Here is a 52821-nt window from a genome sequence, read left to right on the forward strand (position 1 = left end):
CATCCCCCCCCCCACGATGCTGTTCACGGCGGTCAGCAGCGGGTAATTCCAGGGCGCGATGGTCAATGCAACGCCAATCGGCTCACGACGAATGAAGCGCGTGAAACCCGGCTGCTCGGGCACCTGCATGGGCGCCAGCGCTTCGTCGGCAATCGAGATCATGTGGCGGGCGCGAGCCTCGAAGCCATCCACTTCGCCCGGCGTGTAGCGCAAAGGACGGCCCATCTGAATCGTGATCGCGCGGGCAATTTCGGTGCGGGCCGCGACAACCTGATCAATCGCCGCTGATACGATGCGCCCCCGCTGCGCGATGCCCAGCGCCTGCCAGGCCGGCTGCGCGGACTGCGCCTGTGCCAGCGTGCGCGAGATCAGCGCGTCACTGGCGTAAGCACGCCGGACGACTTCGCGTCCGTCGATGGGACTGATGGTGATGAGTTCCTCGGTCATGGTGGCCCTATGCAAACAGTTGGATTCGGATCAGATGATCTCGAAATAGCGCGCAAGCTCCCAGTCGGTGACATGGCGCCGGAACTGGCGTTCTTCCCATTCCCGGGTGGCCGCATAGTGTTCGACGAAGGCGTCGCCAAACAAGTGGCGCGCGGCCTCGGATTCGCGCAGGCGTTGCGCGGCTTCCCACAGCGTGGTGGGCAGGCGCAAATGCGCGGGGAATTGCTGGGTGTAGGCGTTGCCCTGCACCATTGGTTCCGGCACCAGGCCCAGCTGAATGCCGTACAACCCGGAAGCCAAGGCGGCGGAGAGCGCCAGATACGGATTGGCATCAGCCGAACCGATGCGCACTTCCACGCGCTGTGACTTGTCGCTGCCGGGGATGAGGCGCAACGCGGTGGTGCGGTTCTCCATGCCCCAGGTGGCGTCCAGCGGCGCCCAATACCCCGGCACCAGCCGCGAATAGCTGTTGATGGTCTGCGCATAGAGCGCCATGAATTCCGGCAGATAGCGTTGCACGCCCGCCATGAATGACACCTGCACCGCGCTCATGCCATGCGGTTGCGATTCATCGTAGAAGGCCGAGCGGCCACTTTTTGTGTCACGCAAGGACAGATGAATGTGGCCGCTCTGGCCGGGATGGTCGTGCGACCACTTCGCCATGAACGTCGCCATCAAGCCGTTCTGCTGCGCCAACGCCTTGGTGAACGTCTTGAACAAAAAGGCCTTGTCGCCCGCGGCCGCGGCCTTGTCGACGGCGATGGCCGCTTCCAGCACGCCCGGCCCCGTTTCCGTATGCAAGCCTTCGATGGGCATGTCCATGCGTTCGCACATGTCCAGCAACTTGCGGTAGAAGTCGCCTTCGACCGTGCTGCGCAGCATGGAATAGCCGAAGTTGCCTGGCGTCCAGTTCTCCATATTGCGATAGTGCTTCGCGCGCACGGAGTGCGGCGTTTCACGGAACATGAAGAACTCATATTCCAGCGCGGCGTAGACCTCGTAGCCCATGCCCTCTGCAAGATCCAGCGTACGTTGCAGCAAGCGGCGCGGGCAGATGGCGGCCGCATCGCCTTCGAACTCGGCCAGGAACAGCAGCATGTCTTCGCCCCCAGGCCCCTGCTCGAGTGGCAGGCGGCGGCCGGTGTGGGGCAGGATGCGCAGCTTGGCATCGGGATAGGCAGTGTGCCACCCGGTGTACTTGGTGTTGTCATAGAGTTGGTCATCCAGATCCCAACCTAACACCACGTCGCAAAACGCCAAGCCCGAGCGCAACGCCGCCAGGAATTTGTCGCGCCGCAGGTACTTGCCCAACATGACGCCGTCCACGTCGGACAAGCCCACCTTGATATGCGAAAGCGGACTGGCTTGCACCAGCCGTTCCGCGTCTTCCACCGTTGCTACCCCTAGTGAATGCATGCTCGTTCACCTTGTGGCTGAAGCCTTGCGTTGGACTGCGGGCAGACGCCACGGCGCTCCTTGCCGAACAAGGGAACATCGCGTGGCGTGCTCTCAGGGTTTCTCCGAGTCTAGACACCTTGCCGCGAATTTGCAGCCTTGGGCATGCAGTAGTTTCCCTAAGTAGGTCGCAAGCGATTCCCGCAGTGCATAGCCAACGCACCACGCAAAACAGGCGGCACACGGCCGCCTGTGGCTGACACCTCGAGCAAGACTTAGTCCAGCGACACGCCCGCCGTCTTCACCATGTCGGCCCAGTAGACCGTGTCTTCCTGCAGGCGCGTCTTGAACGCATCAGGCTGGCTGCCCACCGGCCAACTTCCACCGCTGTTGATCTTTGCAATCACCTTGGGCGACTTCATCGCCTGGCTGACCGCTTGCGCCAGATAGGCGACGCGCTCGGCCGGTGTGCCCGCCGGGGCGAACAGACCGTACCAGTCGTCAGCCGTGATGCCATCCAGGCCGCTTTGCTTCAGCGTGGGCGCGCCCTTGAAGATGCCGACGCTGTTCTCATGGCTCAACGCCAGAACGCGCAGCTTGCCGGCGGCCACCATGGGTTCGGCCGACGCCGGCGAGGTGATCAGCATGTCGACCGTGCCGCCCATCAGGTCAGTGATGGCCGGCGCCGCGCCGCGGTACGGCACGTGCACCAGGGTAACGCCCGCTTTCTTGGACACCAGCGCGCCCATCAGATGGCTCATGGTGCCATTGCCCGGCGTAGCGTAGGTGATGATGCCCGGTTGCTTGCGCGCGGCCTCCAGGTAGTCGGCCAAGGTCTTGTACGGGCTCTCGGTGCGCGCCACCAGCACGAGCGGCGCGGACGTGATCTGTGAGATGGGCATGAAATCCTTGACGGGATCAAAGCCGACGTTCTTGTACAGACGCGGATTGACGGCCATGACGCTCGTCTGCGACATCACCAGGGTGTAGCCGTCGGGCTTGGCACGCGAGACCTGCGCCGTGCCGACATTGCCGCCCGCGCCAGAACGGTTTTCCACGACGACGCTTTGGCCCGTGATGGCGCCCAGCTCTTGCGCGATCAAGCGGGCCACATTGTCGTTGCCACCCCCAGGCGGAAACGGCGACACCACCGTAATGGCCTGTTTTGGATAGTCAGCCGGCGCCTGTAGGTTCTGTGCTTGGGCCTGGACGCTCGCGCCCCCCATCAAGGCGGCAACGGCCAACGCGACGGCGCCGCAAGTGTGCAATGCGTGGTGCTTCATCTGGATTTCCCCTTGTCGTGGTGGCCGGATACCCGGCCATCCTTTGCATTCCGGTTCGCCATGAACCGTCCGCACCCCGCCGGCAACTGCCGCCGGGGCGTATTAATCGGGTTGATGCATCTGGTGTGCCGCGCGGTCTCTGCGGACCATTGCGGCGGTGGCGCTATCTGGTGCTATCCGGCACGCTGTGGCGTGTCCGCGTCAGCTTGCCGGAAAGCGGTACGTTGCCAATTCGCGTTCATCAATCTGCTTGACCAGGTTGGTCTCCCACGCCAGGTATTGGCGCGCCGCGGCCTTGTTGCCGTCGTGGCGGTCATGCACGAAGAACAGGTAGTCGATGCAGGCTTCGTCCGAAGGCATGGCGGGCGTGACTTCAAGCGCGATGCCCGCTGCCGACCAACTGGCTGGCGTGCCGGTGTTCACCTTGATGTCATGCAGACCCAAGGCACGCAAATCTTCTGCTGCCCATGCGGCCAAGTCGGCGTCGTCGGCCAGCAGGACGACGGGACGCGCGGGGTCCAGGTTCAAGCGGTCCAGACGCGGGCGAATGGACCACTGCGCGCCGGCGATATGCCCGGCGCGATAACGCATGCCTGCGCGGATATCGACAGCCTGCGCGCCCTGCGGCAAGGCTGCCGCCAGCGCCGCGTCGGTCAAGACAGAGAGGTGTGGCGTCCGCGACCTCGGCGCCTCGTGCGACAAGGCGGCATGAACGCCCTCTTCCAGCACGCAAGCATCCCAGCCCATCTGCCGCAGCCAGCTCGCCACGACCGGCGCGCGCACGCCTTCGGCGTCGAACACCACGATCCGCGCGCCACGCACGGCCAGGTACTGGTCGGTGGCCTGCACCAGTTGGCCGCCGGGCGTGTGCTGCGCCCCCGGCAAGGAGCCTTGCGCGAACTCTTCGGCGCTGCGCACGTCGCACAGGAACGTCGTGCGGGTCGTGTCCAGCAGCCATGCCTGCACCGTGCGGGCATCCACCACCGGCACGTCATGGCGCTTGGCGAGTTGTGCCGATCGCGCAGCCAGCGCGGGCAGCGCTTCCGGCGACACGCCGTCGTCATAGCGGCGACGCGCGCCGTGTTCCAGTTCCAGGTCTTCCAGATACCAGCCCTGCGTGCCGTTCTCAAGCGCGTAGACAGGGTTGGGCACGCCCAGGTTGATCAGCGTCTGTGCGCCAATGATGCTGCGTGTGCGGCCGGCGCAGTTGATGACGATGGTTGTGTCCGGATTCTTGACCAGCGTGTGAGCGCGCAGCGCCAATTCACCGTTCGGGCAGCAGATGCCGCCGGGGATGCTCATTTTTTGGTATTCGGCATAAGGCCTGCCGTCCAGCACAATCAGATCGTCGCCACGCCGTTGGCGCTCGGCCAGTTCGCGGGCGCCGATGCGGGGGGTGTGGAAAACTTCTTCGGCCAATTCGCCGAAGGTTTTGCTGGGCACATTCACGCCGGCGAACGCGGCGTACCCGTCGCGCTGCCATTGGGCAATGCCGCCGGCCAGACGATGCACGTTGCCGTAGCCAAGCCGGGCCAAGGCGCGGGCGGCGCGTTCCGCCGTATGGTCATCGCCTCCGTTGTCGTACACCACCACGCGCACGTCGTGGCGCGGGGCCAGGCGCACGATGTCCACCTCCAGCCGGCTATACGGCACAGGTGCGGCGAAAAACAGATGGGACTCGCCGTACTGCCCGTGTTCGCGCACATCCAGCAAGGCGATCTCGCGGCCATCGTGCAGCCACTGCTTGAGCGTGTGGGGATCAACGGCTGCGATGGAAGGGGCGGAGGTGGGATGCGTCATGGAATTCAAAGGGATCCGGGTAGATAAGCTCAGTGCTGACAGGCCTTGTTCCAAGTCGCCGATCAGGTCTTCAGGGTCTTCAAGGCCGATATGCAGGCGCAGCATCGCGCCGCGTGGCGTGGGGTCCGGCAGCGCGCGTGATGCAAGCTGCACCGGAATCACAAGACTTTCAAAGCCGCCCCACGACGCGCCGATACCGAACAGGCGCAGGCTGTCGATCAGCCGCTCGGCGTCCTTGGCGCCATAGGCGCCATCCAGTTCCACCGTCAGCAGTCCATTGGCGCCGGTGCAGTGGCGCAACCACACCGCGTGCGACGGGTCGCCGGGCAAGGCCGGACACAGCACACGAGCCACTTCGGGGCGTCCCTGCAAAAATTGCGCAACCCGCATAGCGTTCTTCTCGTGCTGCGCCATGCGCAGGGGCAGCGAGCGCATCCCACGCAACACCAGGAAAGCGTCGTCGGCGCCCACGGTCTGACCGAAGTCGATGGTGGCGCGCTCAAGCGGACGCCAGGCGCGCGCATTGACGACAACCGCGCCCATCATCACGTCGGCATGTCCACCGAGATATTTGGTGGCGGCAAGAATGGAAATATCGGCGCCCAACGTCAGCGGTTTGTATATCAAGCCCGACGCCCACGTGTTATCCACAGCCAGCCAGCAACCGTGTTTTTTCGCAGCTGTGGATAACTCGCAAAGGTCCGGCATCTCGTAAGTCAGCGAACCCGGCGCTTCGGCGTAGATCATTCGCGTATTGGGCTGGATCAGGGAGTCGATACCGCGTCCGTCGGGACGATAGAACGTATGTTCGATACCCAGCCGCGTCAGATGCTCCGAGCAAAAGCGGCGCACCGGTTCATACACCGCGTCGGTAATCAGGACGTGATCGCCCGCGCGCAGGTACGCCAGCAACACCGTGGTGATCGCAGCCTGGCCGGTGGGATACAGCGCGGCGCGAAAGCCCTGTTCCAGTTCCACCAGGGCGTCTTCCAGCGCATGCGTGCTGTCGGTGCCGCGCGCGCCGTAGGACGGCAGGCGCTCTTGTTCGCGACGCTCGCGCGTGTCGCGCCAGGCCGCGACGCTATCGAACACGTAAGTACTGGCGCGCGTAACCGGGGTGTTCACCCACCCTTGATGGGGACGCCCCGCACGCAGCAATCGCGTGGCGGACTGGTAGGGCTTGTTCATGATCAGCGGCGAGTCTTCACGCCGATCGGCATGATCTTGCAAGTGCCGGCGTCCAGGTCGAAACCCAGGCGTTCGTCCAGCGTTTCCAGCGCGCGGCCATACATGTGCAGATGGCGGATGACGCTGTCGCCCTGGATTTCAACGGCGTGGATATCGTCGGGCATCAACGCGATGCCGGCGCCCGGCCCCACCACCACGGTGCCCGTCTTTTGCAGGCGGCCCACGCCCGGCACGGAACCGTCGTCGAGGCGGTCGTAGACGTAGTTGTATTCCACGCCTTCCACGGCGGCGATACAGGCCCAGGTGGTGTGGTTGTGCGGCACGATCTTGTTGCCGGGGCGCATGACGTTCAAGTAGAGCGCGTAGCTTTTGTCGTCGTCTTCGGCAATCAGGTAACGGGCTTGGCGCTCGCCATCCTCAGGCGGTGCATAGCGATCGCCCGTCCACCAGTCGGTATGGGCGGCCAGCTGCACAAGCTCTTGCAGCACCTCGTTGAGGCTGTCTCGGTTCAGCCCCTTATTTCCTACAGTTTTTTTAATATTTCCAATGGCGCTGTCAATGCCGGCCTGATGCGGATGTACGGTGCTCACGATGATTTTCCCTCTTGTTTCACGAGTTATTGGGCTTAATGTATCGCCGTGATGTCGCGCCAACAATTTAAATTGCCTTAACATTCCATTAGCATTGCTAATACTTTGGGCACATCATGCGCAACCTGGACCTGGACCTGCTTCGCACGCTGACGGCTATCGCACGGCACGACACCTTCTCTGAAGCCGCCAACCGGCTACACAAGACGCAGTCGGCCATTACGCAACAGATGCAGCGGCTGGAAGCCAGCATCGGTTTGCCGCTATTCGAAAAGCAGGGGCGCAACAAAGTGCTGTCGTCGCACGGGCGGCGGCTGGTCGAATATGCGCGTCATATGCTGGCCATCAACGACGAGGCGCTGCGCGCCCTGCAAGACGGCCCGCTGGAAGGCGATTTGCGTCTGGGTGCGCCCTTGGACGTGGCCGACACCATCTTGCCGACGCTCTTGACGCACATCGCGCGTTCAGCCCCCCGCGTGAAACTCGAGATTCGCGTGGACCGCAGCCCTTTCTTGATGGACGCCCTGCGCGCCGGCGAGCTTGACCTGACGATCTCCACCCGCTTCGATCAGGATTTCGAGGGGGTTGCGCTACGCACCTCGCCCACCGTTTGGTTGGCATCTGCGGACTATGTCCACGACCCGCACGCCCCCGTGCCGCTGGTGCTGGCGGACGAGCCCAGCATCTTTCGCCGCCTGGCGTTAAACGCGCTGGAGCAAGCGCGCGTGCGCTGGCACACCAACTACGTGGCGCCGAATCTGGTGGGGATCAAGGCCGCGTTGCGCGCCGGGCTGGGCGTGACGGCGCGCAGCGTGGAACTGCTGGGGCCGGAAATGCGTGTGCTGGGGGACAAGGAAGGGCTGCCGCCCTTGCCGGACGTCACTTACTTCCTGTGGATAAGGCGCGATCTGATCAATCCGCTGACGCGCCAGGTCTACGACATGTTGCGCAGCAACCTGGGACTGGCGCAGCAGGGCGATGCAGCGGCCGGACCGCCTGGCGCTCAGTAGCGGTCGAAAATGGCCTGTACCGCATCCGTATCGCGTGTGACCGACAAGGCCAGCATCAACAGGATGCGCGCCTTCTGGGGGTTCAGGTCACGTGCTGCGATAAAACCCAGGCCGCCATCATCCAGTTCGACGTCGCGCGCGACAAAGCCGCTACCCGTGCGGCTGGAACGCACCACCGCCACGCCATTCATGGCGGCGCGGCTCAAGGCGTCAATGGCCAGGTCAGTGGCGTTGCCGTCGCCCACGCCGGCCAAGACGATGCCCTCGGCCGTGTCGGCCAGGAAGTCGATCACGTCGCCCTGCAGGTTCGCATGGGCATAGACGATATCCACGCGCGGCCAGCCCGCCGATTCCAATAATGCGAGTGAAAACTCGCTTTGTGTCGAATGCGTTGTTGTGTTGCGGGAATAGAAGCACGGCACGCCGCCATGCATGACGCCGGCGCGGCCACGGTTGGGCGATGCGAACGCGCACAGCCCGGCGCTGGCGATCTTCTGGATCTCGCGCGCGTAATGCACGTCTTCGTTCATCACGACCAGCGGGCCTCGGCCGCGCGCGTCGGGATGGCGGGCAAGCGCCACCGCGTTGTAAAGATTGGCGGGGCCTTCGGCACCCAGGGCCGTCGCCGGCCGCATGGCCCCCACCAGCACGACGGGTTTGTCGTGCTGAACAACAAGGCTCAGGAAGTAGGCGGTTTCTTCAAGCGTATCGGTGCCATGCGTAATGACGATGCCGGCCACCGAGGCGTCCTGGCAAAGCGTCTCGACACGCGCCGCCAGCGCCTGCCAGACCTCATGCGTCATGTTCTGGCTGCCTACGTTGGCAACCTGTTCAGCGCGAATGTCAGCAATGCGGGCCAATTGGGGTACGGCACCCAACAGATCATTGACGGAGAACGACCCCGCCTTGTATCCCGCCGACGTGGCATCTGCCTGGGCGCCCGCGATGGTGCCGCCCGTGGCCAGGACCGCAATCACCGGCAATGCGCGCTCAGGCATCGACCACTCCGGACAGGCCTTGGCGTTCAAGCAGCGAATTCAGGTGTTCCCAGCCGTGAAAGTCGATCACGATCTGGCCCTTTTCCTTGGCGCCCACCTTCAGGGCGACGCGCGTGCCCAAATGGTCGGACAGTGCCTCTTCCAAGCGCGTCAAATCGCGCGAAACCCCGTTGGCCTTCTTGCGCGGCGAACTGGCGGACTCCGCTTCCTTGGCGGTCTTGGCCACCAGCTTTTCCGCTTCGCGCACCGACAGGCGGCGCGCAATGATCTGGTTGGCCAACTGGATTTGCGTGGCCGCATCCACGGCCAGCAATGCACGCGCATGGCCCATGTCCACATCGCCGGCCAGCAGCATCGTCTGCACGGGCGCGGCGAGGTTCAGCAGGCGCAGCAGGTTGCTGGTAGCCGACCGCGACCGGCCGATTGCTTGCGCAGCCTGCTCGTGCGTCAAGCCAAATTCGTCCAGCAGGCGGCGCACGCCGTGCGCTTCTTCCAGCGGGTTCAGGTCTTCGCGCTGGATATTTTCAATCAGCGCCATCACCGCCGCATTTTCGTCGGCCACTTCGCGCACAAGCACCGGGACTTCTTTCAGGCCGGCCAGTTGCGCGGCGCGGAAACGGCGTTCGCCCGCGATGATCTCGTAATGGCCCGGCGCGGTTTCGCCCAGAGCGCGCACAAGAATGGGTTGCATGATGCCTTGCGTGCGGATTGATTCGGCCAGCTCGCCCAATGCGCCCTCGTCCATGCGCGTACGCGGCTGATACTTGCCCGCGCGCATCTTCGAGAGAGGCAAGGTGGATGGCGGACCCTCGGGCTTGGCCGCGGCGGCCTTGCCGATGTTGTCGATCGCAGGCGCATCCGCGCCCAGCAAGGCGTCCAGTCCGCGACCCAATCCCTTGGGTTTCTTGGTGGCCATAGTTAAATCCTCTTTCCTTCTGTTTTTGTATCCCGAGACCAGGCTCAGGTGTCCGGCTGCTCGGCAGGCAGCCGGTACCAATACGCGTAACAGTCTTTGAAACCGTAGCGGCCATACAAGGCGCGCGCGGCTGTATTTTCCGGCTCGACCTGCAAATATGCCGTCTTGGCGCCACCAGCGGCGCCCTCGCTCAATAGATGCTGCACCAGGGCATCGGCGTAGCCTTTACGCCGTTGCCCTGGGTCGGTAACGATGTCGAACAGGCCCAGCAGTTCATCGTCGCGGACGGCCAGGCCCGCGGCAACACACTGCCCCGCCGCGTCAAAAACCAGCACCGGCTGCTTATCCACAGCCAATCCTTGCAGACGCGCTTGATGTTCACCGATGTGCTCGAACGCCGAGCCACGCATGGCGCCGACCGCTTGCGCGAAGCGATCGGTATCGACGTTCGTGAAAGACAGGCCGCCCCGGACGCTGAGCGTGGGGGCGAGCGACGTGCTCATGACTCGGGTCTCACCGGTGAAGGTATAACCACGGGCCTCCAGTTCGGCATCCAGGGAAAAATCGGGGCCGATGGAGGTAATGCGCAGCACCATGGGCAGGCCATGGCGCGCATACAACGAAGAACAATACGCCAGCCGCTCGTCCAGCGGACGTGTGGATAACCCCAGCACATTCACACTGCGCGCGCGTTTGGCCGACGAATGCGCAAAGCGCACGAGCCAGCCATCATAGAGCACCTGTGCATTGACGGCCGTCGCGTTCAGCGCCGCCTCTTCCAAGCGCACGCGCAGGCGATCCCGCTCGTCGATGGACGGCGTGCAAAAAGCCTGTGGCGCGGTGGGAACAAAGAACGTGGCTGCGGACATGAATACGGCTTACTGGAAGTCTTTCCTGACGCGCTCGATCATTTCGGCGCCAAACGAGATATACGCTTGCGCGCCCCGTGACGCGCGGTCATACACCACGCCCGGCATGCCGTAACTGGGTGCTTCAGCCAAGCGCACGTTGCGCGGCACGACGGTCTTGAAGACCTTGTCGCCGAAGTGCGCTTCCAGTTGCGCGGACACTTGCTGTTGCAAGGTCATGCGCGGATCGAACATCACGCGCAACAAGCCGATGACACGCAGGTCGTCGTTGATGTTGCGATGCACGCGCTTGATGGTGTTGACCAGATCAGACAGGCCTTCCAGCGCGAAGTACTCACACTGCATCGGAATGATCACGCCATGCGCGGCAGCCAAGCCGTTGAGTGTCAGCAGCGACAGTGTCGGCGGGCAATCGATCAATACGAAATCGTACTGGCCAGAGACGGTGTCGATCGCCCTCTTCAACTGGCGCTCGCGTTCTTCCATCTGCACCAGATCAATCTCGGCGCCGGAGAGTTCGCGGTTGGCGGGCAAGACATCGTAGCCACCGGACTCCGACTTCACGCGGGCCTGTTCGATCGTGGCTTCGCCAATCAGCACTTGGTACAGGTTCGATTCCAGTGCGTTCTTGTCGATACCGCTGCCCATCGTGGCATTGCCCTGCGGGTCCAGGTCCACCAGCAACACGCGCTGATTATGCGTGGCAAGGCCCGCCGCCAAATTGATGGCGGTGGTCGTCTTGCCCACACCGCCCTTTTGATTGGCAATGCAGAAGACGCGGGCATTTGTGCTGGGGGGTAAATTCTTCATAGGATTCCTTGACTGCGTCCTTCGCTGCGTTCTTCGCTGCGGCCTTCATTGCGGCGCATCCAGATCAGACAGCGTTCTGCTTGCAACTCCGGCACGCGGAGCGGCTGGATGTGGTCGACCTGCCATTCCCCGCGCGCATGCAACGCCTGAATTTCCTCTTCGGGGACCTTGCCCTTCATCGCGACGAGGGTACCATCGTTGCGCACGTGGCGACCCGCGAGCTGCGCAAAATCGTCCAGGGACGCGAAGGCCCGCGAGGTAACGATGTTGCACTCGGCTGGGTCCAGCGTTTCGATACGCGCATGGCGGGCGTGCAGGTTCGGCAAGCTAAGCGCGCCGCTCATCTGGCGCACGAATGCGGTTTTCTTTTCAACGGCGTCAATGCACGTCACGGACCATGCGGGCTGCATGATCGCAAGAACGACGCCAGGCAGGCCGCCACCCGATCCCACGTCGAAGATCTTGGCCGCGGCACCCGCTGCACCCAGCGCCTGGCTGAATGGACCGACGGCGGACAGACTATCGAACAGATGCTGGATCAACATCTGCTGCGGATCGCGAATCGCGGTGAGGTTGTACGTGCGGTTCCAGCGCTGCATCTGCGCCAGATAGTTCAGCAGCTTGGCTTGCGCCGCAGCGTCGGCGTACAGCCCCAGTTGCTCGCATGCACGAGAGAGGCGGCCGGCCATGTCCGTGCCGGCCAGATTGGTGTTGGCGGTCATGCGGCTTGCTTGCGCGAGCCGTAGTGCAGGCGCTTCAGGTGGATAAGCAGCAACGAAATTGCGGCGGGCGTCACACCGGAAATGCGCGCGGCTTGGCCGACGGTTTCCGGACGGTGCGTCTTCAGCTTCTGCCGCACTTCGAACGACAGGCTAGTCACGGCGTCGTAGTCGACATCGGCCGGGATGGGCTGTTGTTCATGCGAGATCTGCTTTTGGACTTCGTCTTGCTGGCGGGCGATGTACCCGGCGTACTTCACCTGGATCTCAACCTGTTCGGCCAGGATGTCGTCCGCGACGACGCCAGGACCCGCCAGCAGGGAGCCGTCGGCGTTGCGTGCGGCCATCAATGCTTCATAGGAAACATTCGGACGTTTCAGCAGGTCAGCTAGTGAGTACTCACGTTCAATCGCCTTGCCCAGCAAAGGCTCGGCAATTTCCACCGGCATGATGCGAGGATTCACCCAGGATGATTTCAAGCGCTCGACCTCGGCCGCCACGGCATCGCGCTTGCGGTTGAATGCATCCCACCGCGCGTCGTCCACAATACCCAATTGGCGGCCGATCTCGGTCAGACGCAAATCCGCATTATCTTCACGCAGGCTTAGTCGGTACTCGGCGCGCGAGGTGAACATCCGATAGGGTTCGGTCACGCCACGCGTGACCAGGTCGTCTACCAGTACGCCCAGATAGGCTTCGTCGCGGCGCGGCGTCCATTGGTCGCGGCCCAGCGAAAGCAGCGCTGCGTTCACACCCGCCAACAGCCCTTGGGCCGCAGCTTCTTCGTAGCCCGTCGTGCCGTTGATCTGACCGGCAAAGAAAAGCCCGCCGATCGCCTTGGTCTCAAGCGTGCTCTTCAATCCACGTGGATCAAAGTAGTCGTACTCGATGGCATAGCCGGGGCGCATGATGTGCGCATTTTCCAGGCCACGCAGGGAATGGATCAGATCAAGCTGGACATCGAACGGCAGGCTGGTCGACACGCCGTTCGGATAAACCTCGTGCGTATCCAGACCTTCCGGCTCCAGGAAGACCTGGTGCGATTCCTTGTCTGCAAAGCGGTGGATCTTGTCTTCGATGGAAGGGCAATACCGGGGGCCCACGCCTTCGATCACGCCGCTGTACATCGGCGAGCGGTCTAGCCCGCCGCGAATGATGTCATGCGTGCGCGCGTTGGTGTGGGTGATCCAGCAAGGTAACTGCCGGGGGTGCATGGCCACATTGCCCATGTACGAGAACACGGGGATAGGATCCAAATCACCCGGCTGCTCTTCCAAGATGCTGTAGTTGATGGAGCGCCCATCAATACGCGGTGGCGTGCCGGTCTTCAGGCGCCCCTGGGGAAGCTTGAGTTCCTTCAAACGCTGGCCCAGCGAAATAGCCGGGGGATCTCCCGCACGTCCGCCCGAATAGTTCTGCAAGCCCACGTGAATCAGACCGTTCAAGAAGGTACCCGCAGTCAGGACAACGGTCTTGGCCCGGAACTTCAAGCCAACTTGCGTCACGGCACCGACTACGCGATCCCCTTCCACCATCAGGTCTTCCACTGCCTGCTGGAACAGCCATAGGTTGGCTTGGTTCTCCAGCCGGCCACGGATCGCTTGGCGATACAGCACCCGGTCGGCTTGGGCGCGGGTAGCACGTACGGCCGGCCCCTTTGAACCATTAAGGATGCGGAACTGAATACCCGCCTCGTCCGTAGCCAAAGCCATCGCGCCACCCAGGGCGTCGACTTCTTTGACCAGATGGCCCTTGCCGATCCCTCCGATGGAGGGGTTGCAAGACATTTGGCCTAGGGTTTCGATGTTGTGCGTCAGCAGCAGCGTCCGGGCGCCAGCGCGCGCGGCAGCCAGTGCCGCTTCAGTGCCGGCGTGGCCGCCACCGACGACGATGACATCGAATTCGCGGGGATAGTCCATGGTGGGGAGAAAAGATAAGAAGGCGTTCGGTGCTCATTATAGAGGCAGGGATTGTATGTTTCACGTGAAACATTCGTGTGCGTCTGGACACGCCGCCTGGAGCTAGGTTCCCGTCGGCAAATGGCAACGCCAAGCTAGGATGCGAGCGAAATATGTCTGCATCTGCCGATTTCTTGGAGTTCGTGTTCCACGTGAAACATCGAAGGAGGCCCTATGTATCGGGGAGCGTCGAGGCTTAGCTCGCGTATGTTTCACGTGGAACATCTGCAATCTGATGACGGACCGGAGTGTTTCACGTGAAACATAGCGGAGATGGCTAACACCGAAAGCCAGCCCATGGTGGGTATGCCAGTTCGATGTTTCACGTGGAACATCTTCGCGGGCGGGATCGCTGAGTCATTCATCTCCACCTCGCAACCACTCCGAATCACAGCGCACAGGTCAAATAGTTATGTTCCACGTGAAACACCGGTGCGAAAAGAATCGCTATGTTCGAGCTACCAGATGGAATATCTGTCCCCATTCAACGGCGAGCTAGTTTTGCAAGCGGGAGCGATGAGATGTACCGAGCGCGTATCGACCAAGAAAAAAATCATTTTTTTGACCCCTACCCTACCCCTTACCCAAAACAAAGCCAATTTTTTTTAGGTTTCACGTGAAACACGGTGAGCTAAGGCCGTAGGGTGAGCCGTCAAACGCAACGGATAGACGTGCTTTCTCGTCTCTGATGTCGAACGCATTTAAGCGCTGCCAAATTATCCAAAGTCTCGACGACCATAACCTGCCGATTCAAGCTTCGAATGCGGACACTACTTATTCACATCCGTCAGTGGATATCTCAAGCGGGTAATTTCGAAACCTTCGGCGTCAACGCTGCGCGTAGTTATCAACAACGAAGAGGCGTCGAACCCGGCCCACGATGTCGCAAACTGCGCTGAATAACTTTGGGGATAACTTCTAAAACGCTGGACCGAATGGGAGTCGGAAACGCGAGATTGGCCGCGCGTTACGTCATAGCCTAAGGGACATCCAGCGAAGTAATTGTCCCGTGCTTCTCATAGGAGAAAATACGTTCTCAGGCACCCGAGAGTATTCAATCCCGGACCGGCGATCGCAATGACTCCACCGTCCATCCGCTGCCATTTTTCACGTGGAGAACTTTGTGGATAAGATCCGAAAATCACCACGCTTAAGCTTCGCGAATGCAGCGGATGCCCAAATAGAATTGCCGATCACCACCGGGAACTCCATAGCTTCGGGATAGTCAAATTGCGACGAAATTCGGGCCCGGATTTAGGCTAAGCATTTATCCACACCGTTGTACGGCGCCACGCATTTTTATCTCGCGTACTTCCCGCAGCGCCGGTCGTGATCTTTGACATCACAACTATCTTGCCCGGCAGAAAGCCAGCCCGCCATCATCCATATGGAGGAGGACATGGCTTCATGTGAAGCCTGTGGAAAAGGTGTGGGGAAAAAATTCTGGGTCAAACTGAAGTGCTTGTGCGCCGACGAATACTGCGCCTCAACGCGTACGAAAACTCCTCTCGCATTCCTGCCGCCACATCAAAAACCCAAGATAAAGCCACGTCTGGCCTGCCCTATCCCCATTTCTATCCACAGGCCAAGGGCAGCATTTTTGGGCCATCAGCCGCAAATTCTGTGCATAACCGGGATGGGGATATCTTTGTGAACAACCACGAAGAGAAGCTCAATAACCGGTATAAAACGCACAGCAAAACGCGCTGAACGCCGGAACACCAATCAGCATCGCCCGAACGGGAAAGAGCCTCAAACCCCCGTTTTCATGGGGAAAACATCAGGTTTCACAATAAGCAGGCAAGTACAGACAGCGCGCACGCGTACGAAAAGCCGCTTGCGGCAATCTCAATAATGAAACCGATAAAACTGTGCAAAACCCTGTCGAAGCCAATGCCGCTGCTTCATTAATGAGCACATATTTCCTGATGCTCAAAAATAATTATCCACAGAGTTATCCAAGGCTGGAGGATATGTTAGTGAACACTAACAACAGTGTATTGGACGAGCCGGGCAAGCCTTCGGGCAGTGGCCCGTAACCGACTCCCAAAATGAAACAACGCCCCAGATCCGAAGATCTTGGGGCGTTGTAGCCAGGTTGAACCTGGCGGACGGGAAAAGGGGATTTCCCGATTTAAAGCGGGCGAATTTCGGCCGCTTGAGGTCCTTTCGGACCATCCTTAACTTCGAATTCGACTTCCTGCCCTTCGTTCAGGCTGCGATAGCCGCGGCCCTGGATGGCGGAAAAGTGTGCGAAAACTTCGGTTCCGCCAACATCAGGGGTGATGAAGCCGTAACCCTTGTCGGCGTTGAACCACTTAACTTTGCCCTTCTGAGCCATTTTTTCTAGCGTCCTGTAATTAACTCGAAATGCAATGAATCAAGGACGCCGAGAGAACTGAACAACCAGTGGAAAACCCTGCGTTGCTGCTATGTTCCCGCTCGTCGCCAAGCAACAGAACGAGTCCGCGCGCTGCTTGAATCAACTGCGGAATCAGCATACTCATCCGGCATTGGCACCTCATATTGTTGTTTACCCCAATGTCGCATTTTTCAGACTCGGCCGAAGTACCGCCCTGCGGAATTAGGCCTGCCGGCGTGCAAGAAGCGCATAAATAGGCCCCGTCACGATCACCACGAACACCATGCGCGTGACGTGAAAGGCGGTCACCACCGGCACGCCCAGTTGAAGCACCTTGGCCGTGATGGCCATCTCTGCGATGCCTCCAGGTGTCGTGCCCAGGATCAGCGTCGGCACGGGCGCCACCGACCAGTAGGACAGCAATGCCCCCAAGCCAAATGCCAGGCCCAGGGCGGTCAGGGTAAACGCCGCCACGACCGCGATAAAGCGTGGCGCCGCGCGAAAAAAATCCGGACGGTAACGGTCACCCAAGGACCAGCCGATAAGCAGTTGCCCCGCCTTGGGCACGTAGTCGGGCAATGCCGACAGTTCAATGCTCCACGACGTCAACAGCATCGCCACCAACATCGGCCCCAGCACCCAAGGGTTCGGCAAGCGCAGCTTCATGAACGCCATGCCACCCATACACGTCAGCACTACCAGCGCGGCGAGGCCAACGCCGTCGACAACCGTCGGGCCCGGCACCGTCGGGTCGAGCCCGGCGCCGCCCCACCACTGGAATATGAATGGCACCGTCACCACGACCAATAGCACCCGCACACTGTGCGCCGTTGCCACGCGGTCGATACGCGCCCCATGGCGCTCCGCCAGGCTGGCCATTTCACTTGCGCCGCCGATGGCCGACGAAAACCACGCTGTCTTGAGATCCGCATCGGTGTAGCGCCGTAGCATCGCCGTCCCCATGAACGCGAGCCCCAACGCAAACAACATGCCGACGACGATAGGGCCGGCATTGCTGCCGATGTGGCCGATGACCTGCGGCGTGAAGTACAAACCCAGCGACGTGCCGATGACCCATTGCCCTGCGTTGCGCGCCGGCCGCGGGCAGACGGTGCCCACACCCGCGATCCGCGTGGCGGCAGTGACGAACAACGCGCCCAGCATCCACGGCAAGGGCATGTGCATCCACACCGCCAACAGCGCGCCAGCCAGCGCAAGCGCCAATCCCCCGAGCACCCTCAACAACACATTCTGACCCACCATTCCATCCACCTGCATCGCGAACGCGAAAACCGAATTATGAGTTAGTGGGATACTTACGAGAACTTTCTCCGCCCATTGCGCACTCCTTCGCGTTCACCATGATCCGATCCAAACTTCCCGACGTCGGCACCACCATCTTCACCGTCATGAGCCGCTTGGCCATCGAACACAAGGCCATCAACCTGGGCCAGGGCTTTCCTGACTTCGATCCCGACCCCGCGCTGTGTGCGTTGGTGACCCAGGCCATGGCCAATGGCCATAACCAGTATCCGTACATGCCTGGCGTCGCGCCCTTGCGCGAAGCCATCGCGGCCAAGACGCGCGAACTCTATGGCCATGCCTACGACCCGGAAACCGAGATCACGGTGACCAGCGGGGCCACCGAAGCCCTGATGGCCACGGTGCTGGCCGCCGTCAACAGCGGCGACGAAGTCGTCGTCATCGAACCCTGCTACGACTCGTACCTGCCCGCGATCCGGCTGGCGGGCGGCACAGCCGTGCCGGTGCCGCTGCGCGCCCCCCCCGAAGCCGACCCCTACTACCGCATCGACTGGCAGCGTGTACGCGACGCCATCACGTCCAAGACGCGCTTGCTGATGCTGAACTTCCCGCACAACCCCACGGGTGCCGTGCTGGACGACAGCGACCTGGACGCGCTGGAAGCCATCGTGCGCGATACCGGTGTGCTGCTGGTGTCGGACGAGGTCTACGAGCACATCGTGTTCGATGGCAAGCCGCATGCCAGCGTGGCGCGCCGTCCGTTGCTGGCCGAACATGCGTTCGTGATCTCGTCGTTCGGCAAGACTTATCACACCACCGGCTGGAAGATCGGCTATTGCTGCGCACCGCGGCAGCTTAGCGCCGAGCTGCGCAAGGTGCACCAGTTCATGGTGTTCACGGTGCCCTCGCCGATGCAGTTCGCGTTGGCCGAGTTCATGCGCGATCCCAAGCCCTACCTGGATTTGCCGGCGTTCTACCAGGCCAAGCGTGATCGCCTGTCGCAAGGCCTGGCCAACACGCGATTCCGTCCGCTACCGAGCCCGGGCACGTTCTTCCTGCTGGCGGATTACAGCCAGATTTCCAAGCAGAATGAAGCCGACTTTGCGCGCGACCTGACGGTGAACCACGGCGTGACCGTGATCCCTGTTTCGGCCTTCTATCGCCAACCCGATGCTGCTGAATCGAACCACCGCATCGTGCGCTTCTGCTTTGCCAAGAAAGATGCAACGCTGGATGCCGCGCTGGAAAGACTGGCACACGTTTGATCCTCTTTATAAATACGAGTAATTGCTCGTATTTATAAAATAAGCAAAGGGGCGCTTCGAAGCGCCCCTTTGCTTTACATGCCTTGTCGCCTTTATTTACGCAGCATCAGCCGCCGCTTTCCTGCTGCGCCGAATCCGGCGCAGCACTTGCGGCACCACCACCACAGCCAACGCCGCCGCCCACAGCGACAGAGACACGGGGCTGGAAAAGAGCACGACTATATCGCCATCCGTCATCGACAGGGCACGACGCAGGTTTTGCTCCATCATGTTGCCTAGCACAACCCCCAGCACGAGCGGCGCCATTGGCACGCCAAACTTGCGCAGGAAGTATCCCAACGCGCCAATACCCGCCACCAGCAAGAGATCAAACGTGCCCGAGTTGATTGCATACACGCCGATATAGCTGATGCAAAGAATGCCCGGAACCATCAGCCACCCCGGCACCGACAGCACTTTCGAGAACAAGCGCACCAACGGCACGTTCATGACGAACAACAGCACGTTGGCCACGAACAGCGATGCGATCAAGCCCCATACCAACTCGGGCTTGGTGTCGAACAGGACCGGTCCCGGCGTGATGTTGTAGAGCGTCAGCGCGCCCATCATGACGGCCGTCGTTCCCGATCCCGGCACGCCCAGCGTCAACATAGGCACGAACGACCCAATGGCGGACGCCGTGGCGGCGGCTTCGGGCGCGACCAGGCCCCGCATGTCGCCCTTGCCGAATTTGGCGTCAGGATCCTTGGCTTCGATGATCCGTTTTTCCTGTGAATACGCAACGGCCGCGGCCACGCTCGCGCCCGCCCCCGGCAGCACGCCCACGCCAAAGCCCACCAAGGCGCTGCGCACCACGCTCCACCACGTGAAGGCCAACTCTTTCAGGTTGAACAGCTTGCGGCCGCTGGGTTTGACCTCAACGCTGTGTCCACGCGCGACTTTTTCCAGCATCTCCAGCATTTCGCTGACCGCGAACAGCGCAATCACGACCACCACGAAATCAATGCCGTCCGCCAAGTGCACGGATTCAAAGGTGTAGCGGTATACACCCGAGTTCGCGTCCACGCCCACCACCGAAATCGACAGGCCGATCATCGCGGCCAGCACACCCTTGACGGGTTGTTTTCCCAGCAGGCTGGTCAAGCAGCAGAACGCAAAAATCATCAGCACGAAGTACTCGGCGGGGCCGAAAGCCAAGGCCCATTTCGCCAACAACGGCGCCAGCAAGATGATGCCCACCACCGACACGATGGCGCCGAAAAATGCCGACCACGCCGACAGCGACAACGCAACGTTGGCCATCCCCTGGCGCGCCTGGGGGTAGCCGTCCAGCGTGGTCATGATGGCGCTGGCCTCGCCCGGCACGTTCAACAGAATCGCCGTGATCCGGCCGCCGTACTCCGCGCCCACATACACGGCCGCGAGCAAGATCAATGCGGTTTCCGGCGGCAGGTTCATGGCGAAGGCGATGGGTATCAGCATCGCCACGCCGTTGACGGGGCCCAGGCCCGGCAACACGCCCACCAAGGTGCCGATGAACGAACCGATCATGGCCACCAGAATATTGGTGAGCGTAAGCGCGACCCCGAAGCCGATTGAAAGATGATCAAGAATGCTGCTCATAGCAAGGTCTCCAGCAGGCCGCCGGGCAAGACAACGTCCAGCACTTTGTCGAACAACAAGAAAAACAGGACGCTCATGACGACGCCGCCGATGGCGCATTTGACCCAGCCGCCGCCAAACAAGCGGCCAACGAAAACGGTCATCAGGCTGGTGGCGATGACGAAGCCCAACCATTGGAACAAGAAGGCATAGGCGACGGTGAACGCCATCATCAACGCGATGCGTCCATTGGCCCCGGGCGGGTTGCCCTCCACGGTGTGGCCACCCTTGTAGACCAGCCACAATCCGCATAGACCGATGATGGCGGCCACCAGCAAGGGGAAGGCGCGCGGGCCGACGGGTTCGTAGGCAAACGGAGCGGCGATGCCCCATCCGGCCGCTGTCATGAAGGCAGCCAGCGCCAGTGCGCCGATACCCAGGATTCGATCATTCATGATCCACTTTTCCGTAGTGTGGGAACGCGCGGGCGCAGCCGCCCCCGCCGCCACCGGCCAGGCCGGCGGCGCGGAAACCCTTGCAGCGCGCGATGGAAAGGGACGCCTTGCGGCGCGGCTTGCTTCTTGGACTTACTTCTTGATGAGGCCGAATGAATCCGCGAGCTCGGCGTAGACCTTGACCCGTTCCTTCACGTAGGCATCCAGTTCAGGACCCGTCTTGTTGAAGGGAAACAGGCCCTGTTGCTGGCGCAACTTTTCGAACTCGGGCGATGCCGCGGTCTTGTTGAATGCATCGACCCAGAACTGGTAGTCCTTGTCGGACACCTTCGGGCCCACGTAGAAGCCGCGGATGATGGGCCAGACGATGTCATAGCCCTGCTCTTTGGCCGTCGGGACCGTATTCAGCTTGCCCGGCAGGCGCTGGTCGTTGAACACGGCCAGCACGCGGATGGGCGCGCCGCCTTCCAGCATCGTGAACGCTTCGGCCGCATCGCCCATGTAGGCCTGGATATGGCCACCGCGCAGCGCGGTGACGGCTTCGCCACCACCTTCGAAGGCGACGAAACGCATTTTCTTGAAGTCCACGCCGGCCGCCTTCGCGGTCAGGGCGGCCTTCATCCAATCCTGGCTGCCCACCGTGCCCCCCGCGCCCAGCACGATCTTGGTGGGATCCTGCTTGAAGGCCTCCATCAGGCTTTTCAGATCGGTATAGGGCGAGTCGTTGCGGACCACGGCCACGCCGTAGTCGGTGCCGATGCCGGCCAGCCAGCGCACGTCGTTGACGTTGTACTTGCCGAATTTTCCCTGGGCCAGGTTCAGCAACGAGCCGCCGGAGAACGCGACGATGGTGCCGGGTTCGTTGGGGTGTTGCGCCACGATGTTGTTGTAGGCCACGGCGCCGATGCCGCCCGGCATGTAGACGATGCGCATCGTGTTCTTGAGCGCGCCGCTTTGCTTCAAGCCTTCGGTGGCCAAGCGGCAGGTCAGGTCGAAACCGCCCCCGGGCTGGGCCGGCGCAATGCATTCGGGGCGGCGAGGCTCGTCGGCGGCCTGGGCCACGCCCAGGGACAAGGTCATCGCGCCAAGCGCCGCCAAGGCGGCCAGGCGCAGCTTCAGGCTGGTCTGCATTCTTGCGTCTCCGATATTTATAGGTCTAGGTATGGCTGGTTGCACCGCGCCGGCGATGTCACGCCTGCACGAGCCCAGCGGACCCTACCGTACAAAATCGAAGCTTTCCAAACCCTTTCAAATTGGGCCGTTTTCATGACGCGGCGCAACATTCGCCTTGGGTACCAGGGAAAACACCAAGATCGTGCGCAATCCGGCTAACGGGGCGCGGTTCTCCAGCACCAGCTTGGCGCCAAGGATTTCGGCAATGGTGCCCACAATAGCCAGGCCCAGGCCTGCCCCCGATGTGTTCTTGCCCGCCGCGCCCCGGCGAAAGCGGACGCAGGCGCGGGCAATGTCCTCGGCAGACATGCCGGGGCCGTCATCTTCCACTACCAGCCTGGCCTCGTTCCCCTTCGCCTGGATGGTCACGGTGACCTCTCCGGCCGGCGACGCGTAACGGATCGCATTGTCGACCAGGTTAGTGACCGCTTCGCGCAGCAACCACTCAGTGCCGTTGACCGCCAGGGGGCGTTGCGCGGCCTCCAGGCCTATGTCCAATTGCCGGGCGCGCGCGGCGGGCAGCAGGGTGCGGATGACGGAGTCGGCCAGCTCCACCAGGTCAACGGATTCAACCGTGAAACCGCTTTCGGCCAGGGAAGCGTCCTTAGCGCGCGCCAGAGCGAGCATTTGGTTGGTGGTGCGTACGGCCCTGTCCAGGCCCTCCTGCATCGCCAGAAGGGCTGTACGGACCTCCTGGGGGTCTGTTTCGCGCAAGGCATAGGCCGTTTGGGTCCGCAAAACCGACAGCGGAGTGCGCAATTGATGGGAGGCGTCGTCCAGGAACTGGCTCTGCACCCTCCCCTGAGCCGCAAAACGGGCCATGTGGAGGTTTACAGCCGCAACCAAGGGCAGGACCTCACCTGGCATCTCCGAGTCGCTGACGGGGCTTAAATCGTCTCCAGAGCGCCCTTCCACTTCTTGCCTGAGCCGGGCAAGGGGGCGTAGCGCCATGAAAACCCCCAGGATGATCACTAAAACGCTGATGAGGATCACGGCCAGGTCTCGTTCCACTGACCGCAGCAGCACCTGGTGCAGGAACGCCTGACGGCCTTCCAGACCCTCGGCGACCTGGACAATTACCCGTCCCCCTTTATTTGCGTACAGCGGCGGGTCCATGGGGCGCGCCCGCCCCGCAACTCGCACCGGCTTCCCTTGGTAGGTCGCGTAGAAAAAACGCGGTTCGCCGGATTTCAGCGCTTGGTCGGGCATGGGCAGGTCTGGATGCCCTATTTCGGCCAGCCCGTCCTCGGTTGCCACCCGGTAGAACACGTTGCCATTGGCCGTCAGCTCAAAAAATTCCAGCATCAGGTAAGGCTGTTCCATGGCTAATCCACCGCTGGCTGTGGATATGTTGTGGTCGATCGCGCGCAGTGCTCCAGAAAGCGAACGGTCGTACGCAACATCGACCTGGTTGCGCAGTTGATGGTTCGACAGCCACAACGCGCCCATCATCACAAAGACCAGCGTTGGAATCAGCCACCAGAGCAACTGTGTCTTGAGCGTGCGGTTGCGTTTTTTTGACGCGAAAAACCCGGTTTTTTTTGAACTTCTAGTTGTCAACAAGGTTCTCCAGGCAGTACCCCATGCCACGCATGGTCACGATCTGCACACCGGTATCCGCCAATTTTTTGCGCAAGCGGTGCACAAGTACCTCGATGGCTTCCAGGTTGATGTCCGCATCGTCCGACACGATGCGGTCAAGGATCTGCTGCTTGTTGATGGGTTCGCCACTTTTTTGGATCAGCACCCGTAGTACCGCGTGTTCACGTGGGGATAACTGCAAAGTCTGTCCAGAGACCGTGAATTTCTGAGCGGACGTCTCAAAAACCAGGTTTCCCAGAGCCAAACGCGGATGTTCGCGACCACGGCTGCGCCGAATCAGTGCGATCAAACGCGCTTCCAACTCTTCCACAACAAACGGTTTTGGCAGGAAATCGTCTGCACCGAGGTGCAGCGTGCCGATTTTTTCGGCCAATGAATCGCGCGCGGTCAAGACCAACACCGGCGTACGGTCGTCTCGCGCGCGAATTTTTGCCAGCAAGGCATGGCCATCCATGCCGGGAAGTCCCAGATCCAGGATGACCGCGTCGAATTCTTCCATTGCCAACCTTCTTTCGGCGACCAATCCGTCGTCAGCCCACTCAACGACAAAGCCAGCGTGCCTGGCCAGGCTTCGGGAAAGCCAACGGGCAAGTTCAGCTTCGTCTTCTATCAGGAGGATGCGCATGGACGGAGTCCGGGGGGGAGTGGCTGGGCGGAATGGGAAAGCATGTTTGGCTTTTCCTTTATTTCTCTTTATATAAAGACTAATGATTAATAAGGCCTGTGGATAACTACCTTAACCTTGAAAACCTGAATCTTTTCATCAGCTTGCAGCCGTTTTTGCCTGTGCAAGAACTCTGTGTGGGAAAAAAGTTGAAGTTGGACAACATTTCGGACACCCCTCAAAACCCCAGCTTGTTCAACTTGCCTCCACACAATGTGCACAACCTGGCTACTTAGGAGTTATCCACAGGCTGGTTTCTGCAAACGGGGTAGGAAAGCGGCACTTTTACCCCGAAAAACCGGCCCTTGCCTACCGGGTTTTTAGGCCTTGCAAGACCCCAAAAACGGCTCCAGGCGCGTTCGCTGAAGCGGCGATTCGAGGGGGTACCTTGTCGCGTTCTTGACGGCTAACTGAACAAAAAGTGAGCAGTTTCAGCCGTAGAATTCGGCCATGGCTATCGAGATAAAAAACAGGAAATGGCGTTGGCTGAACGGTCTGCGAGACCGCTTTATTGCCGACAATTTGCCCGCCACCTTGTTCGCGGCGGCGTTGATGGGGTTGTTCGGCGCACTCGCGACGGTGGTGTTTCGTGAGCTATTGGGATGGGCGCAGATGGTGCTGGGCGGCGAAGATGCGCCGCATGGCATGGTGTCGCTGGCTCGGGGCTTGGACCCATGGCAACGGTTTTTGACACCAGCCCTTGGCGGCGCGATTGCCGGCGTCATCCTGCAAATGGCGGCCCGATGGCTCCCAAAACGTGGCGCCGCCGACTACATGGAAGCCATTTCCATCGGCCGCGGCGTCATCGGCTTGCGCCAGACACTCGCGCGCAGCCTGTCGTCCGTTTTTTCCATCGGATCGGGGGCTTCCATCGGCCGTGAGGGCCCGATGGTGCAGTTGGCGGCCATGTTTTCGTCGCTGACCGGGCGATTTCTGCTGTTGCCGCCCCGCCATTTGCGGCTATTGGTCGCTTGTGGGGCGACTGCGGGCATCACGTCCGCCTACAACGCACCGATTGCGGGCGCGTTGTTCATCTCTGAAATTGTCTTCGGCGTGATTTCGTCCGCCACTCTGGTGCCGCTGGTGGTGTCGTCGGTGGTGGCCAATATCGTCACGCGCCAAATCCTGCACTACGACGCCGTGTTCCACATGCCGCACTTTGAATTTGTGTCCGGCTGGGAGGTGATCAATTACCTGGGACTGGGTGTGCTCGCGGGGTTGGTGGCGCCCCAATTCCTGCGCTTGCTGGACATGGCGCGCGCCACCTTTTCCCGGCTGCCTTTTCCGTTATGGCTACGCATGGCGCTGGGCGGATTGATCGTGGGGGCGCTCTCGGTCATCAACCCCGAGGTATGGGGCAACGGCTACAGCGTGGTCAACAGCATGTTGCACACGCAATGGGCATGGCAGGCGGTGGCGGCCATTTTGCTGATGAAGATCCTGGCCACGGCAGCAAGTGCGGGCTCGGGCGCGGTAGGAGGTGTTTTTACCCCCACATTGTTCGTGGGTGCGGCGTTGGGCGCGTTGTACGGCACTGGTTTGCAAAGCCTGATTCCGTTGGATGGTCTATCGCCGGTTTCCAGCTACGCCGTCGTAGGAATGGGCGCGTTACTGGCCGCCACGACGCATGCGCCGCTGATGTCGATCTTGATGATTTTTGAGATGACCTTGAGCTATGAAGTGATGCTTCCGTTGATGCTGGCTTGCATCACCGGCTACGTGATTGCGCACCAAATACGGCCGGAATCGGTGTATGCGAAGTCGCTTGCGAACAACCGCCGCGCGCAAAAAATCGTGGCAAAAACATCGCCGGAGAAAGATGAGTAAATGCTCATATTTGTTGATCGCTACATTGAAAGCAAGCTCTTGCGCATGAATACGCGACGCAACCCAAGCTCTTCAGCGCGGTGCGTTTCAACATAGCCATAGCGAAGGTAGATCGCTATGTTTTCCGTCATTTTTTCCTGCGTATAAAGACGGATATTTGCTAGCCCCGCTTCGCGCGCGCTGGTTTCCGCGAAGTGCATGAGGACGCGGCCAAGCCCTTTTCCTTGCGCGTCCGGAGACACCGCAATGTTGTCCAATAACAGGCAATCAGGTTCGGGAATCAAGACCAGTACCGCCTGGATAACGTCGGCCTCTTCCAGCACGTGGACCACCCCTTCGGCGACACGCTTTGCGTAGTCGTCACGCATCGGACCCGGGACGGTTCCGATGCGCGCGATGTAGGGCGTGTAGGCGTCCGCGACGATTCGTTCAATGACGGGGATGTCGATTGGGGTGGCAAGCCGGATTACGAAGGGCATGGTGTGTGGGTATTCTGAAGCGCGAGTAAATGGAAACTCGTCTTGACTCGGAGGACTGATCGAATCCTACTCCGGCCGTTACTAAGTGCGCTCTTGGACGCAGCGCCAAGATCGTGCTCATCGCCCCAAAATTGTTATGTCCCCATTTCATGAAATGGGTGTAAATGGATGCGAATTTGGTGAACTGGCCTCGGTATTAATGGGTGTAAATGGGTTTACCGAGGTCATGGAGCTGGTGTTCTCGTCCTGGCAGGACATCGCGCTGACAGAGAACCACATTCGGCAATTGCACCGTGACCTACTGACCCACAGTGACATAGACGCCTGGCATCGCGGTAACTACAAGACCACCAGCAATAATGTGGTCGCGTTCGACGAACTCGGCAATCCGCTGGGCGTGGTGTTCGAAACCGCAGCCCCTTTCGATACGCCGCGGCTGTTATCCGAACTCGTGACTTGGTTCAACGAGCAACGCAGCGTTGGGCGTCTGCATCCCCTGTTGCTGATTGGCATCTGGGTTGTCGTGTTTCTGGAGATCCATCCTTTTCAGGATGGAAACGGTCGATTGAGCCGGGTCCTGACTACGCTGCTGTTGCTGCAATCGGGCTATGCCTACGTACCCTACAGTTCGCTCGAAAGTGTGATTGAGCAAAACAAGGAAGCCTACTATCTGGCGCTGCGTCAGACTCAAGGCAGCATACGCAGTGATGTTCCGGACTGGCAGCCTTGGCTCTTATTCTTCCTGCGCGCCCTGTCCCGCCAAGTCAGCCGGTTGGAGCGCAAGGTTGAGCGAGAGAAGCTGGTATTGGCTAAGCTGCCAGACTTGGCGCTACAGATTGTTGACTTCACGCGCGACCATGGTCGGATCACCATGGCCGAAGCGATACGCCTGACCGGAAGCAACCGCAATACCCTCAAGCAGCACTTCCGCACGTTGGTGGAACAGGAGCATCTTATTCTGCATGGCAGCGGCCGCGGAACCTGGTACGAGCTGCGTTAAGACGTCTGCCGGCTGAGCGCTAGTGCTACTTCCCAATACAGAAACTGGAAAAAATCTCGCCCAGCAAATCATCGCTGGTGAACTTGCCGGTGATGCTTGTCAGGCTGTCATGCGCCAGCCGTAGCTCCTCGGCAAACAGATCCAGTACCCGGTCGTCTTGACCCGCGTGTTCACCCGCCAGCTCCAAATGCTCGGCCGCTTGCTGCAAGGCGTGCAGATGGCGTTCGCGCGCCAGCCAGGGGGATTCGGCGCCGGGGTTCCAGCCGGCGATGTTCAGGAGTTCGGCGCGCAGCGCATCCAGACCCGCGCCGCGCTTGGCGGAGATACCCAATTCGCCGGCGCCCGCCACGAAACCTGTGGATAACAGGTCCACCTTGTTGAAAACCTTAAGTACCGGCGTGCGCGGCGGGAGTCGCGCGGTGATCTGGGCGTCCAGCTCGTCGCCGGGTTGGGTGGCGTCTTGCAGATGCAAAATAACATCAGCGCGCTCAATTTCCTGCCAGGTGCGGGCGATGCCGATGCTCTCTACGGTGTCTTCCGTTTCACGCAGGCCGGCCGTGTCCACAATGTGCAATGGCACGCCGTCTATATGGATTTCCTGCACCACTTTGTCGCGCGTGGTGCCCGCAATGGGGGTGACGATGGCGATGTCGTCGCCCGCCAAGGCGTTCAGCAGGCTGGATTTACCCACGTTGGGTTGGCCGGCCAGCACCACGTGCAAACCCTCACGCAGGATGACGCCTTGGCGTGCTTGCGCAATCAGCCTGGAGAGGTCAGCGGTAAGTGCATCAAGCGTGGGCCGGGCCTGATACTTTTCCAGAAAATCGATCTCTTCTTCGGGAAAATCCAGCGTTGCCTCGACCAGCATGCGCAAGTGGATGATGCGGTCGGACAGGTCGTTCACGCGCGCCGAGAATTCGCCCGACAGCGAGGCCATGGCGCCGCGCGCGGCGGCGACTGATGACGCATCAATCAGGTCCGCCACGGCCTCGGCTTGCGCCAGATCCATGCGGTCGTTAAGAAAGGCGCGGCGGGTGAATTCGCCCGGCTCGGCAAGGCGCACGCCAAGGTCGCGGCCAGCGGCCAGGCAGCTTTCCAGCACACGGCGCAACACGGCCGGACCGCCGTGGCCTTGCAACTCCAGCACGTCTTCACCGGTATAGGAATGGGGGCCGCGGAAGTAGATCGCGATGCCTTCATCCAGCAGTTCGCTGTCCACGGATTTGAACGGCAGATAGTGCGCGTGGCGCGGAGTGAGTTCGCGCTGGAACAGGCGGCGCACCAATTCGGACAAGTCCGCACCAGAAACGCGCACGACGCCGATGCCGCCTCTTCCGGGGGCGGTGGCAATGGCGGCAATAGGGGCGTAAGCGGACATATCTGAAGGGGACGGAAGCGAGAACAATAGGGGAATATAACTGTTGCGCAGCCCCTTGTTTGCTGGTTAATGTGGCCCCGAGGTTCAAAACCCGAATCAACTCAGGGAGATCACGATGGCATCTCGGTTTTCGCGTGTCTTGGCCTGCGGCTCAGCCGCGGTGATGTTGGCCTTTGGCACATTCAGTTCCGCAATGGCTCGCGATCTGGTGATCGCTCTGAAGACCGAGCCCTCGTCGATGGATCCGCAATATCACGCGCTGACGCCGAACACGCAGATCTCCCAAACCATTTTCGATACGCTGGTTGCTACCGACGCCCAGTTGAAACCGAAGGCCGCGTTGGCGGAATCGTGGACGGTGGATGGCAAGGTCTGGACGTTCAAGCTACGTCCCAACGTGAAGTTTTCGGATGGCACGCCGTTCACCGCCGAAGACGTGGTGTTCACGTATGACCGCGTGCCCAAGGTGCCCAACAGCCCGTCTCCCTTTACGCTGTACTTGGGTTCGGTCGAGAAGACCGAAGCGGTCGACCCGATGACCGTGCGCATCACCACCAAGCAGGCCGCGCCGAATCTGCTCGTGAACCTGGCGCAATTGCCCATCTTGTCGAAAAAGGCCGCTTCCGGCCCAGCGCCGGAAGGCAAGACGACAACTGAATTGAACAGCGGTGATGGCCTGATTGGCACGGGCCCCTACAAGTTTGTGTCGTGGAAACGCGGCGCCGAATTCGTATTGGCACGCAATGAAAACTACTGGGGCAAAAAGCCTGAGTGGGACCGCGTGGTGTACCGCCCGATCAGCAACGCCGCCGCGCGCGTGGCCGCACTGCTGGCCGGTGACGTCGACATGATTGAAGATCCCCCCACCGACGACCTGCCCAAGCTGAAGAGCGATAAAAAGCTCTTTGTGGAAGAGACGCCGTCGGTGCGGGTGGTGTACGTGGCGCTGGACCAGCACGCCGAGCCGTCGCCTGGTATCCAGGGCACCGACAAGAACCCCATGAAGGACAAGCGCGTGCGGGAAGCGCTGTCGCTTGCCATCAATCGCGATGCGCTGGTTGAGCGCGTGATGGGCGGTGTGGCCTTGCCCGCGGGCAACATGCTGCCCTACCCCATGTTCGGGTCCAGCAAGGAACATTCCAAAGCGCCGAAGGCCGATGTGGAAAAGGCGAAGGCCTTGTTGAAGGAAGCCGGTTATCCCAACGGGTTCTCGATCACGCTGGGCTCGCCTTCTGGTCGCTACGTGAATGATTCGAAGGTGGCGCAAGCGATCGCATCGATGTGGACGCGCATCGGCGTGAAGACCAGCGTGGACGCGATGGCGCCCCCGGTGTTCTTCAAGAACCGCGACAGCTATGCGTTCTCGGCCTATCTGGCGGGCTGGTCGGTGACTAGCGGCGAGATGTCCAACGCGCTGACATCCCTGCTGGTGACGCGCAATCCGGAAGCCGGCCTGGGCACCACCAACCGCAGCCGCTATTCCAATCCGAAGATGGACGAATTGGTGAAGGAAGCATCGTCCACCATGGACGACGCCAAGCGTGCCGAGCTGCTGTCCAAGGCCAGCAACATGGCGATGGACGACTACGCCATGCTGCCGATTCACTTCGAATTGTCGGTCTGGGCAATGAAGAACGACATCCGCTATCAGGGCCGTCCTGACCAGGTCACGCTTGCGCAGTTTGCAACCTTGAAGAAGTAACGCGCAACGCGGGCGGTTTCCAGTGCTGGCAACAATCGTAAGAAGACTGCTGCAAACCATCGTCGTCATGCTTGTCATGTCGGCGTTGGTTTTTGCAGGCATATACATGGTGGGCGATCCGGTTTCGATGCTGGCCAGCCCGGAAGCAACCGAGGCGCAGCGCGCCGCGATCAGTGCGTCGCTGGGTTTGGACCAGCCGCTGTGGCGGCAATATCTGATTTTCATGAGCCAGGCAGTGCAAGGTGATTTCGGCAACAGCTTCCTGACGGGCGAGCCGGCCATGCACCTGATCCTGGAGCGCATGCCGGCCACCGTCGAACTGGCCTGTGTGGCCATGCTGATGTCGGTGCTGATCGGCGTGCCGCTGGGCATCCTGGCGGGCTTGAAGCCGCAGGCGCCGGGCTCGCGCGCCATCATGACGGGGTCCGTGCTGGGCTTTTCGCTGCCTAATTTCTGGGTTGGCCTGATGCTGATCATGGTGTTCGCCGTGATGCTGGGTTGGGTGCCGGCGGGGGGGCGTGGCAAGACAGTCAGCATCGGTTCGCTGGAGTTGAGCGTGCTGACGTTCAGCGGCTGGATGAGCCTGGCCTTGCCCGCCGCCACGATCGCCATCGCCAAGTGCGCGATGATCATCCGCGTGACGCGGGCGGCCACGCGCGAAGCACTGCCCATGGATTACATCAAGTTCGCGCGTGCCAAGGGCCTGTCGGAAAAGCGCGTGCTGGGCGTGCATCTGTTGAAGAACATCCTGATTCCGGTCGTGACCGTGGCGGGCCTGGAGTTCGGCCAGGTGATGGCGTTCGCCGTGGTCACTGAAACCGTGTTTTCGTGGCCGGGCATGGGCAAACTGCTGATCGACTCAATCATCAATCTTGATCGTCCGGTCGTCGTGGCGTATCTGCTTTTGATCGTGTTTTTCCTGGTCATGTTGAACCTGGTGGTGGACATCATCTATACGGTGCTGGACCCCCGCGTACGTCTGGATAGCCGCCGATGAACACCAACGTCAATGTTCCCGTCGCACCGGCCGCCGCGCGCAAGGAAGAGACGCCCTGGCGCCGCTTCGTGAAGGATTTCTTCGCCAGCAAGCTGGCTACCTTGGGCCTGGTGATGCTGGTGGTGATTGTGGGCGCCGCCGTGTTGGCGCCGTGGATCGCACCGCAGAATCCCTACGACCTGGCGGCGCTGGACATCATGGATTCCAAGCTGAAGCCCGGCAGTGAAAGTGGTGATGGGTCCATGCACCACTGGCTGGGCACCGACGGGCAGGCGCGCGACCTGCTGTCGGCCATTCTCTATGGCATGCGCACCAGTTTGATGGTGGCTACCGTGTCGGTGCTGGCGGCCTTTGGCATCGGCGCCACCGTGGGCCTGATCGCGGCTTATTTTGGCGGCCGTATCGACGCGCTGTTGATGCGGATTGTGGATATCCAGTTGTCGTTCCCCGCCATTCTTGTTGCGCTGATGCTCTTGGCGATTTTGGGCAAGGGTGTGGATAAGGTGATCATCGCGTTGATCGTCGTGCAGTGGGCGTATTTTGCGCGGGCCGCGCGCGGCGCCGCGCTGGTGGAGCGTGGCAAGGAATATGTGGAGGCCGCGCGCTGCATGTCCTTGTCCTGGGGGCGCGTGCTGTTCCGCCACGTGCTTCCCAACTGTATGCCGCCGCTTATCGTGATCGCCACCATCGACCTGGCGCACGCCATTGCCCTGGAAGCCACGCTGTCGTTCCTGGGCGTGGGGGTGCCGGTGACCGAGCCATCGCTGGGCATGCTGATCTACAACGGCTTCGAATACCTGTTGTCGGGTCAGTACTGGATATCGTTCTTTCCCGGCATTGCGCTGGCGCTGGCCATCATCGCCATCAACCTGGTGGGCGACCACCTGCGCGATGTGCTCAACCCGCGTCACGCGAACTAGAGGCGGACGCGATGCAGACAAACGCTGTGGAAACGCCATTGGCCGCGCCCCCAAATGTTCTTGAAGTGCAAGGATTGAAGACGCACTTCTTCACGCGCAATGGCGTGGTGAAGGCGGTGGATGGCGTGGACTTGAGCTTGGCCGAAGGCGAAATCCTGGGTCTGGTGGGCGAATCAGGGTCAGGCAAGAGCATTACTGGCTTTTCGCTGATGGGTTTGCTGGACGAGCCAGGCCGCATCGTTGAAGGGCACCTGCGGTTGAACGGTGAAGACCTGCGCGGTGCGACGCCGAACCGATGGCGTCAACTGCGGGGCCAGGAGATTGCGATGATCTTCCAGGACCCGATGATGACGCTGAACCCCGTGCTGCGCGTGGATACGCAGATGATCGAGGCGGTGCAGGCGCACCATAAGGTGTCTCGTGAACAGGCGCGCCAGCGCGCCTTGCAGACGTTGACGATGGTGGGCATTCCGTCGCCGCAGGAGCGCCTGCGCGCGTATCCGCACCAGTTGTCCGGTGGCATGCGCCAGCGCGTGGCAATCGCCATCGCGCTTTTGAATTCACCGCGCCTGATCATTGCGGACGAGCCCACCACCGCGCTCGACGTCACGATTCAAGGGCAGATTCTTTTCGAAGTGCAGAAGCTGTGCCGCGAAACCGGTACCGGCTTGATATGGATCACGCACGATCTGGCGGTGGTGGCTGGCTTGGCCGACCGGGTGTCGGTGATGTATGCGGGCCGTGTGGTCGAGACCGGCAGCACGTACGACGTGATCACGCATCCCATGCATCCCTACACGCATGGGTTGATTGCATCGATCCCCACGCCAGAATCGCGCGGCAAGCCGCTGGTGCCGATTCCTGGCATGACGCCTTCGCTGTTGAATCTGCCGCAAGGCTGTGCGTTCCGTGGGCGCTGCCCGCGCGCGACCGACGCCTGTCTGATCGAACCGCAGCCTGTGGAAGTTCGCCCGGCGCAATGGGTGCGCTGCTGGCACGCCGGAGACCCAGACCCCAAATGAGCGCAGCAGAACGCGACGCCGCCACCCCCATCCTGTCCCTGCGCGACGTGGAACTGCGCTTTGTGCAGCCCGTGGACCTGGCCGGGCGCATTGCCAATTTGCTGGGGGCGGGCTTGAAGACACAGGTGGTGCACGCCGTGGCGGGTGTGGACCTGGATGTGCAGCCGGGCGAAGTCATCGGCATCGTGGGTGAATCGGGCTGTGGAAAATCCACGCTGGGCCGCGTCGTGTCGGGCATTCTGCCGCCCTCGTCGGGCGATGTGCACTACCAGGGCAAGGCCGTGCGGACGATGACGGGGCCGGAGCGGCGCGCCTACGAGCTGGGCGTGCAGATGATCTTCCAAGACCCCTACGCCTCGCTCAACCCGCGCATGCGGGTGCGCGAAATCATCGGTGAGGCCCCCGTGGCGCACGGCCTTATCCCTGCGCGCGACAAGGCGGACTACGTGGCGGGGCTGATGCGGCAAGTGGGCTTGGACCCATCTTTCGTGCAACGCTATCCGCATCAGTTTTCAGGCGGGCAGCGCCAGCGCATCGGTATCGCGCGGGCGCTGGCGCTCAAGCCGTCCGTGATCGTCTGCGATGAAGCCGTGGCCGCCTTGGATGTGTCGATTCAGGCGCAGGTGCTGAACCTGTTTGAACAGTTGCGCGACGACTTGGACCTGACGTATCTGTTCATCAGTCACAACCTGAGCGTGGTCAGCCACATATCGGACCGCGTGGCAATCATGTACCTGGGGCGCGTGGTGGAGCTTGCACCGACCGACACGGTTTTCCAGCGCGCCAACCATCCGTATACACAGGCACTGTTGAAAGAGTTGCCGACGTTGACGCCCGGTCGGCGCACGTATCAGCCGATCAAGGGCGAACTGCCGTCCCCACTGGACCCGCCCACAGGCTGCGCATTCCACCCACGTTGTCCCCACGCCATGGCGCGCTGCAAGGCGGAACGGCCCTTGCTGCGAGAAATCGCACCCGGCCAATTCAGCGCCTGCCACCTGAACGACATGCCCTGACTAGACGTAGGATGGGTGAAGCGCGAGAATCCCTGGAACAAGAAAGCCGATACCCAGCGCGCGCAACCCATCAAGCAACCGCCGATCGCCTCAATGAATTCACCTAATTTAATTCTGACGCCATGAAAACCATTGCCGAAATCGAACGCGCGCACCCGGAACTGACCGCCTTGCGTCGCGACATCCACGCGCACCCGGAACTGGCCTTCCAGGAAACGCGCACGTCGAACCTGGTGGCGCAACGCTTGCGCGAATGGGGCCTGGAAGTGCATACGGGCTTGGGGAAAACCGGCGTGGTGGGGGTGTTGCGCGCGGGTAGCGGCAAGAAGATGATCGGCCTGCGCGCCGACATGGATGCGCTGCCCATGCCCGAGCACAACCGCTTTGCGCACAAGTCCACCATCAGCGGCCGCATGCACGGCTGTGGCCATGACGGCCATACCGCCATGCTGCTGGGCGCGGCGCAGTACTTGTCCACGCATCGCAACTTTGATGGCACGGTGGTGTTCATTTTCCAGCCGGCCGAAGAAGGCGGCAACGCCGGCGCGCGCGCCATGATGCAGGACGGCCTGTTCGACAAATTTCCCTGCGATGCGGTGTTCGGCATCCACAACATGCCCGGCATGCCGGTCAACCAGTTCGGCTTTCGCGCCGGTCCGACGATGGCATCCAGCAACCGCTGGGACATCGTCATCAAGGGCGTGGGCGGCCACGCGGCGCAGCCTCATGCCTCGGTCGACCCGATCATCGTGGCCGCCGACATGGTGCACGCCTTGCAGACCGTGATTTCGCGCAGCAAGAATCCGCTGGACCAAGCCGTGCTGTCGATCACGCAGATCCATGCGGGCGACGCCTACAACGTGATTCCTGGCGAGGCCGTGCTGCGCGGCACGGTGCGCACGTATTCGGTGGAAACGCTGGATAAGATCGAAGCCGACATGCGCCGTATCGCCACCACTTTGCCGCAGGTGTATGGGGGCACGGGCGAACTCGATTTTGTGCGGGCCTATCCGCCGCTGGTGAATTGGGAAAAGGAAACGGCCTTCGCGGCGAAGGTGGCCGAAGAGGCCTTCGGCGCCGAAAACGTGCTGCGCGATATGCCGCCCTTCATGGGCGCCGAAGATTTTTCCTTCTTCCTGGAAGCCATCCCGGGCGCGTATCTATTCCTGGGTAATGGCGATGGCGACCACCGCATGGAAAGCTATCACGGCATGGGCCCATGCCAGTTGCACAACCCGAACTACGATTTCAACGATGCCCTGTTGCCGGTGGGCGCCACGTATTGGGTGAAGCTTACCGAGGCCTTCTTGCCGGCTGCCTGAATGCCTGGCAAGGACGGATAGGCTATTTGCTTATCAGCATTGTTGATGAAGCCGCGGGGCGTACTCCCGCGGCTTTTTCTATATGACGTAGAGCTTTGATCAAACGCCGATAACTTCGTTTGAGATAGCAGGCATGGTTCCCATAATGGGTCGATCCACAGTAAGCGGACACCCCACGGATAAGCACTTATCCACAAGGAACACCATGCGCATGTCATCCGAACTCCAGGACCGCCTGGTCCAAACTGCTACCGCCACCGGCCTGGCGCTGGTGCTGGCCCTATTGGCGCTGGCCTCGCCCACCCCGGCCTTGGCTGAAGGTGTGGATACCTTGTCTGCGTGCGTCGCCGCGTCGGTGAACCTGCTCTGAGCGTCGTCCGTGGCGCGGTCCAAAGTGCTGCACCCCATGGCCAGTCCTGTGGATAACGTTGAAAACATGCCGTTGCCACGAGCTGTGGATAAGGTGAAGTTCGAAGCTGACGGACGAAATCACTTTCGAAGTCACCTTCGAAATCACGTACGGCACACGACAGAACACGACGGATCCCATACAAAAATACCGTTGCGCCTAGCCCGCAACCATGAAAAAAGGGCGGTTCCTGCGCGGAACCGCCCTTTTGCTATTCAGACTACCGGCACCCTCAGAGCGTCAGCCCCAACGCCTTGGCCACGCCAGCCGCGTAGGCCGGATCGGCCTTCTTGAAGTGTTCCAATTGACGGCGCTGGATCTCTTCCGGCACGCCCGCCATATGGCGGCCGATATTGCCGAACAGCAGCTCCTGCTTTTCCGGCGTCATCAAGCGGAACAAGTTGCCGGGCTGTGAGTAATAGTCATCGTCCACGCGATGGTTCCAGCGCGCGGCGGCCTGGCCGTCCAGCGCCAGCGGGGGTTCGCCGGCGGACGGGGTTTCCTTCCACTCGCCCGCGCTATTGGGCTCGTAGTTCAGCGTGCCGCCCACGTTGCCGTCAACACGGCTCGCGCCGTCGCGGTGATAGCTGTGGAACGGGCAGCGCGGCGCGTTCACGGGGATCTGGTGATGATTGATGCCCAAGCGATACCGGTGCGTGTCGCCGTACGAGAACAAACGCCCTTGCAGCATCTTGTCCGGCGAAAAATCGATGCCGGGGACGATGTTCGCCGGGGTGAAGGCGGCTTGCTCGACTTCGGCAAAGTAGTTTTCCGGGTTCTTGTTCAGCTCCAGCACGCCCACTTCAATCAGCGGGTAGTCGCCATGCGGCCAGACCTTGGTCAGGTCGAACGGGTTGATGTGATAGGTCTCGGCTTCAGCCTCGGGCATGATCTGCACCTTCAGCGTCCACTTCGGGAAGTTCTTCTGCTCGATGTTCTCGAACAGGTCACGCTGCGAGCTTTCGCGGTCGTGCGCAACCACCTGGGCGGCTTCTTCGTCGCTCATACAGACGACGCCCTGCTGCGACTTGAAGTGGAACTTCACGTAGAAGCGTTCGCCGTCCTTGTTGACGAAGCTGAACGTGTGCGAACCGAAACCGTGCTGCTGGCGCAGGTTGGCGGGAATGCCGCGGTCGCTCATCAGGATGGTGACCTGGTGCAGCGATTCGGGGCTGAGCGACCAGAAGTCCCAGGCGGCGGTGGCGCTGCGCAGGTTTGTCTTGGGGTCGCGCTTTTGCGTGTGGATGAAATCGGGGAACTTCAGCGGGTCGCGAATGAAGAAGACCGGGGTGTTGTTGCCGACCAGGTCCCAGTTGCCTTCGTCGGTGTAGAACTTGATGGCGAAGCCGCGCACGTCGCGTTCGGCATCGGCCGCGCCGCGTTCGCCGGCCACGGTGGAAAAGCGCAGGAACAGCGGGGTTTGCTTACCAACTTGCGAAAAGATGCTGGCGCGCGTGTAGCGCGAGATGTCGTGAGTGACGGTGAAGGTGCCGTAGGCACCGGACCCCTTGGCGTGGACGACCCGTTCCGGAATGCGTTCGCGGTCGAAGTGGGCCAGCTTTTCAATCAGCCAGAAGTCTTGCAGCAGCGCCGGGCCACGGGGACCGGCGGTCAACGTGTTGTTGTTGTCCGGCACCGGCGCGCCCGAGGCGGTGGTCAAAGGCTTCTTGTCGGTCATAGCACACTCCGTACGTAATTCTGGGAAGGCGCGAGCCGCTTCGGGCTCGTGCTGTGTTGTGGATACCCCCTGGCGCCGGGCGCTGGGCGGTATGTGGGACACATCATAGGGGCCAAGGTTGCGTTTGTGAAGTTGATTGAACTACCAGAATCAATTACTAAAACCTATCGACTATGGACTCATCTTCAGGAACAGGATGGGATGGCAGAACACCGCGCGCGCATAAAAAAACCGGCCACAAGGGCCGGCTTTTTGACGCTCTCGAGCGCGAGGCTTATCGGATTAACGGTTTGCCGCCGCTTCCGCCTTGCGCTGCATGGCGCGGGTGATGGACCACTGCTGTGCGATGGACAGGGTGTTGTTCACGCACCAGTACAGCACCAGGCCGGCCGGGAAGAAGAACATCATCCCGCCGAACACCAGCGGCATGATCATCATGACCTTGGCCTGGATGGGATCCGGCGGCGTCGGGTTCAGTTTGATCTGCAGGAACATGGTGGCCATCATGATGGCGGGCAGAATGAAGAACGGGTCGCGGATCGACAGGTCATGGACCCACAGAATCCACGGCGCGCCGCGCATTTCCACACTGGCCAGCAGCACCCAGTACAGCGAGATGAACACCGGAATCTGCACCACCATCGGCAAGCAGCCGCCCAGCGGGTTGATCTTTTCGGTGCGGTACATCTCCATCATGGCGGCGTTCAGCTTTTGCTTGTCGTCGCCGTACTTTTCCTTCAACGCCTGCAGACGCGGGGCCACTTGCTTCATGCGGGCCATCGAGCGGTAGCTCGCGGCGGCCAGCGGGTAGAAGATGGCCTTGATCAGCACGGTCAGCGCAACAATGGTCCAGCCCCAGTTGCCCAGCAGCGAATGCAGCCAGGTCATCAGGGTAAACAGCGGCTTGGCGATGATGGTCAGGAAACCGTAGTCCACCACCAGTTCCAGCCCGGGGGCGAGCGCCGCCATGGCCTTCTGGTCTTGCGGACCGACCCACAGGTGCGAGTCAACGCGCGACGCGGAACCCGGGGCGATTTCACCCACGGCTTCGATGCTGCGGGCGGCGTACAGGTTCTTCTGCACTTCCAGCAGTTCGTTCGTGCGCGGCTTGCCTTGCGGCGGCACCCAGGCGGTGGCGAAGTAGTGCTGCACCACGGCGATCCAGCCGTTGTCCGCCTGCTTGACGTAGTTGGCCTTCTTCTTTTCGATGTCGCTGAACGTGCTCTTCTGGAACTTTTCCTGTTCAGAGTAGACGGCGAAACCGGTGAACGTGTGATAGAAGCTGGACGTGTCGGCGGGGTCGTTGCCGTCGCGCTCAAGCTGCAGGTACAGCGCGGGCGATACGGGGGCGGAGCCGACGTTGGCCAGGTCGTGGCGCACGTCAATGTCGTAGCGGCCCTTGTGCAGGGTGAACGTCTTGGTGACCTTCACGCCGCCCGATTCGCCTTCAAAGGACACGACCAGGTTGTCGCCAGTGAGCTGGCGTTCGGTGGACGTGACGCGGAAAGGCGTCTGGTGCGTGGGGAAGCTTTGGCCGTTGGGCGCGCCGACCACGCCGGACTGCACGACGTAGGTCAGGCCGGCCGAACGGTCCAGCAACACGGTGGGTTGGTCGGCATGGCCGGTTGCCGGGTACTTCAGCAGCTCGGCGCGCACCAGTTGGGCGCCCATGGTGTCGAAGGTCAGGCGCAGCACGTCGGTGGTGACAACGACTTCTTCCGAGCGGGCGGCAGCGGGCGCGGTGGCGCCAGGAACCGCCGACGGCGCGGTAGCCGTGGTGGTGGGCGCGCTGGGCACCGAAGGCGTGGCGTTATTGGCGCCGGTCTGCGGTTCAGCCGTGCTGGCCGCGGGCGTCGGGCCCCCGAACAGGGACGGCTTGCCGTTATGGATTTGCCAGTTGTTCCATAGGAGCAACAGCGAAAAGGAAAAAATCATCCAGAGGACGGTTCGTCGGATATCCATGGTGCCTACTGAAGTGAATACGGGCCAGCAAAGCCCGCCAGTTTAGCGTCAATCGTGCTCGATGCGGTGGCTGTGGGAACAGCACGAGGGGCCATTGGTTCCCTTGGACGGCGGAACCGGATCCCAGCCGCCCGGCGACCACGGGTGGCAACGGCCAATTCGCCGGACCGCCAACCAGAAGCCGCGCCAGGCGCCGTGACGTTCGATTGCTTCAATCGCGTACGCCGAGCATGTGGGGGTAAAGCGGCACTGCCTGCCGATCCAGGGACTCAGGAAAAACCTGTAGAAGCGGATCGGAAGAATAAGCAGTGCTTTGAAAATCATCGCGCAATCCGATCAAAGTGAGCGTCCACTTCGGCTCTGACCAAGCGTTTAAGCGAGGTAAGCGTGGTGGGAGCGACTTTGCTATGCAAGCGCACGACGTAATCCTTGGCCGGCAGCGCCAGGCGCCGGTGGCGGAACGCTTCGCGGATGACCCGCTTGATGGCGTTGCGCGTACTGGCGTGGGCGGCGAACCGCTTGGCGATGATGAGACCCAGCCGGGCACAGGCATCCTGGCCGGGGGGCAGATCATTGGGAGCGGACGTCACAATGAATAACGCCCCTCGAGCAAGACGCCGGCCTTTGAGGGCAGCGGCGAACTCGGAGGGGCGATGCAACCGCGCCTCCGGGGGAAGCGTGGAGCGCGGCATGGACTGCGGGTCAGGCGTTTGCGCGGAACCAGAACGAGATTGCGAGAGGTCTTGCAATATGGCTGGTCCGTGCAAATAGTCAGGCTTCCGGAAAGAAAAACCGGAAAACCCGGACTTAGACAGCCAGACGCTTGCGGCCCTTGGCGCGGCGGGCGTTCAGGATGGCGCGGCCAGCGCGGGTTTTCATGCGCACGCGAAAGCCATGGGTGCGCTTGCGGCGGGTGACGGAAGGTTGGTAGGTACGTTTCATGGACGATCCACAAAAAGAACAAAAGTCAGAAGGGACCTGCCCGGAGGGTTCCAGGACGCAAAATCAGAGCGGGTATCTAGTGGGCATTTTTGCAACAGGTGCAAAAAACATCTCGTAGACGGGGCTCTGGACAAGGGATTTCTCCCCAGGCGACCTATTCAGCAAAGCTAAAAACCGGACAGTGCAGTAAGCGCCCAAACCTATGAAAGGAGGGTACTTGCTACAACTCCGGCTAAGCTCTCTGTGAAACCTTCTGACAGACAGAATTCGGAAAAGCCCACCATTTCAGCAAGTTTTCCCTGTCTTGTCAAACAGTTAAGCCTGGGCAGTGTAGACGCTTATGTCCTGCCCTGTGGATAACCCCAGCCCAGGCAAGGTAGAATCGAGGTTTGAATAAGAGCGACATGAAAGAATTCTGGCAGACCTGCGTCAGTCGTCTTGAGCAGGAACTCCCCCCCCAACAAATCAGCGCGTGGATACGACCGCTGGTCCCGCTTGCGTACGACGAAACGCAGGCGGTGCTGCGCGTTGCCGCGCCCAACCGCTTCAAGCTGGATTGGGTGCGTAAGAACTTTTCCCACCAGATCGAAGCGTTGGCCGCGGAGTGGTTCAAGCGACCGGTACAGGTCTTGTTCGAGTTGCCCTCGCATGGAGCCGCCCCGCGTATGCCGGTCGCGCCCGTGCGTGCGCCGCAGCCCGATCAATCGCACCTGTCCGCTGCACAGCCCTCAGGCGGCGCGCCGCCCATGCAGGCCCCGGCTCCGGCCGCCCCACCCCAGCCCGCCACCACGGTCGCGGCGCAGGCGGTGAACGCGGATGCCGCCAACATCGTGTACGAGCGCTCGCGCCTGAACACGGACCTTACCTTCGAGAATTTCGTGACGGGTAAGGCCAACCAGTTGGCGCGCGCCGCGGCATTGCAAGTGGCCGAGAACCCTGGCACGTCCTACAACCCGCTGTTCCTGTATGGCGGCGTGGGCCTGGGCAAAACGCACTTGATCCACGCCATCGGCAACGCCATGGTCGCGGCGGGCACGGGCGTGCGGGTGCGCTACGTGCATGCCGACCAATACGTGTCCGACGTCGTGAAGGCGTACCAGCGCAAGGCGTTCGATGACTTCAAGCGCTATTACCATTCGCTGGACTTGCTGCTGATCGATGACATCCAGTTCTTCTCGGGCAAGAACCGCACGCAGGAAGAGTTCTTCTATGCGTTCGAAGCGATGGTGGCCCAGCGCAAGCAGATCATCATCACCAGCGATACGTATCCGAAGGAACTGTCCGGCATCGACAGCCGCCTGATTTCGCGCTTTGATTCCGGCCTGACGGTGGCGATCGAGCCGCCGGAGCTGGAAATGCGCGTGGCGATCTTGCTGCGCAAGGCGGAATCCGAAGGCGTGCCCATGCCTGAGGAAGTGGCCTTCTTCATTGCCAAGCATCTGCGCAGCAACGTGCGCGAACTGGAAGGCGCGCTGCGCAAGGTCCTGGCCTACGCCCGCTTCCATGGTCGCGATGTGCTGACGGTGGATGTCTGCAAGGAAGCCCTGAAGGATCTGCTGTCCGTGTCCAACGGCCAGATCACGGTGGAAAACATCCAGAAGACGGTGGCGGATTTCTACAAGATCAAGGTCGCGGACATGTACTCGAAACGCCGGCCCGCCAATATCGCCTTGCCGCGTCAGGTCGCGATGTACCTGGCTAAAGAGCTGACGCAGAAAAGCCTGCCGGAAATCGGTGATCTGTTCGGGGGGCGCGATCACACCACCGTACTGCATGCCGTACGCAAGATTTCCGACGCCCGCGCAAAACAAGCGGAGCTCAACCATACCCTGCACGTGTTGGAACAAACTCTAAAAGGATGAACATGCAACTCGTACAAACCACACGCGATGCATTGCTGAAACCGCTGTCGACTGTGGCGGGCATCGTCGAAAGACGCCATACCCTGCCCATTCTTGCGAACATCCTGATGCGCAAGGAAGGCAACAAGGTTGCCTTTATTGCGACCGACCTGGAAGTACAGATCACCACCCATGCCGACTTCGGCGTGGGCCAGGACAACGAGTCCACCACGGTTGCCGCGCGCAAGCTGCTCGACATCCTGAAAGCGCTGCCGGATACCGGCGACGTGCGCCTGGCCCTGGCCAGCAACAAGCTGTCGGTGCAGTCGGCCAAGAGCCGCTTCGCGTTGCAGACGCTGGCCGCCAGCGAGTTCCCCACCGTGGCTCAGCCCGAGCAGTGGGACGTCTCGCTGACCATGCCGCAACGCACGCTGCGCCACCTGTTCAACATGGTGCACTTCGCCATGGCGCAACAAGACATCCGTTACTACCTGAACGGCATGCTGCTGGTGTTTGAACCGGGTCGTGTGCGCGCCGTCGCCACCGATGGTCACCGCCTGGCGCATTGCTCGACCGAAGCCGACGGCATCGCCGAACGCCACGAAGTGATCGTGCCGCGCAAGACCGTGCTGGAAATGCAGCGCCTGCTGGAAGACTCCGACGAGGTGGTTTCCATTGATGTGGCGCCGGGCCAGATCCGTTTCCGCTTCGGCGATGTCGAACTGGTGTCCAAGCTGGTCGAAGGCAAGTTCCCCGATTTCACGCGTGTGATTCCCACGAACTACACGCGCCACTTCATGGTGGGCCGCGAAGCGCTTCAAGGCAGCTTGCAGCGCGCCGCCATTTTGACGACCGACAAGTTCAAGGGCGTGCGCCTGCAATTGGCGCAGAACCAGATGAAGATCTCGTCTTCCAACGCCGAGCAGGAAGAGGCGCAGGAAGAAATCGACATCGACTACGGCCATGAGGCCCTGGACGTGGGCTTTAACGTGGGCTATTTGCTTGATGTGCTGGCCAACGTGAAAGTCGACAACATCCAGTGGTCGGTCATGCCCGATGCCAACGCATCGGCGCTCATCACCCTGCCCGAAGACGACCAGTTCAAATACGTCGTCATGCCCATGCGGATCTGATCCGCGCCCCACACGTTTGTGGGTTTGTGCCGCTTGCGGGCCTGAGGGCTCGCGGGCGGTCCGGCCGCCAGGCCGTTCTTTAAAGCGTTATCGAACCAGACATGTCAGATCAGCAGAACACCACTCCCGAGAACAGCGGCTACGGCGCAGACTCGATCAAGATGCTCAAGGGGCTGGAGGCCGTGCGCAAGCGCCCCGGCATGTACATCGGCGACACATCCGACGGCACCGGCTTGCACCACATGGTGTTTGAAGTCGTGGATAACGCCATCGACGAAGCCCTGGCCGGCCATTGCGACGACATCGTCGTCACCATCCACACCGACAACTCCATCTCGGTCACCGACAACGGCCGCGGTATCCCCACGGATATCCACAAGGACGACGAATTCCACCGCAGCGCGGCGGAAATCGTGATGACCGAACTGCACGCCGGCGGCAAGTTCGACCAGAACTCGTACAAGGTGTCCGGCGGCCTGCACGGCGTGGGCGTGTCTTGCGTGAACGCCCTGTCCGAATGGCTGCGCCTGACCATCCGCCGCAACGGCCAGGTCCACCAGATGGAATTCCGCCAAGGCGCGCGCGTGGCGCCCCTGGCTGTGACGGGCACGACGGACATGCGGGGCACGGAAGTGCGCTTCCTGGCCGACCCGATCATCTTCAACAACATCGAATACCACTACGAGATTCTCTCCAAGCGCTTGCGCGAGCTCTCGTTCCTGAACAACGGCGTGAAGATCCGCCTGGTGGACCAGCGCCACGGCAAGGAAGAGAACTTTGCGTTCTCGGGCGGTGTGAAGGGCTTTGTTGAATACATCAACCGCGCCAAGACCGTGCTGCACCCGAACGTGTTTTCGGTCAGCACCGAATCGGCCGCCGGCGGCGTGTCGGTGGGCGTGGAAGTGGCGATGCAGTGGAACGACAGCTACAGCGAAAGCGTGCTGTGCTTCACCAACAACATTCCGCAGCGCGACGGCGGCTCGCACTTGACCGGCCTGCGCGCGGCGATGACCCGCATCATCAACAAGTACATCGCCGACAACGAACTGGCCAAGAAGGCCAAGGTGGAAACGTCCGGTGACGACATGCGCGAAGGCCTGGCCTGCGTGCTGTCGGTGAAGGTGCCCGAGCCCAAGTTCAGCAGCCAGACGAAGGACAAGCTGGTGTCCAGCGAAGTGCGTCCGGCCGTGGAAGAAGCCGTGGCCCGCACGCTGGAAAGCTGGCTGCTTGAAAACCCGAACGACGCCAAGGCGTTGTGCAACAAGATCGTGGAAGCCGCCCGCGCGCGTGAAGCCGCGCGCAAGGCCCGCGAAATGACGCGTCGCAAGAGCGTGCTGGAAGGCGCGGGCCTGCCCGGCAAGCTGGCCGACTGCCAGGAAAAAGATCCGGCGCTGTGCGAGCTGTACATCGTCGAGGGTGACTCCGCAGGCGGCTCGGCCAAGCAAGGCCGCGACCGCAAGTTCCAGGCCATCCTGCCGCTGCGCGGCAAGGTGCTGAACGTGGAAAAGGCGCGTTTTGACCGCCTGATCGCCAGCGAACAGATCGCCACGCTGATCACCGCGCTGGGCACCAGCATCGGCCCCGATTTCAACGTGGAAAAGCTGCGCTACCACCGCCTCATCATCATGACTGACGCGGACGTTGACGGCGCGCACATCCGCACCCTGCTGCTGACGCTTCTGTATCGCCAGATGCCGGAACTCGTGCAGCGCGGCTATGTGTATATCGCCCAACCGCCGCTGTACAAGGTGAAGGTTGGCCGCGAAGAGCGCTATCTGAAGGATGACCAGGAAGAAGCGCAGTTCATGCTGCAACAGGCCCTGAAGGATGCCGAGATCATCTCGGGCGGCAACATCATCCGTGGCGAAGAACTGACCGACCTGGCCAGCCAGTACGTGGCGGCCGATGGCGTCATTGCGCGCCTGTCGAAGGTGTTCGACGTGGGCGCCTTGTCGGCCATGGCCGAAGGCGTGGAAATCAACCTGGAAACGGCAGAGTCGACCGCGGATTCCGCCAAGCGTCTGGCCGAGGCCATGCGTGACCCGATCAGCGGCAACGGCGTGGACGTGGTGCCGCAGTTTGACGAAGCCACCGAACGCCATCGCCTGTCGGTGCAGCGCATGCACCACGGCAACGTGCGCGTCAGCATCATCGACGCCGACTTCGTCAACGGTTCCGATTACGCCATCCTGTCCAAGGCCGCCAAGAGCTTCCTGGGCAAGGTGGGCACGCGCTCGATGGCCGCGCGGGGCGAAGGCGAAAAGCGCAAGGAACAGACGGTGTCCGACTTCCGCGAAGCCATGCAATGGCTGCGCAGCGAAGCCGAACGCGGCATCTCCAAGCAGCGCTATAAGGGCCTGGGTGAAATGAACCCGGAACAGTTGTGGGAAACCACGATGGACCCGAAGGTGCGCCGCCTGCTGCGCGTGCAGATCGAAGACGCCATCGCGGCGGACGAAGTCTTCACGACCCTGATGGGCGACGACGTGGAACCGCGCCGCGCGTTCATCGAACGCAACGCGCTGTCGGCGGGCAACATCGACGCGTAAGCGTTTGCCTCGCATGACCCGGGCCAGCCTGAAAAGGCTGGCCTTTGTTTTTTCCGGCTGGTGGCGCACAGATAGCGCGGTGGCCAGCGTGCTTCAAGGATGCAGTGATGGGTAATCGCGCGTGGTTGTCTTTGCAGGTGGACCGGGACGGCCGCACGCTGTCATCGGAAGAAATCGCCGCCGCCAATGGCAACCTGCCGACGTTATGGCAGGTGTTGCTGGCCGACGGCAGCTTGCGGGATGCCGATGCGTCGCAGCGCGTGTTTGGAGACGCGGGTACGGCGGCGCTGGCCGCCCCCGCGCAAGCCGCGCACGATCGCTTGCGCCAGGTGGCGGCATTCTTGCGGACGCATGCGGCTAGCGTAGACGCGCCGCATTGCGTGCAGTGGGATGCGGCGGTGGCTTACCTGGCCGAACGGATGAATGCGCGGGGGGCGCGGGACGCGTCGGGCGAGCGGGACGATGCCGCCGGCTTGTGGATAAGCGCCAATCTTGATGAGCTGGCGTGGCTGCATGGGGATGGCGCGCAGGCGTATCTTGCCCACGCGCGCGCGCTGTGCACGGATCGCTGGAACGCTTTGCAGGACAGCATGCGCGAGGACGACATCGCGGCTGCGTTGCGCTTGCTGGACGTGCAAGGCGCTGATGATGAATCCGGTTGGGCGTGGCGGGTCGGGCTGGGCGGCCTGGCGCATCCGTATTTCTTTCCGCAAGAACCCGCCCGGCGGGTGCGCTATGAAGACTTCGACGAGGAAGAAGACCAGGGCGAGGACGAGGACGAAGATGAGGGCGACGGCAACGACACCCACCTCGGCGACGGCTTGCATCGCTTTGTTGTGGACAACCTGTGTGGCGTGCGCGCAGGACGCGGCGAGAACAGCCGCGCGGTGGTGCCACCGCAGTTCGATTCCATCTGGCGTTTCGAAGACGGCGTGGCGGCGGTTCTCAAGGACGACAAGCTTGGGCTGATCGATACCGACGGCCGCCAGTTGATGCCGTGCGAGCTGGACGAAGTGTGGAGTTATTCACAGGGTTTGGCGATGGCCCGCGTAGGTGACCTGATCGGCTTTGTGGATAGATCGGGGGCGGGGGGGGGGTTCCGCCCACATTCGAATCGGCCGGCGATTTTTCCCCCGGCGGCTTGGCGCCCGCCTACGAGGCCGGGCGCTGGGGCCTGATCGACCGGCGCGGTGCCTGGGCAAGCGCGCCGGTATGGGATGACATCAATTGGGACGACGCGCTGCATGCCTATGTGACGCAACGCGGTGACGGTTGCGGCCTGATCGATGCGCAAGGTCGACTCGTGCTGGACGCCCTGTACGCCGCGTTGGGGCCGGTGGAGTCGGAGCCCGATTCCGCCACCCTGTGGATAAGCGGCCAGATGCGGATCCGGGTGCTGACCGAGGACGATCAGCGCGGCATTGTGGACACCCAGGGCGGAATCGTCGTGCCCGTGGCCTATACGGATCTGGCCGACATCATCTGGCTACCCGCGCCCGACCCGGCAGAGATCACGCCGCCGCCAGCGGGCCAGGCCGGCCGCTATATGCGCGTGCTGCGCTGTGTGGATCACGGGGAATGGGACGAATGGTTCCAAGGCGCCTACGACATGGTCGAACACCGCGAGGCGCTGCCGTGCACGCAGCACATGGTGTTCGGCCTGATGTGGAAAGACACGCACGGCTGGCTCTGCGCGGTGACGCCGGAACAGGCCAGCGACCACAGTCCGGATGGCCTGCACATCGGTATCGCACAAGCGGACGGCGCGTGGCTGCTCGAACCGGTCTATGCCTGGATTGGCGTGCCCGAGTCGCTGCGCACGGGGGATGGCGTGCACGGCGTGCCATCGGCGATTGCGCAATGCTGGAGCCAGGGTCAGGCCGTGCCGGCCATGCATGTTGACGGCGCCATGCGCTACTTGCATGCGGACGGGCGGGTACAGACCGAGCCGCAATAGCGCGGGCACCTTCTAATCCACCCCCTCACACACCTGCTTGATCGTCTGCCTTAACCACCGGTGCGCCGGGTCGCTGTCCAGCCGGGGCGGCCAGGCTTGCACCACCCTGACCGGGGGCGTCGCCACTGGCATCGCAAAGCCGCGCAAGGCGAGTCCCAACCGTTCAATGCCCGGCATCAGGTGCTGCGGCATGGTGGGCAGGATCAGGTCTGAGTCGGCCAGCGCAAACAGCGCGGCGTGGAAGGTGGGGGTGATCAACGCGACGCGCCGGGTCAGGCCCAGGCTGGCCAGCGCCTGGTCGATAGGGCCTTGCGCGCGGCCACGGCGCGACACGCTGATGTGGTCGTAGTCCGCCAGGCGGTGTGGCGTGACGGCTCCGTCGAAAATCGCGTGCCCGTCGCGCGCCAGGCCGCAGAAGGACGTGGTGAAAAGCGTTTGCACCTTGATGTCCGCGCCGAACTTTTGCGACGAACCAATGTAGAGGTCGGCGTCGTCACGCAAGGCTTCCTCGTCGTCTTCGCTTTCGGAGACAAAGCGCAGCACGGCGCGCGGGGCGTGACGGCAAAGATGTTCGCGCAGGCGGCCACCGAAAGCGCCGACAAACACATCGTTGGCGCGCAGCGTGAAGATGCGGGTCAGCGCGCCTAGGTCCGTGTCGCGGCTGAATGCCGACCACACGGATTGCGCCTGCTCCACCGCCGCGCGCACCTGATCCCGCAGTTCCAGCGCGCGCGGGGTGGGCGCCAGGCCGCGTCCTGAACGCACCAGCACCGGGTCGCCCACGGCGTCGCGGATGCGGGCCAGCGTGCGGCTCATGGCGGGCGTGCTCAGGTTGAGCCGACGCGCCGCGCCGGCGACGCTGCCCTCCTGGACAAGCACGTCCAGGGCCAGCAGCAGGTTGAGGTCGGGCGTCGTCATGGCGCCAAGCATAGCGTGCGCGCCGGGCGCGGCTTGGGGCGCAGCGTTGCACGCGATGCAATCGTGGATTGCGATGGGCGGCATTCCCCGGTGTGCGCGCGGGCGCCATGATGCCGTTCGTGGCGGTGCATGGGCGCCGGCTGGAAAACGAAGGAGATAGACATGGCGCTGAAGGTTCTGGAACTGCACCACCACGCGGTGCGCATGCCACTGGGAAAAGTGGCGGCCATGGGCGCGTTCTATGGAAGCGTGCTGGGGCTGGACACCGATGAAGGCCGCTGGGAAATACCGGGCATCGCCGGCTACTTCCTGGACATGGGCAACGATTGCCAGATCCATTTGCTGGGCAGCGATGGCCCCTCGCCCTATTCCCAGGGGCCGGGACGCGACCCTGTGGAAAACCACGTGGCGCTGGCGGTGGACGATATCGCCGAGGCCGAGGCGGAGTTGCAACGCATGGCGGTGGACTACTGGAAGCTGGACAACGTGGCGGCGCCGGAACTCATGCAGCTTTTTCTGCGCGACCCCGTCGGCAACCTGATCGAGCTGCACCAGTTGGGACGCTGCCGCTGCAAACGCAGCGACCGTCTCTTCGCGGATGCGAAGGCCGCCCAGGGCGCGGCGCCGACGCCTGCGCAAGACTGAGCAGTTGGGGATAAGTCATGTTCATCGACCTGAACGTCTTGGCGGGCCCCGAACGCTACAAGCTGCTGACGGCGGCGATCGTGCCTCGGCCCATCGCCTGGATCGTGTCGCGCGGTGAGCAGGGGGCGACCAACGTGGCGCCCTTCTCGTTCTTCAACCTGATGTCGGGCGATCCGCCGCTGATCTGTGTGGGCATCGGGATGCGTGATGGCGCGCCCAAGGACACCGCGCGCAATATCGCCGAGCGCGGCGAATTCACCGTCAACCTGGTGTCGACCCGGTTGGCCGCCAGGATGAACGTGACGGCGGTGGACTTCCCGGCCGGCGTGGATGAATCACAGGAAGCGGGGCTGGTGCTGGCGCCGTCCGAACGCATCGGCGTGCCGCGCGTGATGCAGTCGCCCGTCGCGTTTGAGTGCCGGGTGCATGAGCTGCTGCGCATCGACGGCCGCAGCCTGGTGGTGGCCGATGTGGTGGCGATGCATGTGCAGGATGAATTCGTGGCCGACCGCGAACACCTCTATCTGGACGGCGGAAAAATGGACCTGCTGGCCCGTCTGCACAACCCAGGCTGGTATGGCCGCCCGCAGCCGGCGTTCCAGATGCCGCAGTTGAACCTGGCGCAATGGCAGGCGCTGAAGCAGTCTGGCGAAGCGGCCGACTATCTGGAACGGTCCTTCATCTAGCAGGCGGCGAAGGCCGGCCCCTTCACCGTGGCGGCCGCGCCTTCAGATCCGCCATCTCTTCATTCATCAGCTGATGCGCGTAGCGCGAAAACACGCTGACCAGCCGCGTGCGCGTGTGATACGGCGGATACAGCAAGGCCACCGTCACCGGCACCGCCGGGCTGAACGGGCGGACTTCAACGCCGTTGGCCTCGTACTCTTCGCGCGCGGCCAAGGGGTTGATCAGCGCCACGCCCAGGCCCGCGCCCACCAGCGCGCACACCGATGACCCCAGGCCCGCTTCGGCCACCGTCTGCCGTTCCACCTTGGCGGACTTGAAGACGGCGTCGATCTTTTCGCGCAGCGGCGTGGCGCTGGGAAAGGCGATGAAGGGCTCGCCCGCGAAGTCGGCGGGCTTGAGCTTTTTCAGCTTGGTCAGGCGGTGCCCCTTGGGCAGCACCGCCACGCAGTTCATCGTCATCACGGGTTCGACCTGGATGCCCGGGCTGTCGCCCGACAGCATGGCCAGCCCCGTGTCGCAAAAGCCCGAACTGATCCAGTTGTGCACCGCGCTGGCGTTGCCCGAATGGATGGACACCATCACGTCGGGGTACTCGGTCTTGAAGGCCGCGACGATGCGCGCCAGCATGCCGCCCGCCAGCCGTGGCATGGCCGCCACGCTCAGGCGGCTGGCGCTGAACGAGCGGATGCTGGCCGCCGCCGACTCCAGGCCGGCCAGGCCTATAAAGGTTTTTTCCACCTCTTGAAAGAAGCGCGAACCGTCCTGTGTGGGGCTCAGGCGGCTGCCATTGCGATCAAACAAGGGAAACTGGGTGATGGCTTCCAATTGCGCAATTAAGCGGCTAACGTGCGGCTGCGAGGTGTGCACGCGTCGCGCGGCGGCCGTCATCGAGCCGGTCATCATGACGGCTCGGAAGGCCTCGATGTGTCTTAAGCCCATCCGTGGAATGGCCATATCAAATCCGTATAGAGGAATACCTGATTGGAACTGGATAAAACCATACTGCTAGTTGATACTTTTTGCCAGCCGCGGGGCTCATCGCGGGACGTGGCGGACGCCGGACAAACCGGCGCCGCCGATCGTGACTACAAACACGCGCCGATCGCACGGCGCCAAGGGAATCAGATGAAAGCATTTGCCGCGATCTCCGTTGCTGCCGCTCTGCTGGGCAGCACGGCCACCGCCCACGCCGAAGGCACCAGCCGCCTGGACAAGATCCGCGAAACCGGCGTGATCACCCTCGGCCACCCCGAGACCTCGGTCCCCTTCGCCTATCTCGACGGCAACCAGAAGCCCATCGGCTACTCGGTCGAGATCTGCCAGGAAGTGGTGCAACACATCAAGACCGCGCTGAAGCTGCCCAAGCTGGAAGTGCGCTACAACCCGACGACTTCCGCCACGCGCATCCCGCTGCTGGCCAATGGCACCATCGACCTGGAATGCGGCAACACCACCAACAACCTGGCACGCCACAAGCTGGTGTCGTTCGCGCCCACGACCTTCGTGGCGCAGGTGGTGCTGGTGGCGCGCAAGGACGGCGGTGTGGATCCCAACAACCTGGAATCGTTCCGGGGCAAGACCATTGCCGCGCAAGCCGGCGGCCAGACTTTCCGCCTGATCTCGGAATTGAACGCCAAGGGTAACCTGGGTATCACGATGGCGCCCACCAAGGACACCGCCGAGACCATCCTGATGGTGGAATCGGGCCGTGCCGCCGGGTCGGCCAACGACGACGGCATCGCCTATGGCGCCGTGGCCTCGTCGAAGAATCCGGATGCGTTCGTGATCGGCACCAAGGGCCTGGAAATGGCGCCCTACGGCATCATGGAACCCAAGGACGACCCCGCATTCAAGAAGGTGGTGGACGACGCCGTGGTGGACCTGATGAAGACCGGCAAGGTCGCGGCGATCTACAACAAGTACTTCAATTCGCCGATTCCCCCGAAGCAGATCAACCTGAAGTATCCGATGAGCGATGCGCTCAAGCGCGCGCTGGCCAACCCGACCGACTCGGGTGACCCGAAGGCATACGAGTAACCAGCAAGTTGTGGGGGGGGGGGCCCAGGCG

At 61.9% G+C, this 52821-nt stretch carries 47 protein-coding genes and 1 pseudogene; 19 read left to right on the forward strand and 29 right to left on the reverse strand.

Annotation, left to right across the window (positions count from 1 at the left end; genetic code table 11):
- The 6 genes and pseudogenes from ACE04A_RS26520 to ACE04A_RS26545 all read right to left on the reverse strand — a co-directional run.
- Nucleotides 1–447, reverse strand: a 447-nt coding sequence (locus tag ACE04A_RS26520) for an aldehyde dehydrogenase family protein (RefSeq protein WP_485820690.1), incomplete at its 3' end; no start/stop codon positions are given.
- A 30-nt stretch (nucleotides 448–477) separates the two neighbouring features.
- The gene (locus tag ACE04A_RS26525) at nucleotides 478–1863 is read right to left on the reverse strand and encodes a glutamine synthetase family protein (protein ID WP_259251260.1); all 1386 of its coding nucleotides are present in this window, start codon (nucleotides 1861–1863) and stop codon (nucleotides 478–480) included.
- Between the two features lie 254 nt (nucleotides 1864–2117).
- Complete coding sequence (locus ACE04A_RS26530) at nucleotides 2118–3125, reverse strand: Bug family tripartite tricarboxylate transporter substrate binding protein (RefSeq protein WP_259251262.1); 1008 nt, start codon at nucleotides 3123–3125, stop codon at nucleotides 2118–2120.
- 201 nt (nucleotides 3126–3326) lie between these two features.
- Nucleotides 3327–4925: a rhodanese-like domain-containing protein gene (locus tag ACE04A_RS26535; RefSeq protein WP_448715750.1), complete on the reverse strand. Its 1599-nt coding sequence runs from the start codon at nucleotides 4923–4925 to the stop codon at nucleotides 3327–3329.
- A 45-nt stretch (nucleotides 4926–4970) separates the two neighbouring features.
- Nucleotides 4971–6113: pseudogene (gene metC / locus ACE04A_RS26540) on the reverse strand (cystathionine beta-lyase); the annotation flags it as partial.
- A gap of 2 nt (nucleotides 6114–6115) precedes the next feature.
- Nucleotides 6116–6703 (reverse strand): cysteine dioxygenase family protein, encoded by a 588-nt coding sequence (locus ACE04A_RS26545; RefSeq protein ID WP_448715670.1) that lies wholly within the window; start codon nucleotides 6701–6703, stop codon nucleotides 6116–6118.
- Nucleotides 6704–6819: 116 nt separating this feature from the next.
- Between ACE04A_RS26545 and ACE04A_RS26550 the strand changes: the two genes are divergently transcribed.
- Nucleotides 6820–7713 carry a LysR substrate-binding domain-containing protein gene (locus tag ACE04A_RS26550; RefSeq protein WP_259251264.1) on the forward strand — a complete coding sequence of 298 codons (894 nt, stop codon included), beginning with the start codon at nucleotides 6820–6822 and terminating at the stop codon, nucleotides 7711–7713.
- On the opposite strand, the gene ACE04A_RS26555 is transcribed toward ACE04A_RS26550, so the two are convergent.
- From ACE04A_RS26555 to ACE04A_RS26590, 8 genes are all read right to left on the reverse strand, one after another.
- A complete protein-coding gene (locus ACE04A_RS26555) occupies nucleotides 7707–8711 on the reverse strand; it encodes an asparaginase (protein WP_448715671.1) in 1005 nt (334 codons plus the stop codon). The two genes, ACE04A_RS26550 and ACE04A_RS26555, sit on opposite strands and share 7 nt — an antisense overlap.
- On the reverse strand, nucleotides 8704–9627 hold the full coding sequence (locus ACE04A_RS26560; protein WP_100853709.1) for a ParB/RepB/Spo0J family partition protein: 924 nt from the start codon (nucleotides 9625–9627) through the stop codon (nucleotides 8704–8706). Before ACE04A_RS26560 ends, ACE04A_RS26555 begins: the two co-directional genes overlap by 8 nt.
- Before the next feature lie 44 nt (nucleotides 9628–9671).
- Nucleotides 9672–10496 carry a GNAT family N-acetyltransferase gene (locus tag ACE04A_RS26565; RefSeq protein ID WP_448715672.1) on the reverse strand — a complete coding sequence of 275 codons (825 nt, stop codon included), beginning with the start codon at nucleotides 10494–10496 and terminating at the stop codon, nucleotides 9672–9674.
- 9 nt (nucleotides 10497–10505) lie between these two features.
- Nucleotides 10506–11306, reverse strand: a complete 801-nt coding sequence (locus ACE04A_RS26570; protein ID WP_050447337.1) for a ParA family protein — start codon at nucleotides 11304–11306, stop codon at nucleotides 10506–10508.
- Nucleotides 11303–12028 (reverse strand): 16S rRNA (guanine(527)-N(7))-methyltransferase RsmG, encoded by a 726-nt coding sequence (rsmG, locus tag ACE04A_RS26575; RefSeq protein WP_448715673.1) that lies wholly within the window; start codon nucleotides 12026–12028, stop codon nucleotides 11303–11305. The genes ACE04A_RS26570 and rsmG overlap by 4 nt, the downstream gene beginning before the upstream one ends.
- The gene (gene mnmG / locus ACE04A_RS26580) at nucleotides 12025–13944 is read right to left on the reverse strand and encodes a tRNA uridine-5-carboxymethylaminomethyl(34) synthesis enzyme MnmG (protein WP_259251270.1); all 1920 of its coding nucleotides are present in this window, start codon (nucleotides 13942–13944) and stop codon (nucleotides 12025–12027) included. The genes rsmG and mnmG overlap by 4 nt, the downstream gene beginning before the upstream one ends.
- Before the next feature lie 2173 nt (nucleotides 13945–16117).
- On the reverse strand, nucleotides 16118–16324 hold the full coding sequence (locus tag ACE04A_RS26585; RefSeq protein WP_046806066.1) for a cold-shock protein: 207 nt from the start codon (nucleotides 16322–16324) through the stop codon (nucleotides 16118–16120).
- Nucleotides 16325–16567: 243 nt separating this feature from the next.
- Nucleotides 16568–17608, reverse strand: coding sequence for an AbrB family protein (locus tag ACE04A_RS26590; RefSeq protein WP_485820691.1), 1041 nt, complete (start codon nucleotides 17606–17608; stop codon nucleotides 16568–16570).
- A gap of 98 nt (nucleotides 17609–17706) precedes the next feature.
- Between ACE04A_RS26590 and ACE04A_RS26595 the strand changes: the two genes are divergently transcribed.
- Nucleotides 17707–18873, forward strand: a complete 1167-nt coding sequence (locus ACE04A_RS26595; protein WP_485820692.1) for a pyridoxal phosphate-dependent aminotransferase — start codon at nucleotides 17707–17709, stop codon at nucleotides 18871–18873.
- A gap of 96 nt (nucleotides 18874–18969) precedes the next feature.
- Here the strand turns inward: ACE04A_RS26595 and ACE04A_RS26600 are convergent, their stop codons facing one another.
- From ACE04A_RS26600 to ACE04A_RS26625, 6 genes are all read right to left on the reverse strand, one after another.
- Complete coding sequence (locus ACE04A_RS26600) at nucleotides 18970–20496, reverse strand: tripartite tricarboxylate transporter permease (protein ID WP_485820693.1); 1527 nt, start codon at nucleotides 20494–20496, stop codon at nucleotides 18970–18972.
- On the reverse strand, nucleotides 20493–20930 hold the full coding sequence (locus ACE04A_RS26605; protein WP_279993472.1) for a tripartite tricarboxylate transporter TctB family protein: 438 nt from the start codon (nucleotides 20928–20930) through the stop codon (nucleotides 20493–20495). Before ACE04A_RS26605 ends, ACE04A_RS26600 begins: the two co-directional genes overlap by 4 nt.
- Nucleotides 20923–21084, reverse strand: a complete 162-nt coding sequence (locus tag ACE04A_RS26610; protein ID WP_448715751.1) for a hypothetical protein — start codon at nucleotides 21082–21084, stop codon at nucleotides 20923–20925. The genes ACE04A_RS26605 and ACE04A_RS26610 overlap by 8 nt, the downstream gene beginning before the upstream one ends.
- On the reverse strand, nucleotides 21063–22061 hold the full coding sequence (locus ACE04A_RS26615; protein WP_404976400.1) for a Bug family tripartite tricarboxylate transporter substrate binding protein: 999 nt from the start codon (nucleotides 22059–22061) through the stop codon (nucleotides 21063–21065). The genes ACE04A_RS26610 and ACE04A_RS26615 overlap by 22 nt, the downstream gene beginning before the upstream one ends.
- Nucleotides 22062–22178: 117 nt before the next feature.
- Nucleotides 22179–23663 (reverse strand): sensor histidine kinase, encoded by a 1485-nt coding sequence (locus ACE04A_RS26620; protein WP_485820694.1) that lies wholly within the window; start codon nucleotides 23661–23663, stop codon nucleotides 22179–22181.
- Nucleotides 23653–24330 carry a response regulator gene (locus tag ACE04A_RS26625; protein ID WP_448715678.1) on the reverse strand — a complete coding sequence of 226 codons (678 nt, stop codon included), beginning with the start codon at nucleotides 24328–24330 and terminating at the stop codon, nucleotides 23653–23655. Before ACE04A_RS26625 ends, ACE04A_RS26620 begins: the two co-directional genes overlap by 11 nt.
- Nucleotides 24331–24819: 489 nt before the next feature.
- Between ACE04A_RS26625 and ACE04A_RS26630 the strand changes: the two genes are divergently transcribed.
- Nucleotides 24820–26196, forward strand: a complete 1377-nt coding sequence (locus tag ACE04A_RS26630; RefSeq protein ID WP_485820695.1) for a ClcB-like voltage-gated chloride channel protein — start codon at nucleotides 24820–24822, stop codon at nucleotides 26194–26196.
- 20 nt (nucleotides 26197–26216) lie between these two features.
- Here the strand turns inward: ACE04A_RS26630 and ACE04A_RS26635 are convergent, their stop codons facing one another.
- Nucleotides 26217–26675: a GNAT family N-acetyltransferase gene (locus ACE04A_RS26635; RefSeq protein WP_448715680.1), complete on the reverse strand. Its 459-nt coding sequence runs from the start codon at nucleotides 26673–26675 to the stop codon at nucleotides 26217–26219.
- A gap of 136 nt (nucleotides 26676–26811) precedes the next feature.
- Between ACE04A_RS26635 and ACE04A_RS26640 the strand changes: the two genes are divergently transcribed.
- On the forward strand, nucleotides 26812–27675 hold the full coding sequence (locus ACE04A_RS26640) for a Fic family protein (protein WP_448715681.1): 864 nt from the start codon (nucleotides 26812–26814) through the stop codon (nucleotides 27673–27675).
- Between the two features lie 25 nt (nucleotides 27676–27700).
- Here ACE04A_RS26640 and mnmE read toward each other — a convergent pair whose 3' ends face one another.
- A complete protein-coding gene (gene mnmE / locus ACE04A_RS26645; RefSeq protein ID WP_448715682.1) occupies nucleotides 27701–29053 on the reverse strand; it encodes a tRNA uridine-5-carboxymethylaminomethyl(34) synthesis GTPase MnmE in 1353 nt (450 codons plus the stop codon).
- A gap of 115 nt (nucleotides 29054–29168) precedes the next feature.
- Between mnmE and ACE04A_RS26650 the strand changes: the two genes are divergently transcribed.
- From ACE04A_RS26650 to ACE04A_RS26680, 7 genes are all read left to right on the forward strand, one after another.
- Nucleotides 29169–30755: an ABC transporter substrate-binding protein gene (locus tag ACE04A_RS26650; RefSeq protein WP_259251280.1), complete on the forward strand. Its 1587-nt coding sequence runs from the start codon at nucleotides 29169–29171 to the stop codon at nucleotides 30753–30755.
- Nucleotides 30756–30777: 22 nt separating this feature from the next.
- Nucleotides 30778–31752: an ABC transporter permease gene (locus tag ACE04A_RS26655; protein WP_259251281.1), complete on the forward strand. Its 975-nt coding sequence runs from the start codon at nucleotides 30778–30780 to the stop codon at nucleotides 31750–31752.
- Entirely contained in the window at nucleotides 31749–32672 is a 924-nt protein-coding gene (locus tag ACE04A_RS26660; protein ID WP_279993494.1) for an ABC transporter permease, read from the forward strand. The genes ACE04A_RS26655 and ACE04A_RS26660 overlap by 4 nt, the downstream gene beginning before the upstream one ends.
- Nucleotides 32673–32683: 11 nt before the next feature.
- Nucleotides 32684–33694: an ABC transporter ATP-binding protein gene (locus tag ACE04A_RS26665; protein WP_259251283.1), complete on the forward strand. Its 1011-nt coding sequence runs from the start codon at nucleotides 32684–32686 to the stop codon at nucleotides 33692–33694.
- Nucleotides 33691–34710 carry an ABC transporter ATP-binding protein gene (locus ACE04A_RS26670; protein WP_485807554.1) on the forward strand — a complete coding sequence of 340 codons (1020 nt, stop codon included), beginning with the start codon at nucleotides 33691–33693 and terminating at the stop codon, nucleotides 34708–34710. The genes ACE04A_RS26665 and ACE04A_RS26670 overlap by 4 nt, the downstream gene beginning before the upstream one ends.
- A 122-nt stretch (nucleotides 34711–34832) precedes the next feature.
- Nucleotides 34833–36032: a M20 aminoacylase family protein gene (locus tag ACE04A_RS26675; RefSeq protein ID WP_230693693.1), complete on the forward strand. Its 1200-nt coding sequence runs from the start codon at nucleotides 34833–34835 to the stop codon at nucleotides 36030–36032.
- Nucleotides 36033–36243: 211 nt separating this feature from the next.
- On the forward strand, nucleotides 36244–36402 hold the full coding sequence (locus ACE04A_RS26680; protein WP_438859806.1) for a hypothetical protein: 159 nt from the start codon (nucleotides 36244–36246) through the stop codon (nucleotides 36400–36402).
- Nucleotides 36403–36673: 271 nt separating this feature from the next.
- Here ACE04A_RS26680 and ACE04A_RS26685 read toward each other — a convergent pair whose 3' ends face one another.
- The 5 genes from ACE04A_RS26685 to rpmH form a co-directional block, all read right to left on the reverse strand.
- The gene (locus ACE04A_RS26685; RefSeq protein ID WP_259251285.1) at nucleotides 36674–38119 is read right to left on the reverse strand and encodes a catalase; all 1446 of its coding nucleotides are present in this window, start codon (nucleotides 38117–38119) and stop codon (nucleotides 36674–36676) included.
- Nucleotides 38120–38401: 282 nt separating this feature from the next.
- The gene (gene yidC, locus ACE04A_RS26690) at nucleotides 38402–40081 is read right to left on the reverse strand and encodes a membrane protein insertase YidC (protein WP_438860251.1); all 1680 of its coding nucleotides are present in this window, start codon (nucleotides 40079–40081) and stop codon (nucleotides 38402–38404) included.
- Between the two features lie 48 nt (nucleotides 40082–40129).
- Nucleotides 40130–40402, reverse strand: coding sequence for a membrane protein insertion efficiency factor YidD (yidD, locus tag ACE04A_RS26695; RefSeq protein WP_100857530.1), 273 nt, complete (start codon nucleotides 40400–40402; stop codon nucleotides 40130–40132).
- Nucleotides 40402–40773 carry a ribonuclease P protein component gene (locus tag ACE04A_RS26700; RefSeq protein WP_100853687.1) on the reverse strand — a complete coding sequence of 124 codons (372 nt, stop codon included), beginning with the start codon at nucleotides 40771–40773 and terminating at the stop codon, nucleotides 40402–40404. Before ACE04A_RS26700 ends, yidD begins: the two co-directional genes overlap by 1 nt.
- Before the next feature lie 115 nt (nucleotides 40774–40888).
- The gene (gene rpmH / locus ACE04A_RS26705) at nucleotides 40889–41023 is read right to left on the reverse strand and encodes a 50S ribosomal protein L34 (protein ID WP_003816025.1); all 135 of its coding nucleotides are present in this window, start codon (nucleotides 41021–41023) and stop codon (nucleotides 40889–40891) included.
- Between the two features lie 404 nt (nucleotides 41024–41427).
- On the opposite strand from rpmH, the gene dnaA reads away from it, so the two are divergent.
- The 5 genes from dnaA to ACE04A_RS26730 all read left to right on the forward strand — a co-directional run bounded on the left by dnaA (nucleotide 41428) and on the right by ACE04A_RS26730 (nucleotide 48503).
- Nucleotides 41428–42885: a chromosomal replication initiator protein DnaA gene (gene dnaA, locus ACE04A_RS26710; protein ID WP_100853686.1), complete on the forward strand. Its 1458-nt coding sequence runs from the start codon at nucleotides 41428–41430 to the stop codon at nucleotides 42883–42885.
- A gap of 2 nt (nucleotides 42886–42887) precedes the next feature.
- Nucleotides 42888–43997 (forward strand): DNA polymerase III subunit beta, encoded by a 1110-nt coding sequence (gene dnaN, locus ACE04A_RS26715; protein WP_006227714.1) that lies wholly within the window; start codon nucleotides 42888–42890, stop codon nucleotides 43995–43997.
- 101 nt (nucleotides 43998–44098) lie between these two features.
- Nucleotides 44099–46546 (forward strand): DNA topoisomerase (ATP-hydrolyzing) subunit B, encoded by a 2448-nt coding sequence (gene gyrB, locus ACE04A_RS26720; RefSeq protein WP_259251297.1) that lies wholly within the window; start codon nucleotides 44099–44101, stop codon nucleotides 46544–46546.
- Between the two features lie 107 nt (nucleotides 46547–46653).
- Nucleotides 46654–47724, forward strand: coding sequence for a WG repeat-containing protein (locus ACE04A_RS26725; protein ID WP_485820696.1), 1071 nt, complete (start codon nucleotides 46654–46656; stop codon nucleotides 47722–47724).
- On the forward strand, nucleotides 47688–48503 hold the full coding sequence (locus tag ACE04A_RS26730) for a hypothetical protein (RefSeq protein WP_485820697.1): 816 nt from the start codon (nucleotides 47688–47690) through the stop codon (nucleotides 48501–48503). Before ACE04A_RS26725 ends, ACE04A_RS26730 begins: the two co-directional genes overlap by 37 nt.
- Before the next feature lie 12 nt (nucleotides 48504–48515).
- Here the strand turns inward: ACE04A_RS26730 and ACE04A_RS26735 are convergent, their stop codons facing one another.
- Complete coding sequence (locus ACE04A_RS26735; RefSeq protein ID WP_438859316.1) at nucleotides 48516–49421, reverse strand: LysR family transcriptional regulator; 906 nt, start codon at nucleotides 49419–49421, stop codon at nucleotides 48516–48518.
- A 162-nt stretch (nucleotides 49422–49583) separates the two neighbouring features.
- Between ACE04A_RS26735 and ACE04A_RS26740 the strand changes: the two genes are divergently transcribed.
- On the forward strand, nucleotides 49584–50066 hold the full coding sequence (locus ACE04A_RS26740; RefSeq protein WP_448715686.1) for a VOC family protein: 483 nt from the start codon (nucleotides 49584–49586) through the stop codon (nucleotides 50064–50066).
- A 17-nt stretch (nucleotides 50067–50083) separates the two neighbouring features.
- The gene (locus ACE04A_RS26745) at nucleotides 50084–50752 is read left to right on the forward strand and encodes a flavin reductase family protein (RefSeq protein WP_447987655.1); all 669 of its coding nucleotides are present in this window, start codon (nucleotides 50084–50086) and stop codon (nucleotides 50750–50752) included.
- Between the two features lie 22 nt (nucleotides 50753–50774).
- On the opposite strand, the gene ACE04A_RS26750 is transcribed toward ACE04A_RS26745, so the two are convergent.
- Nucleotides 50775–51707 carry a LysR substrate-binding domain-containing protein gene (locus ACE04A_RS26750; protein ID WP_100853681.1) on the reverse strand — a complete coding sequence of 311 codons (933 nt, stop codon included), beginning with the start codon at nucleotides 51705–51707 and terminating at the stop codon, nucleotides 50775–50777.
- Nucleotides 51708–51878: 171 nt separating this feature from the next.
- Here ACE04A_RS26750 and ACE04A_RS26755 point away from each other — a divergent pair, with 171 nt between their 5' ends.
- Nucleotides 51879–52790: an amino acid ABC transporter substrate-binding protein gene (locus tag ACE04A_RS26755; RefSeq protein WP_259251305.1), complete on the forward strand. Its 912-nt coding sequence runs from the start codon at nucleotides 51879–51881 to the stop codon at nucleotides 52788–52790.
- The last annotated feature ends 31 nt before the right edge of the window (nucleotides 52791–52821 follow it).

The sequence above is a fragment of the Achromobacter colocynthidis genome (genome assembly GCF_057334535.1).

Excerpts from the sequence above, each read along its gene's own strand:
- rpmH (WP_003816025.1), bottom strand. The coding sequence starts at position 41,023 with ATGAAACGTACCTACCAACCTTCCGTCACCCGCCGCAAGCGCACCCAT.
- ACE04A_RS26630 (WP_485820695.1), top strand. The coding sequence starts at position 24,820 with ATGGCTATCGAGATAAAAAACAGGAAATGGCGTTGGCTGAACGGTCTG.
- yidC (WP_438860251.1), bottom strand. The coding sequence starts at position 40,081 with ATGGATATCCGACGAACCGTCCTCTGGATGATTTTTTCCTTTTCGCTG.
- dnaA (WP_100853686.1), top strand. The coding sequence starts at position 41,428 with ATGAAAGAATTCTGGCAGACCTGCGTCAGTCGTCTTGAGCAGGAACTC.
- ACE04A_RS26665 (WP_259251283.1), top strand. The coding sequence starts at position 32,684 with ATGCAGACAAACGCTGTGGAAACGCCATTGGCCGCGCCCCCAAATGTT.
- rsmG (WP_448715673.1), bottom strand. The coding sequence starts at position 12,028 with ATGACCGCCAACACCAATCTGGCCGGCACGGACATGGCCGGCCGCCTC.
- ACE04A_RS26650 (WP_259251280.1), top strand. The coding sequence starts at position 29,169 with ATGGCATCTCGGTTTTCGCGTGTCTTGGCCTGCGGCTCAGCCGCGGTG.
- ACE04A_RS26530 (WP_259251262.1), bottom strand. The coding sequence starts at position 3,125 with ATGAAGCACCACGCATTGCACACTTGCGGCGCCGTCGCGTTGGCCGTT.
- ACE04A_RS26525 (WP_259251260.1), bottom strand. The coding sequence starts at position 1,863 with ATGCATTCACTAGGGGTAGCAACGGTGGAAGACGCGGAACGGCTGGTG.
- ACE04A_RS26615 (WP_404976400.1), bottom strand. The coding sequence starts at position 22,061 with ATGCAGACCAGCCTGAAGCTGCGCCTGGCCGCCTTGGCGGCGCTTGGC.
- ACE04A_RS26670 (WP_485807554.1), top strand. The coding sequence starts at position 33,691 with ATGAGCGCAGCAGAACGCGACGCCGCCACCCCCATCCTGTCCCTGCGC.
- ACE04A_RS26685 (WP_259251285.1), bottom strand. The coding sequence starts at position 38,119 with ATGACCGACAAGAAGCCTTTGACCACCGCCTCGGGCGCGCCGGTGCCG.
- ACE04A_RS26635 (WP_448715680.1), bottom strand. The coding sequence starts at position 26,675 with ATGCCCTTCGTAATCCGGCTTGCCACCCCAATCGACATCCCCGTCATT.
- ACE04A_RS26680 (WP_438859806.1), top strand. The coding sequence starts at position 36,244 with ATGTCATCCGAACTCCAGGACCGCCTGGTCCAAACTGCTACCGCCACC.
- ACE04A_RS26640 (WP_448715681.1), top strand. The coding sequence starts at position 26,812 with ATGTCCCCATTTCATGAAATGGGTGTAAATGGATGCGAATTTGGTGAA.
- ACE04A_RS26745 (WP_447987655.1), top strand. The coding sequence starts at position 50,084 with ATGTTCATCGACCTGAACGTCTTGGCGGGCCCCGAACGCTACAAGCTG.
- ACE04A_RS26700 (WP_100853687.1), bottom strand. The coding sequence starts at position 40,773 with ATGCCGCGCTCCACGCTTCCCCCGGAGGCGCGGTTGCATCGCCCCTCC.
- ACE04A_RS26585 (WP_046806066.1), bottom strand. The coding sequence starts at position 16,324 with ATGGCTCAGAAGGGCAAAGTTAAGTGGTTCAACGCCGACAAGGGTTAC.
- ACE04A_RS26565 (WP_448715672.1), bottom strand. The coding sequence starts at position 10,496 with ATGTCCGCAGCCACGTTCTTTGTTCCCACCGCGCCACAGGCTTTTTGC.
- ACE04A_RS26605 (WP_279993472.1), bottom strand. The coding sequence starts at position 20,930 with ATGAATGATCGAATCCTGGGTATCGGCGCACTGGCGCTGGCTGCCTTC.
- ACE04A_RS26550 (WP_259251264.1), top strand. The coding sequence starts at position 6,820 with ATGCGCAACCTGGACCTGGACCTGCTTCGCACGCTGACGGCTATCGCA.
- ACE04A_RS26725 (WP_485820696.1), top strand. The coding sequence starts at position 46,654 with ATGGGTAATCGCGCGTGGTTGTCTTTGCAGGTGGACCGGGACGGCCGC.
- ACE04A_RS26755 (WP_259251305.1), top strand. The coding sequence starts at position 51,879 with ATGAAAGCATTTGCCGCGATCTCCGTTGCTGCCGCTCTGCTGGGCAGC.
- ACE04A_RS26560 (WP_100853709.1), bottom strand. The coding sequence starts at position 9,627 with ATGGCCACCAAGAAACCCAAGGGATTGGGTCGCGGACTGGACGCCTTG.
- ACE04A_RS26570 (WP_050447337.1), bottom strand. The coding sequence starts at position 11,306 with ATGAAGAATTTACCCCCCAGCACAAATGCCCGCGTCTTCTGCATTGCC.
- ACE04A_RS26595 (WP_485820692.1), top strand. The coding sequence starts at position 17,707 with ATGATCCGATCCAAACTTCCCGACGTCGGCACCACCATCTTCACCGTC.
- ACE04A_RS26625 (WP_448715678.1), bottom strand. The coding sequence starts at position 24,330 with ATGCGCATCCTCCTGATAGAAGACGAAGCTGAACTTGCCCGTTGGCTT.
- gyrB (WP_259251297.1), top strand. The coding sequence starts at position 44,099 with ATGTCAGATCAGCAGAACACCACTCCCGAGAACAGCGGCTACGGCGCA.
- mnmE (WP_448715682.1), bottom strand. The coding sequence starts at position 29,053 with ATGTCCGCTTACGCCCCTATTGCCGCCATTGCCACCGCCCCCGGAAGA.
- mnmG (WP_259251270.1), bottom strand. The coding sequence starts at position 13,944 with ATGGACTATCCCCGCGAATTCGATGTCATCGTCGTCGGTGGCGGCCAC.
- ACE04A_RS26660 (WP_279993494.1), top strand. The coding sequence starts at position 31,749 with ATGAACACCAACGTCAATGTTCCCGTCGCACCGGCCGCCGCGCGCAAG.
- ACE04A_RS26590 (WP_485820691.1), bottom strand. The coding sequence starts at position 17,608 with ATGGTGGGTCAGAATGTGTTGTTGAGGGTGCTCGGGGGATTGGCGCTT.
- ACE04A_RS26740 (WP_448715686.1), top strand. The coding sequence starts at position 49,584 with ATGGCGCTGAAGGTTCTGGAACTGCACCACCACGCGGTGCGCATGCCA.
- ACE04A_RS26675 (WP_230693693.1), top strand. The coding sequence starts at position 34,833 with ATGAAAACCATTGCCGAAATCGAACGCGCGCACCCGGAACTGACCGCC.
- dnaN (WP_006227714.1), top strand. The coding sequence starts at position 42,888 with ATGCAACTCGTACAAACCACACGCGATGCATTGCTGAAACCGCTGTCG.
- ACE04A_RS26535 (WP_448715750.1), bottom strand. The coding sequence starts at position 4,925 with ATGACGCATCCCACCTCCGCCCCTTCCATCGCAGCCGTTGATCCCCAC.
- ACE04A_RS26600 (WP_485820693.1), bottom strand. The coding sequence starts at position 20,496 with ATGAGCAGCATTCTTGATCATCTTTCAATCGGCTTCGGGGTCGCGCTT.
- ACE04A_RS26555 (WP_448715671.1), bottom strand. The coding sequence starts at position 8,711 with ATGCCTGAGCGCGCATTGCCGGTGATTGCGGTCCTGGCCACGGGCGGC.
- ACE04A_RS26735 (WP_438859316.1), bottom strand. The coding sequence starts at position 49,421 with ATGACGACGCCCGACCTCAACCTGCTGCTGGCCCTGGACGTGCTTGTC.
- ACE04A_RS26750 (WP_100853681.1), bottom strand. The coding sequence starts at position 51,707 with ATGGCCATTCCACGGATGGGCTTAAGACACATCGAGGCCTTCCGAGCC.